48 protein-coding genes and 1 pseudogene (1 of these 49 running past the window's edge) are annotated in these 57,671 nt (G+C 72.0%); 22 read left to right on the forward strand and 27 right to left on the reverse strand.

The features are described from left to right. Positions 1-111: 111 nt before the first annotated feature. The 4 genes from ACWC24_RS31625 to ACWC24_RS31640 form a co-directional block, all read right to left on the reverse strand. Positions 112-1,332: an MFS transporter gene (locus ACWC24_RS31625; protein WP_450666321.1), complete on the reverse strand. Its 1,221-nt coding sequence runs from the start codon at positions 1,330-1,332 to the stop codon at positions 112-114. Positions 1,333-1,518: 186 nt separating this feature from the next. Then, on the reverse strand, positions 1,519-2,571 hold the full coding sequence (locus ACWC24_RS31630) for an endonuclease/exonuclease/phosphatase family protein (protein ID WP_450666322.1): 1,053 nt from the start codon (positions 2,569-2,571) through the stop codon (positions 1,519-1,521). A gap of 235 nt (positions 2,572-2,806) precedes the next feature. Further along, entirely contained in the window at positions 2,807-3,433 is a 627-nt protein-coding gene (locus ACWC24_RS31635) for a TetR/AcrR family transcriptional regulator (protein ID WP_450666323.1), read from the reverse strand. Positions 3,434-3,516: 83 nt separating this feature from the next. Further along, on the reverse strand, positions 3,517-5,106 hold the full coding sequence (locus ACWC24_RS31640; RefSeq protein ID WP_450666324.1) for an MFS transporter: 1,590 nt from the start codon (positions 5,104-5,106) through the stop codon (positions 3,517-3,519). Between the two features lie 181 nt (positions 5,107-5,287). Here ACWC24_RS31640 and panB point away from each other — a divergent pair, with 181 nt between their 5' ends. The 3 genes from panB to ACWC24_RS31655 all read left to right on the forward strand — a co-directional run bounded on the left by panB (position 5,288) and on the right by ACWC24_RS31655 (position 8,272). Beyond that, positions 5,288-6,151 carry a 3-methyl-2-oxobutanoate hydroxymethyltransferase gene (panB, locus tag ACWC24_RS31645; protein ID WP_450666325.1) on the forward strand — a complete coding sequence of 288 codons (864 nt, stop codon included), beginning with the start codon at positions 5,288-5,290 and terminating at the stop codon, positions 6,149-6,151. Between the two features lie 277 nt (positions 6,152-6,428). Beyond that, the gene (locus tag ACWC24_RS31650) at positions 6,429-7,454 is read left to right on the forward strand and encodes an ATP-binding cassette domain-containing protein (protein WP_450666326.1); all 1,026 of its coding nucleotides are present in this window, start codon (positions 6,429-6,431) and stop codon (positions 7,452-7,454) included. Beyond that, positions 7,451-8,272, forward strand: coding sequence for an ABC transporter permease (locus tag ACWC24_RS31655; RefSeq protein ID WP_450666327.1), 822 nt, complete (start codon positions 7,451-7,453; stop codon positions 8,270-8,272). Before ACWC24_RS31650 ends, ACWC24_RS31655 begins: the two co-directional genes overlap by 4 nt. Positions 8,273-8,376: 104 nt before the next feature. Here ACWC24_RS31655 and ACWC24_RS31660 read toward each other — a convergent pair whose 3' ends face one another. Continuing rightward, positions 8,377-11,820 carry an AfsR/SARP family transcriptional regulator gene (locus ACWC24_RS31660; RefSeq protein WP_450666328.1) on the reverse strand — a complete coding sequence of 1,148 codons (3,444 nt, stop codon included), beginning with the start codon at positions 11,818-11,820 and terminating at the stop codon, positions 8,377-8,379. Between the two features lie 131 nt (positions 11,821-11,951). Continuing rightward, positions 11,952-12,770 carry a DUF6578 domain-containing protein gene (locus ACWC24_RS31665; protein ID WP_450666329.1) on the reverse strand — a complete coding sequence of 273 codons (819 nt, stop codon included), beginning with the start codon at positions 12,768-12,770 and terminating at the stop codon, positions 11,952-11,954. 124 nt (positions 12,771-12,894) lie between these two features. Here ACWC24_RS31665 and ACWC24_RS31670 point away from each other — a divergent pair, with 124 nt between their 5' ends. Further along, positions 12,895-13,695, forward strand: coding sequence for a site-2 protease family protein (locus ACWC24_RS31670; protein ID WP_450666330.1), 801 nt, complete (start codon positions 12,895-12,897; stop codon positions 13,693-13,695). On the opposite strand, the gene ACWC24_RS31675 is transcribed toward ACWC24_RS31670, so the two are convergent. The 3 genes and pseudogenes from ACWC24_RS31675 to ACWC24_RS31685 all read right to left on the reverse strand — a co-directional run. Beyond that, positions 13,685-13,867: a hypothetical protein gene (locus ACWC24_RS31675; protein ID WP_450666331.1), complete on the reverse strand. Its 183-nt coding sequence runs from the start codon at positions 13,865-13,867 to the stop codon at positions 13,685-13,687. The two genes, ACWC24_RS31670 and ACWC24_RS31675, sit on opposite strands and share 11 nt — an antisense overlap. Positions 13,868-13,988: 121 nt before the next feature. After that, a complete protein-coding gene (gene npdG, locus ACWC24_RS31680) occupies positions 13,989-14,693 on the reverse strand; it encodes an NADPH-dependent F420 reductase (protein WP_450666332.1) in 705 nt (234 codons plus the stop codon). Positions 14,694-14,880: 187 nt separating this feature from the next. Beyond that, a pseudogene (locus ACWC24_RS31685) lies at positions 14,881-15,063 on the reverse strand (RNA-guided endonuclease TnpB family protein); the annotation flags it as partial. 141 nt (positions 15,064-15,204) lie between these two features. Here ACWC24_RS31685 and ACWC24_RS31690 point away from each other — a divergent pair. Then, positions 15,205-15,807 (forward strand): hypothetical protein, encoded by a 603-nt coding sequence (locus ACWC24_RS31690; protein ID WP_450666333.1) that lies wholly within the window; start codon positions 15,205-15,207, stop codon positions 15,805-15,807. A 57-nt stretch (positions 15,808-15,864) separates the two neighbouring features. Here the strand turns inward: ACWC24_RS31690 and ACWC24_RS31695 are convergent, their stop codons facing one another. After that, positions 15,865-16,098, reverse strand: coding sequence for a hypothetical protein (locus ACWC24_RS31695; RefSeq protein WP_450666334.1), 234 nt, complete (start codon positions 16,096-16,098; stop codon positions 15,865-15,867). 58 nt (positions 16,099-16,156) lie between these two features. On the opposite strand from ACWC24_RS31695, the gene map reads away from it, so the two are divergent. Both map and ACWC24_RS31705 read left to right on the forward strand, forming a co-directional pair. Further along, entirely contained in the window at positions 16,157-17,014 is an 858-nt protein-coding gene (map, locus tag ACWC24_RS31700; RefSeq protein ID WP_450666335.1) for a type I methionyl aminopeptidase, read from the forward strand. A 197-nt stretch (positions 17,015-17,211) separates the two neighbouring features. Next, positions 17,212-17,859, forward strand: a complete 648-nt coding sequence (locus ACWC24_RS31705; protein ID WP_450666336.1) for a biliverdin-producing heme oxygenase — start codon at positions 17,212-17,214, stop codon at positions 17,857-17,859. Between the two features lie 28 nt (positions 17,860-17,887). Here the strand turns inward: ACWC24_RS31705 and ACWC24_RS31710 are convergent, their stop codons facing one another. The 3 genes from ACWC24_RS31710 to ACWC24_RS31720 all read right to left on the reverse strand — a co-directional run bounded on the left by ACWC24_RS31710 (position 17,888) and on the right by ACWC24_RS31720 (position 21,735). Then, on the reverse strand, positions 17,888-18,532 hold the full coding sequence (locus tag ACWC24_RS31710; protein ID WP_450666337.1) for a PhzF family phenazine biosynthesis protein: 645 nt from the start codon (positions 18,530-18,532) through the stop codon (positions 17,888-17,890). Positions 18,533-18,635: 103 nt separating this feature from the next. Further along, positions 18,636-20,180, reverse strand: coding sequence for an HtaA domain-containing protein (locus ACWC24_RS31715; RefSeq protein ID WP_450666338.1), 1,545 nt, complete (start codon positions 20,178-20,180; stop codon positions 18,636-18,638). 73 nt (positions 20,181-20,253) lie between these two features. Further along, entirely contained in the window at positions 20,254-21,735 is a 1,482-nt protein-coding gene (locus ACWC24_RS31720; protein WP_450666339.1) for an HtaA domain-containing protein, read from the reverse strand. Positions 21,736-21,857: 122 nt separating this feature from the next. On the opposite strand from ACWC24_RS31720, the gene ACWC24_RS31725 reads away from it, so the two are divergent. The 7 genes from ACWC24_RS31725 (at position 21,858) to ACWC24_RS31755 (ending at position 29,367) form a co-directional block, all read left to right on the forward strand. Then, positions 21,858-22,865: a heme/hemin ABC transporter substrate-binding protein gene (locus ACWC24_RS31725; RefSeq protein ID WP_450666340.1), complete on the forward strand. Its 1,008-nt coding sequence runs from the start codon at positions 21,858-21,860 to the stop codon at positions 22,863-22,865. Further along, positions 22,862-23,977 (forward strand): FecCD family ABC transporter permease, encoded by a 1,116-nt coding sequence (locus tag ACWC24_RS31730; protein WP_450666341.1) that lies wholly within the window; start codon positions 22,862-22,864, stop codon positions 23,975-23,977. The genes ACWC24_RS31725 and ACWC24_RS31730 overlap by 4 nt, the downstream gene beginning before the upstream one ends. A gap of 97 nt (positions 23,978-24,074) precedes the next feature. Further along, the gene (locus ACWC24_RS31735; protein WP_450666342.1) at positions 24,075-24,905 is read left to right on the forward strand and encodes a heme ABC transporter ATP-binding protein; all 831 of its coding nucleotides are present in this window, start codon (positions 24,075-24,077) and stop codon (positions 24,903-24,905) included. Between the two features lie 189 nt (positions 24,906-25,094). Further along, positions 25,095-26,234 carry an iron uptake system protein EfeO gene (gene efeO, locus ACWC24_RS31740; RefSeq protein ID WP_450666343.1) on the forward strand — a complete coding sequence of 380 codons (1,140 nt, stop codon included), beginning with the start codon at positions 25,095-25,097 and terminating at the stop codon, positions 26,232-26,234. A gap of 12 nt (positions 26,235-26,246) precedes the next feature. Continuing rightward, positions 26,247-27,530: an iron uptake transporter deferrochelatase/peroxidase subunit gene (efeB, locus tag ACWC24_RS31745; protein WP_450666344.1), complete on the forward strand. Its 1,284-nt coding sequence runs from the start codon at positions 26,247-26,249 to the stop codon at positions 27,528-27,530. Positions 27,531-27,533: 3 nt separating this feature from the next. After that, a complete protein-coding gene (efeU, locus tag ACWC24_RS31750; protein WP_450666345.1) occupies positions 27,534-28,406 on the forward strand; it encodes an iron uptake transporter permease EfeU in 873 nt (290 codons plus the stop codon). Next, positions 28,366-29,367: a hypothetical protein gene (locus ACWC24_RS31755; protein WP_450666346.1), complete on the forward strand. Its 1,002-nt coding sequence runs from the start codon at positions 28,366-28,368 to the stop codon at positions 29,365-29,367. Before efeU ends, ACWC24_RS31755 begins: the two co-directional genes overlap by 41 nt. Before the next feature lie 78 nt (positions 29,368-29,445). Here ACWC24_RS31755 and ACWC24_RS31760 read toward each other — a convergent pair whose 3' ends face one another. The 4 genes from ACWC24_RS31760 to ACWC24_RS31775 all read right to left on the reverse strand — a co-directional run bounded on the left by ACWC24_RS31760 (position 29,446) and on the right by ACWC24_RS31775 (position 33,986). Then, positions 29,446-30,183 carry a bifunctional DNA primase/polymerase gene (locus ACWC24_RS31760; protein ID WP_450666347.1) on the reverse strand — a complete coding sequence of 246 codons (738 nt, stop codon included), beginning with the start codon at positions 30,181-30,183 and terminating at the stop codon, positions 29,446-29,448. Positions 30,184-30,441: 258 nt separating this feature from the next. Next, a complete protein-coding gene (locus ACWC24_RS31765; RefSeq protein WP_450666348.1) occupies positions 30,442-31,473 on the reverse strand; it encodes a small ribosomal subunit Rsm22 family protein in 1,032 nt (343 codons plus the stop codon). Between the two features lie 12 nt (positions 31,474-31,485). Further along, the gene (locus tag ACWC24_RS31770) at positions 31,486-32,730 is read right to left on the reverse strand and encodes a serine hydrolase domain-containing protein (protein ID WP_450666349.1); all 1,245 of its coding nucleotides are present in this window, start codon (positions 32,728-32,730) and stop codon (positions 31,486-31,488) included. Continuing rightward, positions 32,667-33,986, reverse strand: a complete 1,320-nt coding sequence (locus ACWC24_RS31775; protein WP_450666350.1) for a multidrug effflux MFS transporter — start codon at positions 33,984-33,986, stop codon at positions 32,667-32,669. Before ACWC24_RS31775 ends, ACWC24_RS31770 begins: the two co-directional genes overlap by 64 nt. Positions 33,987-34,073: 87 nt before the next feature. On the opposite strand from ACWC24_RS31775, the gene ACWC24_RS31780 reads away from it, so the two are divergent. Next, positions 34,074-35,147 (forward strand): Gfo/Idh/MocA family protein, encoded by a 1,074-nt coding sequence (locus ACWC24_RS31780; RefSeq protein ID WP_450666351.1) that lies wholly within the window; start codon positions 34,074-34,076, stop codon positions 35,145-35,147. Here the strand turns inward: ACWC24_RS31780 and ACWC24_RS31785 are convergent. After that, complete coding sequence (locus tag ACWC24_RS31785) at positions 35,134-36,789, reverse strand: alkaline phosphatase D family protein (protein ID WP_450666352.1); 1,656 nt, start codon at positions 36,787-36,789, stop codon at positions 35,134-35,136. The genes ACWC24_RS31780 and ACWC24_RS31785 overlap by 14 nt on opposite strands. Before the next feature lie 481 nt (positions 36,790-37,270). After that, complete coding sequence (locus ACWC24_RS31790) at positions 37,271-38,725, reverse strand: D-alanyl-D-alanine carboxypeptidase family protein (protein WP_450666353.1); 1,455 nt, start codon at positions 38,723-38,725, stop codon at positions 37,271-37,273. A 270-nt stretch (positions 38,726-38,995) separates the two neighbouring features. On the opposite strand from ACWC24_RS31790, the gene ACWC24_RS31795 reads away from it, so the two are divergent. The 6 genes from ACWC24_RS31795 to ACWC24_RS31820 all read left to right on the forward strand — a co-directional run bounded on the left by ACWC24_RS31795 (position 38,996) and on the right by ACWC24_RS31820 (position 47,841). Further along, on the forward strand, positions 38,996-40,453 hold the full coding sequence (locus ACWC24_RS31795) for an ABC transporter permease (RefSeq protein WP_450666354.1): 1,458 nt from the start codon (positions 38,996-38,998) through the stop codon (positions 40,451-40,453). Positions 40,454-40,571: 118 nt separating this feature from the next. Further along, positions 40,572-41,294 carry an ABC transporter ATP-binding protein gene (locus ACWC24_RS31800; protein WP_450666355.1) on the forward strand — a complete coding sequence of 241 codons (723 nt, stop codon included), beginning with the start codon at positions 40,572-40,574 and terminating at the stop codon, positions 41,292-41,294. 202 nt (positions 41,295-41,496) lie between these two features. Continuing rightward, complete coding sequence (locus ACWC24_RS31805) at positions 41,497-42,045, forward strand: DoxX family protein (protein WP_450666356.1); 549 nt, start codon at positions 41,497-41,499, stop codon at positions 42,043-42,045. 35 nt (positions 42,046-42,080) lie between these two features. Continuing rightward, positions 42,081-42,362: a MazG-like family protein gene (locus tag ACWC24_RS31810; protein WP_450666357.1), complete on the forward strand. Its 282-nt coding sequence runs from the start codon at positions 42,081-42,083 to the stop codon at positions 42,360-42,362. Between the two features lie 279 nt (positions 42,363-42,641). Beyond that, positions 42,642-46,982 carry an AAA family ATPase gene (locus ACWC24_RS31815; protein ID WP_450666358.1) on the forward strand — a complete coding sequence of 1,447 codons (4,341 nt, stop codon included), beginning with the start codon at positions 42,642-42,644 and terminating at the stop codon, positions 46,980-46,982. Between the two features lie 4 nt (positions 46,983-46,986). Further along, entirely contained in the window at positions 46,987-47,841 is an 855-nt protein-coding gene (locus ACWC24_RS31820) for a serine peptidase (RefSeq protein WP_450666359.1), read from the forward strand. A gap of 99 nt (positions 47,842-47,940) precedes the next feature. Here ACWC24_RS31820 and ACWC24_RS31825 read toward each other — a convergent pair whose 3' ends face one another. Genes ACWC24_RS31825 through ACWC24_RS31835 form a run of 3 tightly spaced genes read right to left on the reverse strand, consistent with a single transcriptional unit; the run spans position 47,941 to position 52,237 of the window. Next, positions 47,941-48,519, reverse strand: a complete 579-nt coding sequence (locus tag ACWC24_RS31825) for a DUF6262 family protein (RefSeq protein ID WP_450666360.1) — start codon at positions 48,517-48,519, stop codon at positions 47,941-47,943. After that, a complete protein-coding gene (locus tag ACWC24_RS31830; RefSeq protein WP_450666361.1) occupies positions 48,516-51,059 on the reverse strand; it encodes a tyrosine-type recombinase/integrase in 2,544 nt (847 codons plus the stop codon). Before ACWC24_RS31830 ends, ACWC24_RS31825 begins: the two co-directional genes overlap by 4 nt. After that, positions 51,056-52,237 (reverse strand): tyrosine-type recombinase/integrase, encoded by a 1,182-nt coding sequence (locus ACWC24_RS31835; RefSeq protein ID WP_450666362.1) that lies wholly within the window; start codon positions 52,235-52,237, stop codon positions 51,056-51,058. The genes ACWC24_RS31830 and ACWC24_RS31835 overlap by 4 nt, the downstream gene beginning before the upstream one ends. Positions 52,238-52,573: 336 nt before the next feature. On the opposite strand from ACWC24_RS31835, the gene ACWC24_RS31840 reads away from it, so the two are divergent. After that, positions 52,574-53,860, forward strand: a complete 1,287-nt coding sequence (locus tag ACWC24_RS31840) for a flavin-containing monooxygenase (RefSeq protein ID WP_450666363.1) — start codon at positions 52,574-52,576, stop codon at positions 53,858-53,860. Between the two features lie 86 nt (positions 53,861-53,946). Here the strand turns inward: ACWC24_RS31840 and ACWC24_RS31845 are convergent, their stop codons facing one another. From ACWC24_RS31845 to ACWC24_RS31865, 5 genes are all read right to left on the reverse strand, one after another. After that, positions 53,947-55,083, reverse strand: a complete 1,137-nt coding sequence (locus ACWC24_RS31845) for a tryptophan dimethylallyltransferase family protein (RefSeq protein ID WP_450666364.1) — start codon at positions 55,081-55,083, stop codon at positions 53,947-53,949. Positions 55,084-55,323: 240 nt separating this feature from the next. Further along, positions 55,324-56,679: a cytochrome P450 gene (locus ACWC24_RS31850; protein WP_450666365.1), complete on the reverse strand. Its 1,356-nt coding sequence runs from the start codon at positions 56,677-56,679 to the stop codon at positions 55,324-55,326. A 9-nt stretch (positions 56,680-56,688) separates the two neighbouring features. Next, positions 56,689-57,282: a GTP-binding protein gene (locus ACWC24_RS31855; protein ID WP_450666366.1), complete on the reverse strand. Its 594-nt coding sequence runs from the start codon at positions 57,280-57,282 to the stop codon at positions 56,689-56,691. Next, entirely contained in the window at positions 57,257-57,634 is a 378-nt protein-coding gene (locus ACWC24_RS31860; RefSeq protein WP_450666367.1) for a DUF742 domain-containing protein, read from the reverse strand. Before ACWC24_RS31860 ends, ACWC24_RS31855 begins: the two co-directional genes overlap by 26 nt. Beyond that, positions 57,631-57,671: the 3' end of a roadblock/LC7 domain-containing protein gene (locus tag ACWC24_RS31865; protein WP_162468613.1), read on the reverse strand. 361 nt of this gene lie beyond the right edge of the window; only the last 41 of its 402 coding nucleotides appear in the window; its start codon lies off the right edge, out of view; its stop codon occupies positions 57,631-57,633. The genes ACWC24_RS31860 and ACWC24_RS31865 overlap by 4 nt, the downstream gene beginning before the upstream one ends.

Here is a 57,671-nt window from a genome sequence, read left to right on the forward strand (position 1 = left end):
GGAAGCCACCACTGGGCGAGCACGCGTGAGTAACGGATGAGGCACCGCACCCCCCGGGTACCGGGCCGGCGGGGCCCCGATTCCAGTGGTTCGGAGCTCTTGGGGGACCTCTCAGTGGTGCAGGGCGCCCGGCCGGTCGAGCAGGTGGGTGGCGACCACGCGCTCCCGTCCCGCCGTCAGGCTCGCGCGCCGGACGTCCACCAGGTGGGCGACGGCCGCCACCGCGAGACCGAGCAGCGCGAGACCCGCGCCCGCGAGGGCCGGTGAGGTCACGCCGAGGCCCGCGGCCAGGGCCAGGCCGCCGATCCACGCGCCGCCCGCGTTGGCCAGGTTGAACGCGGCCTGGTTGGCGGAGGACGCCAGGGACGGCGCCGCCGACGCCTTCTCCATGACCATGAGCTGGAGCGGCGAGCCGGTGACGAACGCGGCGACGCCGAGCAGGACGACCGCGAGCCCCGCGCTCCACTCGGCGCGCATCAGCAGCGGGAAGACCGCCAGGACGGCGACCAGCGAGGCCAGACCGCCGAAGAGGGTGCGGCGCATGGCGTGGTCCGCGAGTCGTCCGCCGAGCAGGTTGCCCACGGTGGCGCCCACGCCGAACAGGGCCAGCAGCAGCGTCACGCTGGAGTCGGCGTACCCGGCGGCGTCGGTGAGCATCGGGGTGATGTAGCTGTACGCGGCGAACAGCGCGCCGAAGCCCGCGACCGTCGTGCCGAGCGCCAGCCACACCGGCAGCGAGCGCAGCGCGGCCAGTTCGCCGCGCAGCCCGCTCGCGGGGGCGTGGGCGCGGTCGTGCGGGATCAGCAGCGCCAGCGCGACGATCGCCGCGAGGCCGATCGCGCTGACGCCGAGGAACGTGGCCCGCCAGCCCAGGTGCTGGCCCATGAGGGTGGCCACGGGGACGCCCGCGACATTGGCGACGGTCAGCCCGAGGAACATCAGCGAGACCGAGCGGGCCTTGCGTTCGGGGGCGACCAGGCCCGTCGCGACGACCGCGCCGACGCCGAAGAAGGCGCCGTGCGGAAGGCCGCTGAGGAAACGGGCGGCCAGCAGCCAGTCGTAGTCGGGGGCGAGGGCGGAGAGGGCGTTGCCGGCCACGAACAGGACCATCAGGGCGATGAGGACCGTGCGGCGGGACCGTCGCGCGGTGACCGCGGCCAGCAGGGGGGCGCCGATGACGACACCGAGGGCGTAGGCGGAGACGAGATGTCCGGCGCCGGGTATGGAGACGCGCAGGTCGTCCGCGACGTCGGGGAGCAGCCCCATCATCAGGAACTCGGTCGTACCGATGCCGAAGGCGCCGACAGCGAGGGCGAGCAGGGCCAGGGGCATGAGGGGCCTTTCCGAGCGAAGTTGCGTCCATCTTATGTTCAACGACGGAACAAAGTCTCGGGGATCCGGTATTCCTCCAGGTGAAGACGAGGTTACGAAGGCTCGCGCGCCTCCCCCGGGGCCGCCCGTGACAGCCCTTCGCGGCCGCCCGTGACAGCCCTTCAGGAGCCGTTCGCGCCGGGCCCGTCAGGAGCCGCTCGCGGCGAGGTCCACCCGCGCGGCCACCGGCAGATGGTCACTGCCGGTGGCCGGCAGCGTCCACGAGCTCACCGGATCGACGCCCTGCACCATGATCTGGTCGATCCGCGCCATCGGGAACGACGCCGGCCAGCTGAACCCGAAGCCGCTGCCCGCCGCGCCCTGGGTGGAGCGCATCTGGGAGGTGACGGCGTTCAGCGCGCGGTCGTTCATGGTGCCGTTCAGGTCGCCGAGCAGGATCTTCCGGCCGAGGGTCTCGTCGGCGATGGCCTCGCCGAGCGCGTCGGCGCTCTTGTCGCGCTGGCGGGCGGTGAACCCGGCGTTCATCTTCACCCGCACCGACGGCAGATGGGCGACGTACACGGCGACGTCGCCGGACGGCGTCGCCACGGTCGCCCGCATCGCCCGGGTCCAGCCCAGCTTGATGTCGACGGCCGCGACGGACGAGAGCGGGTACTTGCTCCACAGCCCGACCGTGCCCTGCACCGAGTGGTACGCGTACGTCGAGGCCAGCGCCCTCTCGTAGGTCTTGACCTCGGACGCCTTCACCTCCTCCAGGGCCAGCACGTCCGCGCCGGACGCGGCGACGGCGCGGGCGGTGCCCGAGGGGTCGGCGTTGTCGGCGTTGACGTTGTGGGTGGCCACCACGAGGTCCCCGCCGGTGGCCGCCTTGTCCGTGAGCAGCCCCCCGAACAGGTTCAGCCACACGATCGCCGGCAGCAGCACCGCGATCAGCGCGGTCGCCGACCTGCGCACCAGCGCCAGGACCAGCAGCACCGGCACAAAAAGGCCGCACCAGGGCAGGAAGGTCTCCGTGAGGGAGCCGAGGTTGCCGACGGTGTTCGGGATGCGCGAGTGCAGCAGCATCACCAGGGCGAGCAGCAGCGCGATCGCCGCGAGGACGATGCCGCGGCGCCAGATGCGCGGATCACCGCGCCAGCCGCCGAGCAGACGTCCCGTCAGGCGGCGGAGCCGGGAGCCCGGACGCTCGTCGTCCGAGACGCCTTCGTCCGTCTCCGTCGCATACGCCTGCTGCGCCATACCGTCGCCTCACTACCCGCCAGCACACCGTCGTCCCCTACGTCCCTATGACCCTAGGGGATGATCGGCTCCGATCCCCGCCGCCCCGTGGCGGCCGTACGGGCACGAGGACGTCCGGGGCGGCGCCGGGAGTTCCGCTTGCCGGCCGGAACAGGCGGTCTGTGACGGAACGCGCACATTCGGGCGACGGTCGGCGGCGGTCGGGCGGCCGTCGGGCAGGGCCTCCGGTCACGCTCTAGGAAGCGGGTGGGCCGGCCGGGCGCAGTCCCTGGAGCAGGGTGTCGACCACGCGCTCCGCGAGGTCCTCGGGGAGGTCGCTGTCCGGCCGCATGACGGACCGGACCAGGAGCGGGCCCACGAAGATGTCGTTGGCCAGCTCCACGTCGACGTCGGCGCGCAGTTCGCCGTCGCGCTGGCCGCGGCGCAGGATCTCGACAGCGAGCCGGCGCCGGGGGGCGAGGACCGTGCTGTCGTAGACCGCCCAGATCTTCGGGCTGCTCTTCATCTGGACGTGGACGTTGTGCAGGATCGCCGAGGAGCGGCTGGCCAGGCCGCGCAGGCGCAGCGACTCCAGCAGCACGACGAGGTCGTCGCGCATGGAGGTGCCGGGGAGTTCGGGGTCCGGGGGCTCGGCGGCGCGCAGCACGTCGACGAACAGCTCCTCCTTGCCGCTCCAGCGACGGTAGATGGTGGCCTTGCCGACGCCGGCCGTGCGGGCGATGCGCTCGATGGAGAGCTCCGCCAGGGGCACGCCGTCCTCCAGGAGTTTCATCGCTCCCTCGAGGATGGCGCGCTCCACGGCCTCGCTGCGGGGGCGTCCCCTCACGGGTGCTCCCGAAGCGTTGGTGTCGGCGAGGCTCACTGTCGTCCGTCCCTTCATTGCGCTCGGGTGAATTCTCGGCGATTCCCCCGGTCCCCGGGTCTGCTCCCCGTCCCGATGCCTTTCTACTCCGCGGCCACCACCAGCTCCTGCTCCGGCTCGCCCTGCCGACCGGCCGTGGGCCGGCCCGGCAGGAACACCGCGACCACGACGGCGCCGACGAGGGCGATGACGGAGCCGCACAGCGCGGTGACGTGCATGGCGTGCAGGAACGCGTCGTCGGCGGGCTTGACCAGGGCCTGGCCCCGGGCGCCCAGCTTGGCGGCGATGCCCAGCGTGGCCTCGATGGACTCGCCGGCGGTGTCGCGCAGCCCGGCGGGCAGCGCGCCGAGGCTGTCCTCGACGCCGCTGCGGTAGGACGCCGACAGGACCGAGCCGAGGACGGCGATGCCGAGCGCGCCGCCGACCTGCCGGAAGGTGTTGCTGAGCGCGGAGGCGGAGCCGGCCTTCTCGCGGGGCAGGGCCTGCATGATCACGACGCTGGTCGGCGTCATGATGTGCGCCATGCCGGTGCCCATGAGGAAGAAGACGACCTCCAGCAGCCAGATCGGGGTGTCCGCCTCGAACGAGGCGAACGCGGCGAGCGTCGCGGCGATCAGGAGCATGCCGCCGGTGGTCGTGGCCTTGACGCCGAAGCGGTCGACGACCAGCCGGGCCCGCGGCGCGAAGATCATCTGAGCGGCGGCGAGCGGCAGCATCAGCAGGCCGGTCTGGAGCGGCGAGTAGCCGCGCACGCTCTGGGTGTAGAAGACGGAGAAGAAGGTCACGCCCATCAGGGCGAAGAAGACCAGCGCGATGACCGCGATGGCGGCCGAGAAGACCTTGTTCTGGAAGTACGTGATGTCGATGGACGGGTGGTCGCTGCGCTTCTCGACCACCACGAAGGCGGCGAGGACGGCGAGACCGGCGGCGATGGTCGCGAGCACGGTGACGTCGGTGAAGTCGGCGAGCTGGCCGCCCTTGATGATGCCGTAGACGAGCAGGACCAGACCGACGACGGACAGGACCACGCCGGCGGGGTCGATGCGGCCGGGGTGGGGGTCGCGGGAGTCCGGCACCAGCCACAGCATCAGGGCGATCGCGAGCACCACGATGGGCACGTTGATGAGGAAGACCGAGCCCCACCAGAAGTGGTCGAGCAGCACGCCGCCGGTGATCGGGCCGATGGCGATGGCGAGGCCGACGCCGCCGGCCCAGATGCCGATGGCCTTCGGCTGCTCGTCGCGCTCGAAGACGTTCATGAGGACGGCGAGCGTGGCGGGCATCACGAAGGCGGCTCCCAGGCCCATCACCGCGCGGAAGACGATCAGCTCGGTCGGCGAGCCGGACTCGGCGGCGAGCGCCGAGCCGATGCCGAAGACCGCGAGGCCGCCGAGCAGGACCAGCTTGCGGCCGAGGCGGTCGCCGAGCAGGCCCGCGGTGAAGAGCAGACCCGCGAAGACGAGCGTGTAGGCGTTGATCGCCCACTCCAGCTCGCTCTGCGTGGCGCCCAGACCGGTCGGGGCGGGGGTCGAGATCGTCTTGATGGCGACGTTCAGGATGGAGTTGTCGAGGACGACGATCAGCAGGCTGAGCATCAGCACGCCGAGGATCGCCCAGCGGCGCCGGTGTACCTCTTCCGGTATCCGGGAGGCAGGGACGGCAGGAGTAGTCATGGGGACGAGCCTAGGGCCTTTCCGATACGAGACCGTCTCGTATCGGAAATCCTTTACCGAGACCTTACGCGCGGGGAACGTCACGAGGGGTGCCCTGGCCCTCACCGGCACGAGGTGCCACCATGGAGGCGGTCCGGGGACACCGTCAGGGTGCCTCGAGATGACGTAAGGAGTCGTTCCCATGACGCAGCTCTCGGCTGCCCAGACACCCCCCGGCGGCAGCAACGCGCTGTACGGGGGCAAGGGCACCCGCCGTGTCACCGTCCGCGACATCGCCCTCGCCAAGGAACGCGGCGAGAAGTGGCCCATGCTCACCGCGTACGACGCGATGACGGCGTCCGTCTTCGACGAGGCCGGGATCCCGGTCATGCTCGTCGGCGACTCCGCGGGCAACTGCCACCTCGGCTACGAGACCACCGTACCCGTCACCCTCGACGAGATGACCGTGCTGTCGGCCGCGGTCGTGCGCGGCACCCGGCGCGCCCTCATCGTCGGCGACCTACCCTTCGGCTCCTACCAGGAGGGCCCGGTCCAGGCGCTGCGCTCGGCGACCCGGCTGGTCAAGGAGGCCGGGGTCGGCGCCGTCAAGCTGGAGGGCGGCGAGCGCTCGCACGACCAGATCCGGCTCCTCGTCGAGTCCGGCATCCCGGTGATGGCCCACATCGGCCTCACCCCGCAGTCCGTCAACGCCATGGGCTACCGGGTCCAGGGCCGCGGCGAGGAGGCCGCCCAGCAGCTGCTGCGCGACGCCAAGTCCGTCCAGGACGCTGGCGCGTTCGCGGTCGTGCTGGAGCTGGTCCCGGCGGAGCTGGCGGCCGAGGTGACCCGGGTCCTGCACATCCCGACGGTCGGCATCGGCGCGGGCCCCGAGACGGACGCCCAGGTGCTGGTGTGGACCGACATGATGGGGCTGACCGGCGGCCGGGTGCCGAAGTTCGTCAAGAAGTACGCCGACCTGCGCGAGGTCATGGGCAACGCGGCGAAGGCGTTCGCCGAGGACGTCGTCGGCGGGACGTTCCCGCTGGAGGAGCACTCCGTCCACTGACCGGCCCGCCCACCGGGCACCACGCCCGCCGGGCACGCACCACGCCCGCCGGGCGCCACGCCCATCGAGCCATCGCCGCACCACGCAGCCCCGCCGATCTTCCCCCGTCGGCGGGGCTGCGCCCTGTCCGCGCCCTGTCCGCCGCCCGACGGCATCGGTGACGCCGATAACGACTGTCGGCGACTGTCGTTCGAGTGTCGGCGACTGTCGGTGGAATGTCGGCGGCTGTAGGCCGGGTGTCGGTGGTTTGTCGGTCGGGGCTGACACCGTCGTCGGCATGACGCGAATCGACAAGAACCCCCACGGCGGAGGCGCCGCCGTCACCGTCCGGGGGCTGGTGAAGCACTTCGGGGAGACCAAGGCGCTGGACGGCGTCGACCTGGACGTGCGGGAGGGCACCGTGATGGGGGTGCTCGGGCCGAACGGCGCCGGGAAGACCACCCTCGTGCGCATCCTGTCCACGCTCACCGCCCCCGACGCCGGACACGCCGTCGTCGCCGGCTACGACGTCGTACGGCAGCCGCGGCAGCTGCGCCGGGTGATCGGACTGACCGGGCAGTACGCCTCCGTGGACGAGAAGCTCCCCGGCTGGGAGAACCTCTACCTGATCGGCCGCCTGCTCGACCTGTCCCGCAAGGACGCCCGTGCCCGCGCCGACGAGCTCCTCGAGCGGTTCTCGCTCACCGAGGCGGCCAGGCGGCCGGCGGGCACGTACTCCGGCGGTATGCGCCGCCGGCTGGACCTGGCGGCCTCGATGATCGGCCGGCCGGCCGTCCTCTACCTGGACGAGCCGACCACCGGACTCGACCCGCGCACCCGCAACGAGGTGTGGACCGAGGTCAAGACCATGGTCGGGGACGGTGTCACCGTCCTGCTGACCACCCAGTACATGGAGGAGGCCGAGCAGCTCGCCACCGAGCTGACGGTCGTCGACCGCGGCAAGGTCATCGCGGGCGGCGCCATCGACGAGCTTAAGGCCCGGGTGGGCGGACGCACCCTGCGCGTGCGGCCGCTCGATCCGCTGGAGCTGCGCCCGCTGGCCGGGATGCTCGACGAGCTGGGCATCACCGGGCTGGCCACGACGACCGTGGACACCGAGAGCGGCGATCTGCTCGTGCCGATCCTGAGCGACGAGCAGCTGACCGCCGTGGTCGGCGCGGTCACCGCACGCGGGATCACGATCTCCTCCATCAGCACCGAACTGCCCAGCCTGGACGAGGTGTTCCTGTCCCTCACCGGCCACCGCGCCAGCGCCCCGCAGGACGCCACGCCCGCCGAAGACCGCGAGGAGGTCGCCGTATGAGCGCCACCACCGTGCCCCCGACCGCCCTCGAGGCCGACGCGCCGATCACCCTGCGCGCCCATCTGCGCCACACCGGCGCGCTGATCCGCCGCAACCTGCTGTGGATCCGCCAGGACCCGGAGTCGATGTTCGACGCGATCCTGTTCCCGGTCATCTTCACGCTGCTGTTCGTCTACGTCTTCGGCGGCTCCATCGGGCAGTCGCTCGGCGGCGGCCAGGAGGCGTACGTCCAGTACGTCGTGCCCGGCCTGATGGCCATGATGGGCATGAACATGGCCCAGGGAGTGGGCACCGGCTTCAACACCGACTTCAACTCCGGTGTCATGGACCGGTTCCGGTCCCTGCCGATCGGACGCGGCTCGGTGCTGTTCGCCAAGATCGCGGTCGAGGTGATGCGGATGCTGATCGCGACCGCTGTCCTCATGGTCGTCGGCGTCCTGGTCGGCTTCCACATCACCAACTGGCCCGGCCTGTTCGCCTCCGTGGGCCTGTCCGCGATATTCGGCTCCGCCCTGATGTGGGTGTTCCTCACCCTCGGCGTGATCATGAAGAGCGCGCAGTCCGTGCAGGCGATGGGCTTCCTGGTGCTGATGCCGCTCCAGTTCGGCTCGTCGATCTTCGCACCGACCAAGTCGATGCCGGGCTGGCTCCAGAACTTCACCGAGTACAACCCGCTGTCCTCCCTCGCGGACGCGGCACGCGGGCTGATGGTGGGCGGTCCGGTCGCGCACGGCCTGTGGGTGACGCTCGGCTGGTCGCTGGCGCTCACCGTGGTGATGGCGCCGATCGCGATCCACAAGTTCCGCACCAAGAGCTGACGCCCGTCCGGCACCAGGACGCGCGTTCGCACCACGGCGGGGCGGCGGCCACTCCTCCGGGAGCGGCCGCCGCCCCGCCGTGTGTCCCGGAGCTGTTCGGACCCTCAGACCAGGGCCGCGGCCTCCTCGTAGGAGAGGGTGCGGCCCGCCGCGTACGCGGCCTCGTACTCCTCGTCGCCGAGCGCGGCCCGCACGGAGCTCTCCGCCAGGTCCAGCACCGAGCGCTCCAGGACTCCGGCGACATGGCCGGGGGGCAGCAGCCCGGCGGCAGTGCCCAGGCAGCGGGCCGCGTCACGGGCGCGGCCGCCGCCGTCGACCCGGGCGAGGGGGACCGCCGCGACGGACAGGTAGATGGAACGCATATGAGGGGCGATGTTCTGCGCGAGACGGTCGGCGGCCTTCTCCAGTGCCTGCCGGACGGTGGCCAGGGACTGCTCGTAGCGGCCGTCGACCGCGTCCAGCCAGGCCTCCGAGCCCAGGATGAACGCGTCGAAGACCACGAAGTGGGCCAGCCCGAACTCCTCGCGCAGCAACAGGATGTGCTCGCGCGCCTCGACCGTACGGTCCTTCACGCTGAGCCAGCCGGACAGGAAGAGCCGGGCGAAGGGTCTCGCCTCGTTGGCCGGGTTCTCCCCCAGGCCGATCACCTCGCGCAGCAGGCGCTCGCCCTCCTCGTCCCGCCCCGCCTCCAGCAGCACGGCACCGAGCCGGGCGGTGAGGATCGCCACCTGGGCGCGGGCGCCGAGCCGGCCGGAGTGCTCGATGGCGGCCTCGTAGTCGGCGGCGGCCGACAGATAGGCGCCCTTGCGCTCGTGCGCCTCGGCACGGGCCGAGAGCGCCTCGGCGGTGCCCCAGGCGTCCCCGAGCCGCTGGAAGATCTCCAGTGCCTCGTCGGCGTCGTCGGCCGCGTCGCCCGCCCAGTCGGTGCGGTTGGCCAGCAGGTTGGCGCGGAACTGGAGACTGCCCGCGAGCTCCCATTCGAAGTCGGGTGCCTCGCGGCAGGTCCGCACGGCGGCGTCGATGATGAGCCGGATCCGCTGCATGTCGCCGGTGAGCATCACGGCGAAGAACCAGAGCATCCCGGGGGCGCGGCAGATCTGCGGCATCCCCGGCTCGTAGGTCTGGGCCACCACGCGCAGCTTGGCCTGGGCCTGCGGCTGCTGCCACGCCTCCATCTCGGTGTCCATGCAGGCCAGATGGGAGAGGTGCAGGCCCCGGCGGGCCTCGGCGAGGACCTCGCCGGTCATCGGCGGCGGCGCGTCCGTGCAGCGCTGCCACACCGGGGCGGCCGGCCGGACGGGCTCGGTGAACGGGTCGGGGCCGAGGGTCATGACCTCGGCGCACCAGGTGCGGGCCTCGATGCGCAGATCACGCATCTGCCAGTACCAGACGAGCGACAGGACCAGACACAGGGCCTCCTGCTCGTCGCGGGCGGCCACGGCGTGGCGCAGCGCGGTGCGCAGGTTCTCGTACTCCGTCTGGAAGCGTTCGATGGCGGCGAGCTGGCCCGGGCCGCGCAGCAACGGGTCGGTGGTGCGGGCGAGTTCGCGGTAGTACGTCAGGTGCGCGCGCTCCGCCTCGGTGCGCCGGCCCGCCTCGTCGAGGCGTTCGCCCGCGTACTCGGCGACGGTCTCCAGGAGGCGGTAGCGCATCCCGGCGTCAGGGCCCGGCACCGGGCCCTGCGCCGAGCTCTGCCCGACGCCCTGTGCCGGCTGCGGCTCGTCGCCGTGCGCCGTGCACGGCTCGACGCCCCGCGCCGTCTCCCCGCCCGTGCACCGGTCCGACGGGGCGGCCGAAGGCGCGGCCACCACCAGGGACTTGTCGACGAGCGAGCCGAGCGCCTCCAGCGCGGCCGGACCGCACACGGCCTCGGCGGCGGCGAGGTCGCAGCCGCCCGCGAAGACCGAAAGGCGCCGCAGGACGTCCCGTTCGTCCTCGTCGAGCAGGTCCCAGGACCAGTCGACGACCGCGCGCAGGGTCTGCTGGCGGGGACGGACGGTGCGGCTGCCGGAGGTGAGCAGCCGGAAGCGGTCGTCGAGCCGGTCCGCGATCTGGCGGGGCGTCAGCATCCGCAGCCGGGCGGCCGCGAGTTCGATGGCCAGGGGCAGTCCGTCGAGCCGTCGGCAGATCTCGGCGCAGGCCTCGGCGTCGTCCGCGATCCGGAAGCCGGGCCGGGCGGCCGCGCCGCGCTCGGCGAGCAGCCGCAGGGCGACCGGCTCGGGCAGCGGCTCCACCGGGCGCAGCAGTTCACCGGGCACCCCGAGGGGCTCGCGGCTGGTGGCGAGCACCGTCAACTCCGGGCAGCGTTCCAGCAGTTCCTCGACGAGTCGGGCGGCCGCCTCGACGACGTGCTCGCAGTTGTCGAGGACGATCAGCATGCGCTGTCGGGCGCAGTGCTCGACCAGCCGTTCCACGGGGTCGTCGTACCGGTCGGCGGCCGCCGCCCGTATGCCCTCGGCGCCGGCGCCGTGCAGCACGGTCTCGCGGGCGCCGATGGCGGTGAGCACGGCCTCCGGTACGTCGGACGGATCGTCGACGGGGGCGAGTTCGGCCAGCCACACCCCGTCCCGGGCCACGTCCCGCACGCCCTCGGCGGACTCCTGGGACAGCCGGGTCTTCCCGGCGCCGCCCGGTCCGAGCAGCGTGACGAGCCGGGCCCCGGCGAGATCGCCCCGGATGGCATCGATGTCGGCCTCCCGGCCGACGAAGGAGGTGAGGCGGGCCCGGAGGTTGCCCGGCCGCCGGCTGTCGCGGGGCTCGTCGGCCAGGGCGGGCGGGCGCCCGCCGGGCGCCTGCCGCGCGGGGCCGGCCGTCGCCTCGGGCGGGTTCAGCAACTCCGTGTGCAGCGCCCGCAGTTCCGGTCCCGGATCGGAGCCGAGACGGTCCGCGAGCAGCTGTCGTACGTCCTCGTAGGCGGCCAGCGCCTCGGCGGTGCGGCCCGCGTCCCGCAGGGCGCGCAGCCGCAGTGTCTGGAGGGGTTCGTCGAGGGGGTGGGCCTCGCACAGGGCGGTCAGTTCGGGCAGGGACTGCTCGGCCTGGCCGAGGGCGAGCCCGGCGGTGTGACGGGCGCGCAGCGCGTCCAGGCGCCGGGTCTCGCAGCGGGCGGCCCGCGCGGTGCGGTCGGGCAGGTCGGCGAGGGCGGGTCCGTGCCACAGGGCGAGGGCGTCGTCGAGGACGCCGGCCGCCTTCGCGGGGTCGCCGTCCGCCAGGGCGCGCAGGCCGTCGGCGGTCAGCCGCTCGAACCGGTGCAGGTCGACGTCGTCGGCCGCGGCGGTGAGCCGGTAGCCGCCCTCGACGGAGGCCACGGCGTCCGCGCCGAGCGCCCGGCGCAGCCGGCCGACCAGCGCCTGGAGCGCGCCCGGCGCGTCGGCGGGCGGGTCGCCGTCCCACACCTCGTCGACCAGCAGGCTCGCGGGGACGGTACGGCCGGGCCGCAGGGCCAGCACGGTGACCAGGGCGCGCAGCCGCGCCCCGCCCACAGCGACGGACGTGCCGTCGGGGCGGAGTGCCTGGGTGGTGCCGAGGATGCGATAGCGCACGGGGTCCATTGTCTCCGGTGGCGTCGGGGCAGGTCACGGGGTTCGGTCGGCGGGGCGTGCCCCGAGGGGTCGCGGGAAGGGCGCCCGTGCCCCGGTGGCCGTCTCCCCGCTCATCCCTGGCCGGCCGTCCCTGCGTCGTCTCACGACGGCCCGCTCCCGGAAACCGTACTCAGCCCCTCCAGCAGCGTACGCAGCGCCTCCGGCGTCAGTCCCGCGGTCTCTGCGCCCGGCGCGGCCCCGGTGTGCAGGATGCCCCGCGCCTCGCGCACCGCGCGGGACAGCCGTGAGTCGGTGCCGGGCACCTCCAGCGTCGCCAGGGCCCCCTCCTCGTACCTGCGGTGTCCCCGGCCGTCCTCCCCCGTGCGTACCTCACCGTCGTCGAACCACTTCGGGCAGCGTTCCACCGGCCGCAGCCGCCGCCGTCCGGGCACCGGCTCCCACGGACGGGCGCCGGGCGCGGTCTCGGCGTAGTCCCGGCTCACCACCTGGACGGCCCGTACCCGGCCGGTGACCTCGGGCCACCGGGCGCCGTGCCGCTCCACGCCCAGCAGCCCCGCCGCACGGACCCGGTCCCCGGTCCGCATCTCCGCCGGTGGTCGTCGGAGCGTCTGCGCCAGCGCCACGAGCAGGCCCGTGTCCTCCCGCAGAAGCTGCACCGAGCCCTCGTAACCGTCGTCGTCTTCGTCGGTGTCGCCACCGTCACCGTCACCGTCATCGGCGTCGTCGTCGTCGGCACGGTCGTCCGGGTCGCCGTCGTCGCGGCCGGTCTCCTCGGCATCGGTGTCCCGGAGTTCCTCCACCGGTCCGGTGACCTCGGTGAGCAGGCCGGGCCCGCCGCCGTCGGCCAGGTCGTCGGCGCGCTCCAGGAGCAGCTGCCAGCTCACCTCGTCGCCGACCGCGAACGGGGTGCCGCAGCATTCCATCTGCCAGCCCGGGTAGAACACGTGCCAGAGTCCCATGGCCCCACCTTCCCGGGAACGGCGACCGGACGCGAGACGTTTTCCCCGTGTTCGCCCCGCGCCCGGTACGGTCGGGCTTCCCAGCACTCGCGCACCATCCGGACGCAGCACAGGAGCCCGACTGATGACCGCCACCACCACCCGCCACAGCGACCGGCGGATCAGTCCCGTCTTCGTCGGCATCCTGGCCGTCACCGCGGTCACGGGCTGGGCGACCTGGACCGGCTTCGCCGAGCGGCCGGGGGTGGCCGTGTTCCTGTTCGTGACGGCCGCGTGGATCGTGTCGCTGTGTCTGCACGAGTACGCGCACGCGCGCACCGCTCTGCACAGCGGCGACATCACGGTGGGGTCGAAGGGGTATCTGACCCTCAACCCGCTCAAGTACACCCACGCGCTGCTCAGCATCGTGCTGCCGGTGCTGTTCGTGATCATGGGCGGGATCGGGCTCCCCGGCGGTGCCGTCTTCATCGAGCGCGGACGCATCCGGGGACGCTGGCGGCACAGCCTGATCTCCGCCGCGGGACCGCTGACGAACGTGCTGTTCGCGGCCGTGTGCACGGCCCCGTTCTGGCTGGGCGCGCTGGACGGCGTGCCGAGCGGCTTCCGGTACGCGCTGGCCTTCCTCGCCCTGCTCCAGGTCACGGCCGCGCTGCTGAACTTCCTGCCGGTGCCCGGCCTGGACGGCTACGGCGTCATCGAGCCCTGGCTGTCGTACAGCGTCAAGCGCCAGGTGGAGCCGTTCGCTCCGTTCGGGCTGCTGTTCGTGTTCGCGCTGCTGTGGCTCCCGTCCGTCAACCACGCCTTCTTCGACGTGATCGACACGATCCTGCGCGGCCTCGGGATCAGCGGCAACGACACGTACTGCGGCCAGGCGCTCTACCGCTTCTGGGAGGGCACGAACGGATTCTGCGCGGTCAGCCCGTGACGGAGGGGCCCTGCGCCCGGGAGCGCTTGAAGTAGTACCAGGTCATGTTGGACGACAGCCCCGCCAGCAGCACCCAGACGACGCCCAGCCAGCTGCCCTGCGCGAACGAGACGACCGCCGCGACGACGGCGAGGAGGCAGACGACGAGGCTGTAGAGGGCGAGGCGGGGCATGGGACGGCTCCTGTCGGGGGACACTGCTGGCGCCGTCCAGTGTCCCCCATCGCGCCGGCCGCCCGGCACGGGCTCACCCGTCGAGGTGCCACCCGCGCCGCCGGGCGGCCGGCGGCGCGGCTCACACGTCGGTGACCCGCAGCCCCGCGTGCGCCTTGTAGCGCCGGTTGACGGAGATCAGGTTGGCGACCAGCGACTCCACCTGGTGGGCGTTGCGCAGCCGGCCCGCGAAGACACCGCGCATCCCGGGGATGCGGCCGGCCAGCGCCTGGACGGTCTCCACGTCGGCGCGCTCCTCGCCGAGGACCATGACGTCCGTGTCGATCTCGTCGATCCCCGGGTCCTGGAGCAGCACCGCGGACAGATGGTGGAAGGCGGCCGTCACCCGCGAGTCCGGCAGCAGGGCGGCGGCCTGCTGGGCGGCGCTGCCCTCCTCGGGCTTCAGCGCGTAGGCGCCCTGCTTGTCGAAGCCGAGCGGGTTGACGCAGTCGACCACGAGCTTGCCCGCGAGCTCCTCGCGCAGCGACTCGAGCGTCTTGCCGTGGCCGTCCCACGGCACGGCGACGATCACGATGTCGCTGCGCCGCGCGGTCTCGGCGTTGTCGGCGCCCTCGATCCCCAGACCGAGTTCGCCGGCGGCGGCCCGCGCGCGTTCGGCGGCCCGCGAACCGATGATCACCTTCTGGCCGGCCCTGGCGAGCCGGTAGGCCAGGCCCTTGCCCTGCGGCCCGGTCCCGCCGAGCACACCGACGACGAGCCCGGAGACGTCGGGGAGCTCCCAGGGGTCCTTGGCGGGGGCCTTCTGTGCACTGTCGCTAGAGGTCATGCGCCGACCTTACGTGCGGGCCGGGCCGCCCATCGGGTCAGGTGGGCTCCATCACGGGCACGCGGTGGAACGCGATCGTCCCGCAGGCGCCGAAGTCGCCCGTCCCGTAGAGCAGTCCGACCGTGTCCGCGTCGACGCGCACCAGGTCGGAGCAGGCGGCGGGCGGCCCGCTCACCGTGTGCGCGCCGCTGATGTCCCGGCGGGCGTCGGCGGTGAACCGGATCGACCGGCGGTTGTCCTTGCGGGACTTGAAGCGGGGCGCTCCGGTTCTGGGGCCCTCGCGGGTGCCTTTGGGGGAGGCGAAGAAGTTGCGGTACGCGGTCCCGGCGTCGCGCAGGGACTGCTGGAGCACCACCGCGGAGACCTCACCGGGTTTCGGCGCGGGGTGTTCACCGATGCCCACGAGAGACGGATGGAGGCCGGCCGGCAGGCTTGGGCTCTTTCCCCGGGTCGGGCGAATTCGGGGTGAACCGTGGGCCACGAGTGATGGGTTGAGGCAGTATGCGGCTGTATGGACGCCGTACGGGTCGCGCTGCTGCGTGAAGTGCTCGCCGGGACCGAGTGGCTGGACGCCACCCGGCGGTTCGCGGGGGTGCTGCGCGGATCCGTGGTGTCGCACGGGGGCGGTCTGCTGCTGGTGGGGACGCCGGGGTACGAGCCCTGGCACCTGGCCGCGCATCTGGTGGACGAGGCCGCGTGGTCGGGGACGCCGGAGCTGGCCCCCACGCTCGTACGGCATGACGCGCGCGCCACGGACCCGGCGCACCTGGCGACCGGTCTCGGCCGGATCGAGGCGGCACGGCGGGGCGAGACCCTGCTGGTGGTGGCGCCCGAGGGTCCGGGCGGCCCGCTCCTGGAGCGGGTGCACGACGCCCGCCGGGCCGGGGCGACGGTCCTGACGCTCGGCCGCGAGGACCGCGACCTGGTGTCCATGGCCCACGAGTCGCTCGCCGTGCCGGACGGCACCAATCTGGACCTGGACACCGTGCAGCATCTGGTCAGCGCCGGGGCCGGGGAGAACGCGCTGCCCGCCCCCCGGGGCCGGCGGCGGCTGCGGGACCGGCTGTCCGGCCTGGCCGACCGGCTGACGGCACCGCCGCCGTCCCCCTGGTGAGGACCAGGGGGACCGGGGGCGGGGGGCTCGACGGCCGAGGACGCCCCGAGGGCGTGGTCAGTCCTCGTCCGGGGTGCCGCCCGCCGGGGCGTCGTGCCAGCGGGGGTCGGTCTCCCACTGGAGGTTGCGCTCGCGGGCGGTGTCCATCGCGTGCTGGGCCTCTTCGCGGCTGGTGTACGGGCCGAAGCGGTTCTTGCCCGGACAGTCCGGCCCCTCCTCCACCTTCTTGTGCTCCAGGCAGTAGTACCACTCGCCCGGCTTGCCGACGGTGCGCTTCTTGAACAGGGCCATGACCAGCTCCTCTCGCCATCGACATGTTCCCCCATCCCCGCTGGTTAGACTCGCTGGCATGTCTGGCCAGTCGCTGCTCGTACCAGGTGAGCTCTCTCCCGCCCGTTCCGTGCCCGGAAACATCCGCCGCCCCGAGTACGTCGGACGGCCCGCGCCGAAGCCGTACACCGGACCGGAGGTGCAGACGCCCGAGACGATCGAGGCGATGCGCCGCGCCGGCCGGATCGCCGCGCAGGCGATGGCCGAGGCCGCGAAGATCATCGCGCCGGGTGTGACGACGGACGAACTCGACAAGGTGGCGCACGACTACATGTGCGACCACGGCGCCTACCCGTCCACGCTCGGCTACCGCGGCTTCCCCAAGTCCCTGTGCACCAGTGTCAACGAGGTCATCTGCCACGGCATCCCCGACTCCACGGTGCTGCGCGACGGCGACATCGTGAACCTCGACGTGACGGCGTACATCGGCGGGGTGCACGGCGACAACAACGCCACGTACCTGGTCGGCGAGGTGGACGAGGAGTCGCGGCTGCTGGTGGAGCGGACCCGGGAGTCCCTCGACCGCGCGATCAAGGCGGTCCGGCCGGGCCGGCAGATCAACATCATCGGCCGGGTCATCGAGTCGTACGCCAAGCGGTTCGGGTACGGCGTGGTCCGGGACTTCACCGGGCACGGGATCAACTCGTCGTTCCACTCCGGACTGATCATCCCGCACTACGACAGCCCGCACGCGACGACGGTGATCCAGCCGGGGATGACCTTCACGATCGAGCCGATGCTGACCCTCGGCACCCACGAGTACGACATGTGGGACGACGGCTGGACGGTCGTCACCAGGGACCGCCGGCGGACGGCCCAGTTCGAGCACACGCTCGTGGTCACGGACACCGGCACGGAGATCCTCACCCTGCCGTAGCACCGCCCGCCCCGCCCCAGGCCCGCTCTCCCCGGAGAGCGGGCCTTTCCCGTCGCCCGGCGTCGCAGGGGGCGCGCTTCACGTAACGGGGTTTTTGTTACGAGGGCCGAGGTCCGGGGAAAAAGCCTTGCAGGCTTGCCGACAGAGCGTCGGCAACCTGTTGACTTAGGTAAGGCTTACCTTAGATGATGCGCTCCATGGACTCCTTTTCGACAGTCATCCGCACCGCGTCGCACGAGCAGCACACGGAGGCCGAGACCTCGACGTTCATGAGCGATCTGCTCGGCGGCCGACTGGGCGTGGACGCGTACGCGCGCTACACCGAGCAGCTCTGGTTCGTCTACGAGGCGCTGGAAGCCGGGGCCGGGCGACTGGCCGGGGACCCGGTGGCCGGGCCGTTCGTACGGCCGGAGCTGTTCCGGCTGGCCGCGCTGGAGCGGGACCTGGCCCATCTGCGCGGTGCCGACTGGCGCACGGGCCTGTCCGCGCTGCCCGCGACGCAGGCGTACGCGGACCGGGTGCGCGAGTGCGCCGAGCGGTGGCCCGCCGGGTACGTCGCCCACCACTACACCCGCTATCTCGGCGACCTCTCCGGCGGCCAGATCATCCGCGACCGGGCGGAACGGACCTGGGGCTTCGAGCGCAAGGGCGACGGTGTCCGTTTCTACGTCTTCGAGGAGATCGCCAACCCGGCCGCGTTCAAGCGCGGCTACCGCGAACTGCTGGACACGGTCCGGGCCGACGATCTGGAGCGGCAGCGGATCGTGACGGAGTGCAAGCGGGCGTTCGCGCTGAACACGGCGGTGTTCCACGCGCTGGCCGAGGAGTTCCCGCTCAGCGCGTGAGCACGCGACCTGATCCGCCGGACAGGCCCTAGCGTTCCAGGAAGACCCGGCCGCCGATCTCCACCCAGCCGTAGGGCTGGGGCGCGGTCAGGATCTGGGAGCCCGCGCCCTGCGTGATGTTGAGCGCCCGGCCGAGCTGCTCGGTCAGCAGGATCGCCGCCGCGCCCGTCGCCTCGTCCTCGTCGATGCCGTCGTCACGGCCGGGGAAGGCACGGGCGCGCACGCGTCCGGCGGCCTCGTCCTCCCAGGCCCAGGCGTAGATCCACTCACCGGGCGGCGGGACGGTGAGGGCGTCGACCTCGGCGGCGGTGGGGTACTGGCGCAGGGTGCGCGGCGGGACCCACTCGGCCCGCGCCTCGATCCAGCTGAACTCGCCGTCCTGCCGGGCCCCGACCACTCCGGCCGGTGTGACCAGTTCGGGCACGTCCACGAGCCAGGCCGTGCCGACGCAGGGGTGTCCGGCGAACGGCAGCCGCAGGGTGGGTGTGTAGATGTCGATGACACCGCGCTCGGGGTCGTCCACGAACACCGTCTCGCTGAAGCCCAGTTTCAGCGCCAGGGCCTGGCGGTCGTCCCGGTCCGGCAGCCGGGAGCCGTCGCGGACGACACCCAGCTCGTTGCCGTAACCGCCGTTCGCCGCGCAGAACACGCGCAGCACGTCGTAATCAGTCACCGGGGAATTGAAGCACCGACCGGGAGGCGACGTCGTCCCAGGTGGCCGAGGTGCGGCCGGGGGGCGGACCGGGCCGGGCCCGGTCCGCCCCCCGGCAGACGGTCTACGCCTCCGTACGGCGCCTGCGCACGAGGTACACCGTGCCCGCGCCCGCCGCCACGGCCGCGGCTCCCGCCGCGCCCAGCGCGCCGACGGGGACGCCCGCGCCGGTCGCGGCCATGCTGCCGCCGGTCGTGCCGGCGGACGTGCCGCCGGTGACGGAGCCGGTGGCACCGCCGGTCGTGGAGCCGCCCGTCGTGCCACCGCTACCGCCCGTACCGCCGGAGCCGCCCGTACCACCGGAGTCCCCGGACGGGAGTTCGGCGTCGTCGGTCAGGGCCACCGACAGGTCGACCGGGTCGAGTGCGGTGCCCTGGGTGTAGAAGCCGCCGAAGGCCTTCGCGCCGGCCGCGGTCAGCGTCGCGGTGACGTCGTCGAGGGTGAGGACGTCGTTCTTCGGGGTGAGGCCGGCCGAGGCGGCCTTCAGGTCGGCCAGGACCACGTCCTGCGAGGTCTTGCCCAGGCTCGTCACATCGGCGGTCAGTTCGCCCTTGCCGCCGTCCACGGTGGCCTTCAGACCGGCGAGGGTGAGGTCGAGGCCGTAGGTGCCGTCGTCCTCGTGCCCCTTGAAGTTCACCGCGCCCTCGAAGGCGACGGAGAGGGTGCCGGCCTCGGTGTCGTAGGTGCCGGTGGCGTCGGGGAAGGTGAAGACGCCGTTGCCCGCGGCCTGGGCGGCCCCGCCGGACGCGGTGATCGCGCCCTTGGCGACAGGGCCCACGACGTACGTACGGAACGACTCCTTCACCCCCCATACGAGCGTGCCGTCGGCTATGCCGCCCCGCGACGCGGGCTCGGTCGCGGAGCCGGAGGGCGACGGGTCGGTACCGGGGGACGCCGACGCGGTCGCGGACGCGGAGGCCGAAGCGGTCGCGGACACCGACGGGGACGCGGAGGCCGACTCCGTGGCGGACGTCGACGGGGACGGCGAGGCCGACCCGGTGACCGACGGGCTCGGTGACTGCGTGGCCGGCGGCTGCGCCACCGTCAGCGGGTCGCCGGCCGTGTGCGCGTAGGAGGCGCTGCCGAGGAACGCGCCGGCCTCGGTGGTGAGCGTGGTGCCCAGGTCGGTCATCGCCGGGCCGGTCGGCGCGGCGACCTCGGCGAGCGGCACGTCCTGCTGCTTCGCCCCGTCGTCCGCGACCAGGTCGGCGGTCAGGACGCCCGCGCCGCTGTCGTAACGGAGGTCGGACAGCACCCGGGTGAAGCCGTGGGCCGCGGACCGGACGGTCAGGGTGCCCTGGAAGGCCAGGCGCACGGCGTGGGTGGTGGTGTCGTAGGTGCCCTGGCCGTCGGTGAAGGTGAAGACGCCGTTGTCCGCGGCCTGCGTGGCGCCGTCGGACGCGGTGAACGTGCCCTGCGCCCAGGGTCCGGTCACGTAGGAGCGGTACGACTCCTTGATGCCCCAGGTCAACCGGTAGCCGGTGAGCGGCACTTCGGCCGCGGAGGCGGCGGGGGCGAGGGCGAGCGCGGCGGCGCCCAGGGTGGTGGCCGTGGCCACCGCGGCGGCGAGGGCGAGCGGTCGTCTGCGCAGACGGATGCTGGCGGGCATGGCGGGATCTCTCCTCGATACGGGGATACGGGGCTACAGGGGCTACAGGGGGAACAGGGCCGACCGGGGCCGGTCAGGGCCGGTTCTCGGCCGGGGCGTCGACAGGCGCGTCGGCAGAGGCGTCGGCGACGGCAGCGGCGTCGGCGGTCGCCGTGCGGGCGCGCCGGGCGCGCCGGCGTACCGCCGTGAACAGCGCGGCCGCCAGCAGCAGGGCGCCCCCGGTGAGGGCGACGGTCAGGGCCGTACCGCCGTGGTCTGCGGCGGTGGCGCTCGCGACGGGCTCCGCCGAGGTCTTCGGCGCGTCCGGTGACACCGGTGCGGGCACGGCGGACGCGGTGCCGCCGACCGTGTCGCCGAGGTCGGGCAGCGCGGGCAGTGCGGCGTCGTCGGTGAGGGTGACGGCCAGCGAGACCGGGTCCATCGCGGTGCCCGCCGGGTACATCCCGCCGAAGGCCTTCGCGCCGTCGGCGGTGAGCTTCGCGGGCGCCTCGGTGAGCGCGACCAGACCGTGGTCGTCCTTCAGCCCCTTCGCGGCGAAGGTGACGAGCGGGACCTTCTTCCGGGTGAGGTCCGGACCCGCGACATCGGCGTACAGGGTGCCGACGCCGTGCTCGACGACGGCCCGCAGTCCGCTCAGTTCCAGGTCGAGGCCATGGTCGCCGGTGAAGCGCACCGCCCCGGCGAACCGGGCCGTCAGAGCGCCCTCGCGGTACGTGCCCTCGCCCGCGGGGAAGCGGAAGAGCGCGCCACCGTCCCGGGCACCGCCGGACAGGGTCCACCGCCCGTTCGCGATGCCTCCGGTGACGTACTCCCGGTAGGTGCGCCGTACGCCCCAGTCGACGGCGCCGTCCTCGATCGCGTCGTCCGCGCGCTCCTTCTTCACGGCCGGCTGCGTGGGCGAGGGCGTGGGCGTGCCCGGTCGCGCGGGCTGCTTCGCGGGCCGCACGTCCACGGCCAGGCTCACCGGGTCGAGGGCCGTCCCGGCGGTGTAGTACCCGGCGAAGGACCTGGCGCCCTGCGCGGTCAGCGTGGCGGGCACGCCGACGAGGGCGACCGAGGTGCCGGCGCCCCTCATGTCGATGCCGCCCAGGGAGAGGGAGGCGAAGGGCACCTGCGAGGACGTCGTGACCGTCCCGGTGCCCTTCGCCTTGCCGGTGACGTCCAGGTAGAGCGTGCCGGTGGAACCGGCGATGCGGACGCTGGGGCGGCTGAGCGTGAGGTCCAACCGGTACGTGCCGTCCGCCGCCTTGTGGCCGACGAAGCGGACCCCGCCGGCGAAGGCGGCGCGGAAGGCGCCGGTGGCGGCGTCGTAGGTGCCCGTCGCCGAGTGGAAGCGGAAGCCGCTCGCGCCCACGGTGGCCGCGCCGCCGGTCAGGGAGTAACCGCCGTTCGCGACGGGCCCGGTGACATAGCTCTGGAACGAGGACTTGACGCCCCAGTCGAGCCGGCCGCCCTGGACGGCTCGGCTCGCGGCGTGCGCGCCGGCGGCCGGGAGCAGGGCCCCGAGCACGGCCGCGCACAACACGACGACGAGGGCACGAAGACGTGCGGGCATGGCAGGTCCTCCGGACGCGGTACGGGAGCGGTGACGGTGGCGAACATAGGTAAGGCTAACCTAAGCTTCATTCGCTCCACGCCGACTGACGACCCGAGAGAAACGGACGGACCGTGCGACGCTTGCGCACCCGACTGGCGGCAGCACTGGTCCCGGTGCTCGCCCTCACGCTCACCACGGCCGGCTGCACGGCCGCCCCCGGCGGCTCCGGAGCACCGGGGCGAGCGGCCACGGCGACCGGACGGGCCGACCGCGTCGAGCCGTTGACGGACACTCCGCAGCCCCGGCTGCCGGTCACCGTCACCTCCGCCGACGGCCGGAAGGTGACCGTCGCCGGAGCCCGGCGCGTGGTGCCGCTGTCCGGCAGCCTCAGCGAGATCGTGTTCACGCTCGGGCTCGGCGACCTCGTGGTCGCCCGCGACATCACCGCGACCTTCGAACAGGCCGCGAAACTCCCGGTGGTGACCCGCAATCACGACGTCTCGGCCGAGAGCGTGCTCGCCCTGCGCCCCGATCTGGTCCTCGCCGAGACGACGACCGGCCCCCGGGAGGCGATGGACCAGATCCGGGCCGCGGGGGTGCCCGTCCTGGTGGTCGGCCCGGCCCTGGGCCTGACCGACGTGGGCCCGCGCATCCGGGCCGTGGCCGACGCCCTCGGCGTACCGGCCGCGGGGACGGAACTGGCCCGGCGCTCGCAGCAGCGGATCGCCGCCGTGCGCGAGGAGGTTCCGCGGCACACCGGCAAGCCGCGGGTCGCCTTCCTCTATCTGCGCGGCTCGGCCTCCGTGTACCTCATCGGCGGCGCGCGCTCGGGCGCGGTCCCGCTCCTGGAGGCGGCCGGCGCCGTCGACGCGGGCGCGGAGTCGGGGCTGGACAAGGACTTCACCGCCATCACCACCGAGGCGCTCGCGCAGGCGGCGCCGGACGCGATCCTCGTCATGACCAAGGGACTCGAGTCGGTCGGCGGGATCGAGGGTCTGGTGAAGATCCCCGGCGTCGCCCAGACGCCGGCCGGGGCGGACCGGCGGGTGGTGTCCGTCGAGGACGGTGTGCTGCTCAACTACGGGCCGCGCACCGACCAGGTGCTGAAGTCGATCGTGACGCAGCTCTACGGGGGTGATGCGCGATGACCGCCGTCGAGGACGAGCCGGTACGGTCCCCGGTCGCCGGGGACGAGCCCGCGCAGCCCCCGGCCGTCGCATCCGCACCCGCCGGGCGCGGCACCGCCGCCTGGCTCACCGCCGGGCTGGTGCTCGCTCTGCTCGTCCTCGTGCCGGTCGCCGCCGGGCTGGGCGCGTACCCGATCCCGACCGGTGACGTCCTGTCCTCCGTGCAGCACCGGATCGGCCTGGGCGGCGCGGAGCTGGACCGGGTCGCCGAGTCGGTGCTGTGGAACGTGCGCTTCCCGCGGATCGTGCTCGCGCTGCTCGTCGGCGCCTCGCTGGGCTGCGCGGGCGCCCTGATGCAGGGGGTGTTCGGCAATCCGCTCGCCGAGCCCGGTGTCATCGGCGTCTCCTCGGGCGCGGCGGTCGGCGCGGTCGCCGCGATCGCGTTCGGGCTGGACTTCCTCGGCGCCTGGACGGTGCCGGCCGCCGCCTTCGCCGCCGGGCTCGGCACGGTCCTGCTGGTGTACGCGACGGCGCGCTCCGGCGGCCGTACGGAGGTGGTGACGCTGATCCTCACCGGGATCGCGGTGAACGCCTTCGCGGGCGCGCTGATCGGGCTGTTCCTGTTCCTCGCGGACACCGCGGCGGTCAACCAGATCGCGTTCTGGCAGCTCGGCTCGCTCTCCCAGGCGACCTGGCCGAAGGTGCTCGCGGTGCTGCCGTGCGCGGCCGTCGGGCTGACGCTGGCGCCCCGGTACTCCCGCCGGCTGGACCTGCTGGCGCTGGGCGAGCGGCCGGCCCGGCATCTGGGCGTGGAGGTGGAGCGGCTGCGGATCGTGCTGGTCCTGGTCATCGCGCTGCTGACGGCGGCGGCGGTGAGCGTCTGCGGGATCGTCGGCTTCGTCGGCCTCGTCGTACCCCATCTGCTGCGGATGGCGGCGGGGCCCGGGCACCGGTTCCTGGTGCCGGGCAGCGCCCTGCTGGGCGCGTTCGTCCTGCTCGCCGCCGATCTGACGGCCCGTACCCTCGCCGCTCCCGCCGAACTCCCGCTCGGTGTCCTCACCGCCCTGCTCGGCAGCCCCTTCTTCTTCTGGCTGCTGCGCCGCACCCGTCGCGGGCAAGGGGGCTGGGCATGAGCGCGCGGCCGCCCGGGCGCGTGGGACGTACCCGCGGGACCGCCCCGAAGGCCGGAACGGCACACCGGACACCGCCCCGAACGCACGAGGAGCACCCGTGAGACTCCCCCGGACGCTCCCGCGTCCCCGCCCGCTGCCGCCTCCGCCGGCCCGCCCCGGCGAGGTCCTGGCCGCCGCCGAGGCCCTGCGCGTCCGCCTCGGCACCCGCGAGGTGCTGCGGGGCGTGGACGTCGAGGTGCGCGCGGGCGAGGTGCTCGCGCTGGTCGGGCCCAACGGCGCCGGGAAGTCGACGCTGCTCGCCGCCCTCGCCGCCGACCTCCCGGCCGCCGGGGGTGCGGTACGCGTCCACGGGCGCCCGGCGGCCGAGTGGTCCGCGGCCGAACTGGCCCTGCGCCGCGCGGTCCTGCCGCAGGAGGCCGCGCTGTCCTTCCCGTTCACGGTCGAGGAGGTCGTCCGGATGGGCCGTGCCCCGCATCAGGCGTCGCCCGCCGAGGACGACCGGGCGGTGGCCGGGGCGATGGCCGCGACGCGGGTGTCCGGCTTCGCCGCACGGCCGTTCTCCGCGCTCAGCGGCGGTGAGCGGGCCCGGGTCGCGCTGTCCCGGGTGCTGGCGCAGGCGGCTCCGCTGCTGCTGCTGGACGAGCCGACCGCCGCGCTGGACCTCAAGTACCAGGAGTCGGTGCTGCGGCTGTGCCGGGCAAGGGCGCACGCCGGTGACGCGGTGGTCGTGGTGTTGCACGACCTGGGGCTCGCCGCGGCCTACGCGCACCGGGTCGCGATCCTGTGCGCCGGTGAAGTCGCGGCCGAGGGGCCGCCGGCCGAGGTCTTCTCCGAACGGCTGCTGTCCGAGGTCTACGACCACCCCGTCGAGGTGCTGCGTCATCCGCGTACCGGGGCCACGCTCGTAAACCCGAAGCGGAACCTTTGAATCAGCTTTGACTCGTTGTTTACGCACCAATTGGGCAGTCGTGATCATCTCGTGGCCTTACGGCGCCTATGAGAGGTGAATCACGCCACGCAGGGGTATCGGACAGGTAAGCCTCGGTTAAGTTAGGCCAGCCTCACCAATCCTTGTGAACACCGTCACGCCGTTTTCCAGCCACCCGTGGGAGCCTGCATGCGAGCCGCCAGACTGTCCGTCGTCACCGCCGTCGCCACCGCCGCGGCTCTGACCGCCGTCACGGGCTGCACGCAGAAGAGCACCGCCTCCGACGACGCCGGCGCGATACAGGTGACCGCCGCGGACTCGACGTGCAAGACGTCCACCACGTCGGTGCCGGCCGGTCAGGTCACGCTGAAGATCGAGAACAAGGGCTCCAAGGCGACCGAGGTCGAGATCCTCTTCCCGGACGACCGGATCGTCTCCGAGAAGGAGAACATCGGCCCGGGCACGAAGTACACGCTGACCGCCGAGGTGAAGTCCGGGTCGTACGAGATCGCCTGCCGCCCCGGCATGAAGGGCCTCGGCATCCGGCAGAAGCTCACCGTCACCGGCGGCTCGGCCGCCAAGCGCAACCCCGAGCTGGACAAGGCGGTCGCCGCCTACCGCGAGTACGCGCAGGAGCAGGCCGACGCCACGCTGCCGCTCGTCGAGACCTTCGCCGCCGCCGTCAAGGCCGGTGACCTCGAGGCCGCCAAGAAGGCCTTCGCGCCCTCCCGTCTCGGCTGGGAGCGCACCGAGCCGGTCGCCGAGTCCTTCGGTGACATCGACCCCAAGGTCGACGTGCGCGCCGACGGTCTCGAAGAGGGCCAGGAGTGGACGGGCTGGCACCGCCTGGAGAAGTCGCTCTGGGAGGACAAGAAGATCGCCGACACCGACAAGAGCCTCGCCGACCGGCTGGTCACCGACCTGAAGGACTGGCAGAAGCGGGTCGGCAAGGCCGAGATCACCCCGACCTCGATGGCCAACGGCGCCAAGGAACTGCTCGACGAGGTCGCCACCGGCAAGGTCACCGGCGAGGAGGACCGCTACTCGCACACCGACCTGTCCGACTTCAAGGGCAACGTCGAGGGCGCGCAGAAGGCGTACGAGCTGCTGAAGCCGGTCGCGCAGAAGAACGACGCGGCGCTGGCCGCCGAGCTGGACAAGCAGTTCGCCGCGCTGGACGCGCTGCTGGACAAGTACCGCGCGGACAAGACCTCGTACGACTTCGTCTCCTACGACAAGGTCACCGGGGACCAGCGCAAGGAGCTCTCGGACGCGGTGAACGCGCTCGCCGAGCCGCTGTCCAAGCTCGCCGCGGCCGTCGCGAAGTAGGAGGGGCCACCGATGACGGACGCTCAGGACACCACCGCCCAGGCGGCTTCCGGCGGCACGCCCACCCGGCGCTCGCTCATCGGCTGGGGCGGCGCGGGCCTCGCGCTCGGCGCCGCCGCCGCGGGCGGCGCGGTGGCGATGACCCGGGTCGGCAACGACGTGGACCCGGCCGCCGCCGAGACGGGCGCCGCGGTCGCCTTCCACGGTACGAACCAGGCGGGCATCGCGACGCCGGTCCAGGACCGGCTGCACTTCGCCGCGTTCGACGTGAAGACCGACGACCGCGCCGCGTTCGTCCAGATGCTGAAGGACTGGACCGAGGCCGCCCGGCGGATGACCGCGGGCAAGGCCGTCGGCGAGGGCGCCTTCGGCGGGCTCGCCGAGGCGCCGCCGGACGACACCGGCGAGGCGCTGGGCCTGAAGCCCTCGCGGCTGACCCTCACCATCGGCTTCGGCCCGTCGTTCTTCGACCGGTTCGGTCTGGCCGACCGGCGCCCCGCGGCGCTGGTCGACCTGCCCAGGTTCCCCGGCGAGAACCTCGACAGGTCCCGCACCGGCGGCGACCTGTGCATCCAGGCCTGCGCGGACGACCCGCAGGTCGCCGTGCACGCGATCCGCAACCTGGCCCGCATCGGCTTCGGCAAGGTCGCCATCCGCTGGTCCCAGCTCGGCTTCGGCAAGACCTCGTCGACGACCCCCGACGCCCAGACCCCGCGCAACCTTATGGGGTTCAAGGACGGCACCCGCAACATCGCGGGGACGGAGACGGACCGGCTGAAGAGGTTCGTCTGGGTCGGCGACACCGACACCGACGCCAAGTCGGCCTGGATGAACGGGGGTTCGTACCTCGTCGCCCGGCGCATCCGGATGAACATCGAGACCTGGGACCGGACCTCGCTCCAGGAGCAGGAGGACGTCTTCGGCCGCGACAAGGGCGAGGGCGCACCGGTCGGCAAGGCCAAGGAGCACGACGCGCCGTTCCTGAAGGCGATGAAGCCCGACGCGCACGTGCGCCTCGCGCACCCCGACTCCAACGACGGGATCACCATCCTGCGCCGGGGCTACTCCTTCACCGACGGCACCGACGGTCTCGGCCGGCTCGACGCCGGTCTGTTCTTCCTGGCCTACATGCGCGACGTGCGCAAGGGGTTCATCCCGCTGCAACGCCGGCTGTCGGCGTCCGACGCGCTCAACGAATACATCCAGCACGTGGGTTCGGCGCACTTCGCCGTCCCGCCGGGCGTCCGCGACAAGGACGACTGGTGGGGCCGGGCGCTGTTCTCCGAGGAGGCGTAGCCCGTGTTCTCCAACTACCTGATCGGCCTGCGCGAGGGACTGGAAGCCAGCCTCGTCGTCTGCATCCTGATCGCCTACCTGGTCAAGACCGGCCGCCGGGACGCCCTGCGGCCGATCTGGATCGGCATCGGCATCGCGGTCGCCATCGCGATGGGCTTCGGCTGCGTCCTCGAATTCGGCTCGCAGGAGCTGACGTTCGAGGCGCAGGAGGCGCTCGGCGGCTCCCTGTCGATCATCGCGGTCGGCCTGGTGACGTGGATGGTCTTCTGGATGCGGCGCACCGCCCGCCATCTGAAGTCCGAGCTGCACGGCAAGCTGGACGCGGCGCTGGCGATGGGCACCGGCGCGCTGGTCGCCACCGCCTTCCTCGCGGTGGGCCGGGAGGGCCTGGAGACCGCCCTGTTCGTGTGGGCGTCGGTGCACGCGGCCAGCGACGGCACCCCGCGCCCGCTGGTCGGCGTCGCGCTGGGCCTGGCGACCGCGGTCCTGCTGGGCTGGCTGTTCTACCGGGGCGCCCTGAAGATCAACCTCGCCAAGTTCTTCACCTGGACCGGCGGCATGCTGGTGGTGGTCGCGGCGGGCGTGCTCGCGTACGGCGTGCACGACCTCCAGGAGGCCAACTGGCTGCCCGGCATCCGCGATCTGGCCTTCGACATCAGCGACACCGTCGACCCGGGAAGCTGGTACGGCACCCTCCTCAAGGGCGTCTTCAACTTCCAGCCCGACCCGACCGTGTTCCAGGTCACGGTGTGGCTGCTCTACCTGGTCCCGACACTCGCGATCTTCCTCGCCCCGGTAGGGTTCGCCTCCGGGAAGGGGAAGGTGACGGCACCTGATGACCAGGGTTCGCGGCCCACGAAGGCCGAGCAGTCTTGAGCGGAGCGCGCTGATCGCGGCCTCGGTGACCCTCCTGTCGCTGACGGCGGGCGGCTGCGTGGTGGTGCACGGCGAGCGCGAGGTGCTCCCGGCCACCACGGCCCCCGAGGCCGCCGAGGCCCTCGGCCGGTTCACCACCGCGTACAACAAGGCCGACCAGGCCTACGACCGTTCCCTGGACGCGGACTTCGTCACCGGCGCCCTCTCCGACATCGACGGGGCGCGGCTGACCGCCGGGCACAGCGTCAGCCCGGCCGGCAACCCGTCGCACACCGCGCTGACGTTCTCCGACGTGCGGTACACCATCCCCGAGAAGGCGGGCTGGCCCCGCTGGTTCGTCGCCGACGCCAAGGCCAACAAGGGCGGTTCGGCGCGCTGGCTGATGGTGTTCCAGCGCGGCGGTCCGTCCGAGCCGTGGCGGGTGTCGTATCTGACGCTGGTCGCCCCGGACGCCGTACCGCAGTTCGCCAAGGACAAGGACGGCTGGGCCGAGACCGTCCCCCTGAACCAGACGGAACTGGCCGTGGACCCGGCGGACTTGAGCCAGGACTACGCGACGTACCTCAGGAACGGCGGGAAGTCCTTCGCCGACGGCACGTACACCAGCGTGCTGCGCGCGGAGCGGACGAAGGGCGCCAGCCGGCCGGGGCTGGCCACGCAGTACATCGACGAGGCGCTGACCCGGGACGACTACGCCCCGCTGGCGTTGCGCACGGCGGACGGCGGGGCGCTGGTGTTCTTCACCACGCACCACTACGTGAAGCAGACGGCCGCCGTCGGCGCGTCCGTGCCCACGCCCAACAAGAGCGTGCAGGCGCTGACCAAGGGCGAGATCAAGCAGTCCCTGACGATGGAGTTCGTCTCCAACCAGGTGGTGCTGGACCCGAAGCAGGGGGCGGGCGCCGGCCGGGTGTCGATGATCGGCAAGGTCCAGGGCCTGACGGCGGGCAGGGGCGAGTAGCCCCGACGTGCGTGCGCCGGGCGATCGGGCGTACGGCCGTGGCGCCGAAGGTGGCCGCGGTGGCGCCGGGGGCCGTCCTCAGTGGCGCAGGGGCCAGGCCGAGGCGGCGTGGTCGGACTGGGTGCCGGCATGGCGGGAGCAGGCGTCGGTGAGCGCCTCCAGCAGGGTCAGCGGGTCCGGCAGCCGGTACTCCGGGCCGCGCAGCCAGCGCACCTGCTGTCCGTCGTCCCCGGGCAGCCGGGCCGGCGGCACCAGGACGTAGGAGCCCCGGCAGTGCCAGCGCATGCCCGGGTGCTCGTCCGCCGTCTCGGGATGGCAGTCCAGCTCGCACGGCCACCACTCGTCCTCGTCCTCGGGGGTGCCGCGGGTGAGGGTGAAGAAGAGCATGCGCCCGTCGTCGCTCTCGGCGACCGGGCCGACCTCCACACCGGCGGAAAGCAAGCTCTCCAGCGCCTCGGCGCCCGCTTCCAGGGGCACGTCGAGGACGTCGTGCACCACGCCGGTCGCGGTGATGAAGTTGGCCTGCGGCTGGTGCCGGGCCCAGCGCTCGATCTGGGCGCTGTCGGTCGTGGACTGCGTCTGCCACGCGAACGACACGGGGTGCCGGGCGGGCGTGGGACAGCCGACGCGGTCGCAGGAGCACCGGTAGCCCGGCGCCGGGTACGCGGCGGGCGCGAGGGGCAGTCCCGCCCGGGCGGTGGCCACCAGCAGGGCCTCACGGCCGCCGGTGTCGGCGGTCTCCTTCGGACGGCGTCCACGCAGCCACCGGGTGAGTCTGCCCTGGCGGCGGGTACTGCCACCGTTCTCCGCGCTCATCTATCGCCTCGCCTCGCTGTCGTGCGGCCAGCATGCCTCATCGTCCCACCATCCTGCCCATCAGGGAGCCAGTGCCCCCGATCGGGGCAGGTGGTGACGAGGGGGGGCATAGGGGTTACGAGGGGTTACAGGCGGCAGATCGACACCCGGATCGTTAACTTTCGCGCCTCGCACGCCCGCGTCGCACGCCCGCCGCGCCTGCCTCGCCCGCCGTCGGAGCGCGGGCCGGTCGACTCGCCCGGGTGGCTCCGGGCGGCCTCAGTCGGTCGCGTCGTCCCCGGCGTCCCCGGCACCCCTGTCATCCTCGCCGTACGGCGGCCAGGCGTCGCCCCAGTCCGCGTCGCGCGCGGCCCTGTACAGGTCGCCGTGGCGTTTGGTGACCGTCGTACGGCGCAGTTGTTCGTCGGCCTCGCACAGGTCGAGCAGGACCTGGCCCTTGCGGATCTGCGGGCGCCGGACCACCCGGGCGGGGGCCGGGGCCGCCGGGAGGCGGGTGGCGGCGACGTAGCTGAACTTCTCGTCCTCGTACGGGAGGGAACCGCCCTTGACCTGGCGGTGCAGCGAGGAGCGGCTGACCCGGGCCGAGAAGTGGCACCAGTCCGTGCCGGGGACGATGGGGCAGGCGGCGGAGTGCGGGCAGGGCGCGGCGATCCGGAAGCCGGCGGCGACCAGGCGGTCGCGGGCGGCGAGGACGCGGGCGTAGCCGTCGGGGGTGCCGGGCTCGATGATCACGACGCTCCCGGCGGCGGCCGCGGCCGCGTCGACGACGGACGCGCGGTCGGCCTCGGTGAGTTCGCCGAGCACGTACGACACCGTGACGAGATCGGTGCTCTCGATGGTGAGCGCCGCTCCGATCCGAGAGCGCTGCCAATGGGCGTCCCGCAGGGCGGGGTTGGCCGCGGCGATCTCGCGGCCCAGGGCGAGCGCGGGCTCGGCCCAGTCCAGCACGGTCACCGGCCGGACCCCGTCCCAGGTCGCGCTGACGGCCCAGGTCGCCGCGCCGGTGCCACCGCCGACGTCGACGTGGCTGCCCGGTGCCCAGCCGGGCACGGCGTCGGCGAACGCCTCCAGCGCGGCCCGTACCGCCTCGAAGGTGGCCGGCATCCGGTACGCCGCGTACGCGGCGACGTCCGCGCGGTCCCGCAGGATCGGCGCGTCGGTGGGGGTGACCCCCCGGTAGTTGGCGATGAGCCGCTCCACGGCTCCCGAGGCCTGCCTGGGCGGAAGCCCGTCGAGGAGGGCGGCAAGGGCGCCGCGGAGGGTCTCGGCCGGGGCTGCGGGGACGTTCACCCACCGATTCTCTCAGGTCCCGGACGGCCCCGGACCGGCCGGGGACCCGGCCGCCTGCCGCTGCCCCGGGCCCCCGCGCACCGCGCGGGCCAGCCGGGTGGCGGCCGCCGCGCGCGGTCCGCTGTCCGCCGGGCGTCTCCTCGGGTGGACCGTGTTGGCCAGCAGCACCAGGAAGGTGTCCGTGGCCCGGTCCAGGACCAGCGACGTCCCCGTGAAGCCGGTGTGGCCCGCCGCTCCCCGGCCCGCCAGCTCCCCCATGAACCACGGCTGGTCCAGGGCGAAGCCGAGGCCCGGCGCGGTCAGCAGGAGCTCCACGAAGTCCGGACCGAGGATGCGGGCGGCCCCGTACGAGCCGCCGGCCAGCAGCGTGCGGCAGAACACGGCCAGGTCGCGCCCGGTGGAGAACAGGCCCGCGTGGCCGGCCACCCCGCCCAGCGCCCAGGCGTTCTCGTCGTGGACCGTGCCCCGCAGCATCCCCCGGTCCGCCTTGGCCCACGGGCGCCGCTGGTCCTCGGTGGCCGCCGCGCCCGGGCAGGGGCCGTAGCCGGTGGCCGTCATGCCCAGCGGGCGGGTGATGCCGTCGCGGACGAGCACGTCGAGGCCTCGGCCGCCGACCCGTTCCAGGACGTGCTGGAGCAGCAGCATGTTCAGGTCGGAGTAACGGTAGGCGCCGGGCGCGCCCACCGGCGCCTCCGCCCGCAGCCGCGCCAGCCGCTCGGTGTCGTCCGCGCAGTCGTACAGCGGGAGTTCGGGACGCAGCCCGGAGGTGTGGGTGAGCAACTGCCGTACGGTGATGCCGTGTTCGGCGGCGGCGCGGAAGTCCGGCAGATACGCGCCCACCAGGGCGTCGATGCCGAGGGTGCCCCGCTCGATCTGCTGCACCGCGGCGACCGAGGTGAACAGCTTGGTCAGGGAGGCCAGATCGAAGGGCGTGTCGACGGTCGCCGGCACCCGGGCCCCGGGCGGCGCCTCCACCCCGGTGTCCGTCCCCGGGTCGTACGAGGTGTGGCGCACCGCCCAGCCCGCGGCCTCCGCCACGGCGATCACCGGGCCGCGTCCGGCCACCACGACGATGCCCGCCGCCCAGGGGCGCTCCCCCACGGTGAGCTCGCGCACCTCGCGGACGAGGCGGCTCAGTTCGCGGGCGTCCAGCCCGGCGCGCTCCGGTGTGTCGATGCGCAGTCTCGGCGCGCTCAGTTGCCCTCCCCGGGTCTCTCGGCCTCGTGCGTGATCGCACGTGCGTGCCAGGGTCGGCACAGTCCCACGAAGCAGGCCACCGCCACCAGTGCGGCCGTCAGCTGGACGAACGCCATGGGGACGGCGGTGTGCTCGCCCGCGACGCCGACCAGCGGTGAGGCGATCGCCCCGACGAGGAAGGAGGTCGTGCCGAGCAGGGCGGAGGCGGCGCCCGCGGCGTGCCGCACGCGCATCAGGGCGAGGGTCTGGGCGTTGGGCAGGACGAGGCTCATCGCGGACATCAGCACGAACAGCCCGGCGGCGACCGGGACCAGGCCCACCTCGCCGAACGCGCCGGTCGCCATCAGCAGCAGGGCGGTCGCGGCGAGGACCACGACCGCGAGGCCCGCGGCCAGCACCCGGTCCAGGCGGACCCGGCCGACCAGCACCCTGCCGTTGACCTGGCCGACGACGATCAGTCCCACGGAGTTCAGGCCGAACAGCAGGCTGTAGGTCTGCGGGGAGGCGCCGTAGATCTCCTGCACCACGAACGGCGACGCCGAGATGTAGGCGAACAGCGCGGCGAAGGCGAAGCCGCCGGTGAGCATGTACCCGGCGAAGGCACGGTCGGCGAGCAGTCCGCGCATGGCGCGCAGCGCCTCGCCGACCCCGCCGCCGTGCCGCCGCGCGGGGGGCAGGGTCTCGGGCAGTCTCGCCCAGACCACCGCCGCCAGCACGACGCTCACGCCCGTCAGCAGGACGAAGACGCCGCGCCAGTCGGTCACCCGCAGGATCTGCCCGCCGACGAGCGGCGCGACGATCGGGGCGACGCCGGAGACCAGCATGAGCGTGGAGAAGAAGCGGGCCATGGCCACGCCGTCGTACAGGTCGCGCACGACCGCCCGCGCGATCACGATGCCGGCGGCGCCCGCGAGCCCCTGCGCCAGCCGGAAGGCGACCAGGAGCTCCACGTCGGGCGCCAGCGCGCACAGTGCGGTGGCGACGACGTAGACCGCGAGTCCGGCGAGCAGCGGACGCCTGCGGCCCCAGCGGTCGCTCATCGGGCCGACGACGAGCTGTCCGAGCGCCATGCCCGCCAGGCAGGCGGTGAGCGTGAGCTGGACGGTCGCGGCGGGTGCGTGCAGGGCGCGGGTGACCTCCGGCAGGGCGGGCAGGTACATGTCCATCGCCAGCGGGGGTGTCGCTGTCAGCGCGCCGAGGACGAGGACGACCAGGAGACCGGTACGGCGCGCGGCCCGGCCGCCTGTCGCCGTCGCCGTCGCCGCAGACTCGGCGCCGTGCTCCAGGCCGGGTGTCCCCGCGGTGCGCTCGGACATGCGCCCCTCCCTCTCCGAGTGATCCGCCGCCTATGCTCTCAGCTCGTACAGACTGCCGAAGGCCACATGAGCGAGGGTGGGGGCCGCATGACGGTGACGGAAGACACGGTGCGCTGGGGGGTCCTGGCCACCGGCGGGATCGCGGCGGCGTTCACCGCGGACCTGGTGGACCTGCCGGACGCGCAGGTGGTGGCGGTGGCGTCGCGGACCCGGGCGTCGGCGGAGGCGTTCGCCGAGCGGTTCGGGATACCGCGGGCGTACGGCGAGTGGGAGGCGCTCGCGCAGGACGCGGACATCGATGTCGTCTACGTCGCCACCCCGCACGCGGCCCACCGGGCGGCGGCCGGCCTCTGCCTGGAGGCCGGGCGCAACGTGCTGTGCGAGAAGGCGTTCACGCTGAACGCGGGCGAGGCGCGGGAACTGGTCGCGCTGGCCCGTGAGCGCGGGAGCTTCCTGATGGAAGCGATGTGGATGTACTGCAATCCGCTGGTGCGGCGGCTGAAGGCGCTGGTCGAGGACGGCGCGATCGGCGAGGTGCGCACGGTGCAGGCCGACTTCGGGCTCGCGGGCCCCTTCCCGCCGTCGCACCGGCTGCGCGACCCGGCGCAGGGCGGGGGCGCGCTGCTGGACCTCGGGGTGTACCCGGTGTCGTTCGCGCAGCTGCTGCTCGGGGAGCCGTCGGACATCGCGGCGAGAGCGGTGCTCTCGGACGAGGGCGTCGACCTCCAGACCGGAGCACTGCTCTCATGGGAGAGCGGCGCTCTTGCTTCGGTGCACTGCTCCGTGGTGGGCGGTACCGGCACCACGGCCTCGGTCACCGGCTCCGCCGGCCGTATCGACATCCCGGACGGCTTCTTCCACCCGGACCGCTTCGTCCTGCACCGCGACGGCCGCGCCCCCGAGGGGTTCGCCGCCGACCCGGCCGACGGCCCCCGCACCAGCCTGCGGCACGAGGCGAAGGAGGTCATGCGGGCCCTGCGGGCGGGCGAGACCGAGTCCCCGCTGGTCCCGCTCGACGGCACCCTCGCCGTGATGCGCACGCTCGACGCGATCCGCGACCGCATCGGGGTCCGCTACCCCGGCGAGACCGGCGAGACCGGCGGACCCGGCGCGGCCGAGTCCGCCGGCCCGGCCGGAACCGGTCCGCTCATGCCGGTCTGAGGCCCGGGGCCCCCACCTCCGTGACGAAGGACCCGGCCGTCGCGATCGGCGCGCCGGGCGTCGTCACGTACGGCACGGCCCTGAAGTCGGCGCGGGCCAGCCGCTGCCCCAGCGCGATCCGGGCGTAGCCGCGCCGCCCGTCGTAGAACCGCAGGTGCGGGTTGGCCGCCATGCGCGCGGCCCAGTTCCCGGGCCGCGGGACGCCGTCCCCGCCGCTGGCGATCGACGTGGCCACGATCTCGGTGCCGAGCGTGCGGGAGGCCGGGTCGTCGAAGTCGTCCTTGATGTCGAAGCCGTAGCCGACGTGCACATCGCCGGTGAGCACCATCAGGTTCTCGACGCCCGCCGCCTTGACGCCGTCCAGGACCCGGCGGCGGGCGGCCGGGTAGCCGTCCCAGGCGTCCATGGAGACCTTCGCGGCCGGGCCGGTCCCCAGCCGCTGCCGGGAGAAGCAGACCTGCTGCGCCACGACGTTCCACAGCGCGGCCGAGTCCCGCCAGCCGTCGAGCAGCCACCGCTCCTGGGCCGCGCCGGTCATGGTGCGTGCCGGGTTCTCGCTCTGCGGCCCCGGCGCGTGCGGGACGTCGCCGTAGGCCTGGTCGGAGCGGTACTGGCGGGTGTCGAGCACGTCGAACTGGGCGAGCCGACCCCACCGCAGCCGCCGGTACAGCCGCATGTCCGGTCCCACGGGCAACTGCGGTGCGCGCAGCGGCTGGTGCTCCCAGTAGGCGCGGTAGGAGGCGGCGCGGCGCAGCAGGAACTCCGCCGGGGAGACCCCGTTCTCGGGGACGTCGCCCGCGTAGTCGTTCTCGGTCTCGTGGTCGTCGAAGGCGACGACGAAGGGGTGCGCCGCGTGGGCCGCCCGCAGGTCGGGGTCGGTCTTGTAGAGGGCGTAGCGCAGCCGGTAGTCCTCCAGCGACACGGCCTCGTGCGCGAACAGCGCGGGGAGGCGGCGGTCGGTGTAGGCGCGGGCGCCACCGGTCGCGTCGACGGCGTACTCGTAGAGGTAGTCGCCGAGGTGGAAGACCACGTCGACGTCGTCCTCGGCGAGGTGCCGGCAGGCGGTGAAGTACCCGTCGTGGTAGGCCTGGCAGGCGACGGCCGCGATGCTCAGCGACGACACGGCACTGCCCTCGGCGGGTGCGGTCCGGGTGCGGCCGGTCTCGCTGAGCCAGCCGCCCACGCGGAAGCGGTAGTGGTAGACGCGGCCGGGTTCCAGACCGTCGGCCTCGACGTGCACGGTGTGCCGGAACTCGGGATGCGCGACGGCCGTCCCCCGCCGGACGACGGCGGCGAAGCCCTCGTCGCGGGCCAACTCCCATTCGACGTCGACGCGCTGGGCGGGCAGTCCGCCGTCGGGCTGGTACGGGGCGGGTGCCAGCCGGGTCCACAGCAGGACCGAGCCGGGCAGCGGGTCGCCGGAGGCGATGCCGAGGGTGAAGGGGTAGGCGTCGATCCGCGCCGCGTCCAGCTCCGCGGCGGCGGCCACCCCGGCCGCGGGGAGGTCTGCGGCGAAGGCGAGCGCCAGCGCCGCGCCGGAGACACCGAGGAAGCGGCGGCGGTCGAGACGGCGGGCGGCGGCCCGGAAACCGGGCGTGTGCCGCGGGGGTGCCCGATGCGACGAGGGCGTTGCGATGGTCATCTTTTCCTCCCCGGACAGTTGAGGGAGGAAGCGGGGAACCGGCCGCACCCGACACGCGCCCGTCGGCCGCGCACCACCCGGACGGCAGACACCGGGGCGCGGCCGGGCGCGGGGCGCGAATCGTCAACTCCTCAACCTGCACAAGCGGAGTTCGACCGTCCGAGCATTGCGGGCCGGTGACGGGCTTATGCTCAACTCCCCTGCACAAGAGCTTCACATATGACGTAATCCGGTTCCGCCGACCACACCGACGGGGGGAGGCGGCAGCCGTTCCACGGCGTCGGGTGGGGGTGGGCCTCGCGCGGGACCGCGGGGCACGCACCGATCCGTGGAACGGCTGCCGCGTACGCCGGCGCGGTCCGGGGCCCGTGCGGGTCGTCCGCGCCCCGGACCGCGTGCCGCACCCGCGACCGCCCCGAAACCCGCGCACGTCGGCGCGCTTCGGCCCCGCGCACGTCAGCGCGCGTCCGCCTTGGGCACGTCAGCGCGCGTCCGCCCCGGGCACTTCACGGGCGTCGGCCCCGGACCCACCGCTGTCGCGCACCCCGGCCGTATCGCCGTCCGGCACCTCGTCGGCACCACTGCCCGGCACCCCGGCCGCCCGGCTCTCCGGCGCCTCGGGCACCACGCCGTCGGGTACGGCGCTCTCGGGCACGGCGCTCCCGGGCGTCTCGGGCCCGGTGCCGCCCGGTGCCCGGACCGCCTCGCCCCCGGCGTCGGCTGCCGTGTGCCGGCCCGCGCGTTTCGCCAGACGCCGGCGCAGCGCGTACGCCCCGCCCGCCACCAGCGCGAGCGAGGCCGCGCCGCCCTCGACCAGCCGCCACGACGAGGTGTGGCCCGCCGCCGCGCCCGCCTCGCCCGGCGCGCCGGCCGCCGCCCGCGCCGCCTTCCCCGACGGCGACGCGCTCGCCCCGCCCTCGCTCAGCGGCTTCACCAGGGTGCCCACCGCACGCGCCGAACCGCCCTTCGCGAAGCCCCAGTCGAGCAGCGCGGCCGTCTCCTCGTAGACGGAGTTGTAGCCGCTCTCGGGATGCATCACGGTGACGATCAGGGTGCGGCCGTCGCGGGTGGCGGCGCCGGTGAAGGTGTTGCCCGCGTGGCTGGTGTAGCCGTTCTTCACGCCTATCAGGCCCGGGTACGTCTTCACCCCGTACGCGCCCGACAGCAGACGGTCGGTGTTCTGGATCTGGAACGTCTTCTTCCCGCCCGCGGGGAAATCTGCCGTCCGCGTCCCGCAGTACGCGCGGAAGTCGGCGTTCTGGAGCCCGTGCCGGGCGAAGAGGGTGAGGTCGTACGCCGACGACAACTGCCCCTTGTGGTCGAAGCCGTCCGGGCTGACCACATGCGTGTCCAGGGCCTGCAGGTCCACGGCCCTGGCCTGCATCTCGGCGACCGTGCGCGCCGGCCCGCCGTTCATCAGCGAGAGCACGTGCACCGCGTCGTTGCCCGAGCGCAGGAAGACGCCCTGCCACAACTGCTCGACGGTGTAGGTGATTCCGGGCTTGATGCCGACGAGGCTGGAGCCCGAGGGTATGCCGACCAGGTCGGCGTCGGTGACCTTGTAGCGCTCGGTCCGTTCGAACTTCGGCAGGACGGTGTCGGCGAACAGCATCTTCAGCGTGGACGCGGGGGCCAGGCGCTGGTGCGCGCGGTAGGAGGCCAGCACCTCGCCGGTGTCGTGGTCGGCGACCAGCCAGGAGTGGGCGGAGAGCTTTCCGGGCAGCCCGCCGGCGCCGCTGACCTGGACGTCGGGCCGCCCCAGCCGCTCACCGCCGATCACCGTGGCGGCCGTGCCGATCGCGGGGGTCGGGGTGGAGGTCGCGCCCTTCGTGGCGGAGGGGGACGCGGACGCGGACGCGGGCAGGCCGGCGGCCAGCGGGGCGGCCGCTGCGAGGGCGAGCAGGGAGCGCCGGGACAGCCGAGAGGATTCACTCACTCCGGGACCGTACAAAGCGCGTGCGCGACGCCGTACGGCGGGTCCCCTCATGAGCCTGCCAAGTCCGCCGACGAGACCTCGGCCGGGCCATTGAACAGGGGTTTCCTGGCAACAGGCCCATCACAGCTTAGGAATGAGCTGTCTTACGGAACTTTGATTCCGGGCCGCACATTCTCAGTTCTCACACATCCCTTACTCAGGGGGACTCAAAGGTTTCTTCCTAGCTTGTGGCCGCGCCCACAGCGGGCGCCGAGAACCTCGAGGAACGGGATGTTTGGCATCTATCTCAAGCGCGAGCTGAGCCGGCGCAAGAAGGCGGCTCTGGTCATCGCACTGGGTCTGGCGCTCGGTATCGCCCTGGTCATCACCGTGAACTCGGTGTCGGCCGGCATGACCCAGGCCCAGGACAAGGTCCTGCAGTCGCTCTACGGCCTCGGCACCGACATGACGGTCACCAAGGCCCGTACGGCGCCCACCGGCGGCAGTTCGGGGAAGCCGAACTTCCAGTTCGACGCGAAGTCCGAGGACGACGACTCCACGCAGAGCTCGGACCGCGTGATGACGCAGGGCGGTCAGGCCCTGGCGTCCTCGCTCGTGACCAAGGTCGCCGCGCAGAAGGGCGTGGCCGGCGCGGTCGGCGCGCTCAGCCTGAACGTCGTCAAGGTCGACGGTTCCTTCACCCAGGGCAAGGCCAAGAGCTCCACCAGCGGGCAGAGCAACCAGGGCGGCCCCGGTGGCGGCAGCGGTGGCAGCATGCCGCAGGTGCAGGGCGGCGGCGCCTCGTTCGACGTGAACTCGTACTCGGTCGGCGGCGTCGACGTCACGAACCAGGACCTGGGCCCGCTGTCCACGTCGAAGATCACCTCCGGCAGGACCTTCACCGCCGCGCAGACGAACGCCAAGGTCGCCGTGGTCAGCAAGTCGTACGCCAAGGAGAGCAAGTACAAGGTCGGCTCGACCTTCAAGATCTCCGGCACCAAGTACACGGTCATCGGCATCGCGACGCCCGACAGCAGCGACTCCACCACGGACGTCTACCTGCCCCTGAAGCAGGCCCAGACGCTCGGTGACGCCAAGAACAAGGTCACCACGATCTACGTCAAGGCGACCGACTCGCAGCAGATCGACACGGTCAAGGCGACCATCCAGAAGAACATCTCGGGTACGACGGTCACCACCTCCGCCGACCTCGCCGAGACCGTCTCGGGCTCCCTGTCCACCGCCTCGAACCTGGCGACCAGCGTCGGCAAGTGGCTGTCGATCGCGGTGCTGGCCGCCGCGTTCCTGGTGGCCGCGCTGCTGACCTCCTCGGCCGTGTCGCGCCGGGTGCGCGAGTTCGGCACCCTGAAGGCGCTCGGCTGGCCGAGCCGCCGGGTGACCCGGCAGGTGGTCGGCGAGTCCATGGTCAACGGTCTGCTCGGCGGCGCGCTGGGCATCGGCCTGGGTCTGGCGGCCGCGTACACGGTCACCGCGATCAGCCCGAAGCTGACCGCCCAGCTCGGCAGCACCGGCGGCGGTGGCGGCATGGGCGGCGGTCCGGGCGGCGGCGGCCCCGGCCAGCAGGCGGCCCAGAACACGATGGAGATCGCCCTGTCCGCGCCCGTGTCGGCGACCACCATCGCGCTCGCGGTGGGCCTCGCGGTCGCCGGCGGTCTGATCGCCGGTGCGATGGGCGGCTGGCGTGCCTCCCGGATGCGTCCGGCCGACGCGCTGCGCAGCGTCTCGTAACACCCCCCGATACCGGGGCGTCGCCTCACCCTTCCCCCCGGGAGGCGGCGCCCCACCTTCCTTCCCCCCTCTCCCCTTCCTTTCCTCCCCTTTGTCCTCCTCAACTCACGGAGCACCGATGTACAGACTGACCGGCGTCACCAAGCGCTACACCCGGGGCAAGGAGACGGTGGAGGCGCTGCGCGGCGTCGACCTCACGATCGAGGACGGCGACCAACTCGTCATCCAGGGCCCCACCGGCGGCGGCAAGTCGACGCTGCTCCAGATGATCGGCGGCCTGGACCGCCCCTCCGCGGGCAGCGTCGAACTGGACGGTGTGGACCTCGCCACCATCAGCGAGGCCAAGCTGACCCGGCTGCGCGCCGAGAAGATCGGCATCATCTTCCAGGCGTTCAACCTGATCCCGACGCTGACCGCGCAGGAGAACGTCGAGACCGCGCTCGTCCCGCTGGGCGTCAAGCCCGCCGAGCGGCGCGAGCGGGCGGCCGAGGCGCTGCGCTCGGTCGGCCTCGGGGAGCGGCTCGGCCATGTCCCGACCGAACTGTCCGGCGGCCAGCAGCAGCGGGTGGCCATCGCCCGAGCGCTGGTGAAGAAGCCGAAGGTGCTGCTCGCCGACGAGCCCACCGGCAACCTCGACGAGGGCACCCGCGACGACATCATGGGCCTGCTGGAGGGCCTGTGGCACGAGTACGGGCTGACCTTCGTCATGGTCACCCACGACTCCTCGATCGCCCGCCGCGCGCCGCGGCTGGCCACCATCAAGTCCGGCCTGATCACCCTGACCGAGCAGGCCGGCGCACGCCAGTACGCGCAGCAGGCGCCCGGCGCCCAGGCGTACTGAGCCCGCGGCGGCCGACGGGGCCGCCCACCTGCCGGGCATCCGGTCGGCGTCAGCCGGCTGCCCGGCGGTGGGCGGCCCCTCGCGGCTCGTCCGCGCCACCCGAACGGCGGCCCGGACGAGCCGCCGCGGGGGCGGCGGTGCGACGGTGGACACCGGAAGAGGGGGTGGGATCCGTTCCCGCTGTCGACTCTGGGGAGTCCTCGTGACCTGCTGCTACGACCGACGAGATCTGGGCCTGCTGCTGCTCCGGCTGGGTACCGGAGGGGTGCTGGCCGCGCACGGCGCGCAGAAGCTGTTCGGCTGGTTCGGCGGCCACGGGCTGGAAGGGACCGGCCATTTCATGGAGTCCGTCGGGTACGCGCCCGGCAGGACGAGCGCGCTGGCGGCCGGTCTCGCGGAGACGGGCGGCGGCACGCTGCTGGCCCTGGGGCTCGCGACACCGGCGGCGGGCGCGGCGGCGGCCGGCGCCATGGCCGGGGCGTCCGCGGTGCACGCCCCGAACGGGTTCTTCGCGCAGGAGGGCGGCTACGAGTACGCGGCGAGCCTGGGCCTGGCCGCCACCGGTCTGGCGGTCGCCGGGCCGGGCCGGCTCTCCCTGGACCACGCCTTCGGGCACGTCTTCGACCAGAAGTGGATGGTGCCGATGGCGCTCGGCGCGACGGCCGCGCTGACCGCGCTGGTCGTGGGCGCGCGCAACGCGCGGGTGCGCAGGCGGGCGGAGGGCGAGCAGCAGGCGCTCTTCGAGGAGTAGTTCCCGGGCGCCGGGGGCCGTGGCAGGCTGCCCGCATGAACGATCAGGACTCCCCCGCCGCCCCCGCGGATCTCTGGGCCGCCGTCGACGGCCTGTGGGCCTGGCTGGAGGCCGGCCGCCCGTCCGGCGGCCGGGAAGGGCTGCTGCTGCGCATCCTCAAACTGTCGGAGGAGGTCGGCGAGGTCGCCCAGGCGGTGATCGGCGCGACCGGCCAGAACCCGCGCAAGGGCGTCACCCACACCTGTTATCTGGGGTCATTTGCATATGTGTGCAGATCAGAGATCTTTGCGGCTGTCAGTCACGTGAGGTACGTCTAGTTCTGGCGCCCCAAGCCCAGCACCGCGTGCTCCTGGGCAGGGATAGCAGGCTCATTAACTTGCGAGTGAGGCGGCGCGTGCGGGGGCAAGGGTGTCATCTGGCTCAACCCCCGGCTGATCTACAGCGCTTGTGGTGGGAGGTTACGCCGCGTTCGGCACATTGCAGCTTGAGCGTCGAGTTACTGGGCGGGACGCCCCTGGACCACGCTACAAGGGCACGTGTCATGCCGTAAGCGCCCCTCTTCTACACTCGGTTCAGGCAAGTCAGGGGGAGGAGCCGTGGTCACAGCGCTCGTCGTCGGAATGGGCAACTTCGAGGCAGATAACGCGACTTCACGGGATCCGCTGGGGCCGGGGCCGCTGCATCCCCTCGCCTTCATACCGGGAGCCACCGCAGGTGTCGCCCAAGCGCTCGGCGGCCATCCCGGTATCACTCTGTACGGCGAAGGCCCGCGGATCGACCTGTCGTACGCGGCGTTGGAACAGTCGTGGCGCGACGCCTTCGAGGTGTCCGCCCGGGCCCGCTCGGGGCTGATCGTCCACTTCCTCGGCCATGGCGTCAAAGGGGCGACAGACAACGAGCTGTACCTTGCCGCTCGGGATACCAGGCCTCGGGATCTGGCGTTCACAGCCGTTGACGTGGATCGATGGCTGAAGCAGGTGGAGAACACCGAGGACGGGCCACCGGTACTGCTTCTACTCGACGTATGCGGGGCGGGCCGAGCCACGATGCAGCAGTGGCTGCACCACCTGTCCGTGGACCGGCGCCGCGCCTGGGTCATCGCAGCATGCGCCGAGGACGAGAAAGCGTACGGGGCATCCTTCTCGCGGGCCACCGGCACCGTCTTGGCCCGCCTCAAGGCGGGCTGGCTCGACCTGTCGCCCGGTGTGCGACATGTGCCGGTGGAGACATTCGCGCGGGAGATCGATCGGGAACTGGCGCGTCTCCTGCAGGCCGAGGGCCGGGCCCCGCAGCGAGTTCTGCGCACGGCCCACCCGGAGGCTGACAGCCCGGTACCGCCATTTCTGCAGAACCCGGCCTTCCGCGAGACGGCCGCCGGCCGCTACCGGCAACACGTGGAGAACGGACTGTGGCAATTCGCCTCCGCCGTCGACCCGGGGCTCGACGTCGTCCACTTCGTCTCCCGCGCCTCGGGCACCCCACACCAGCAGAATGTCACCCGCCGTTGCTTCTTCACCGGGCGTCGACTCCAACTCGCCCAGCTCAAAGCCTGGCTGGAGGACGAGAAGGCGCCCACACTGACAGTGGTGACTGGCAGCCCCGGCTCAGGAAAGTCGGCGCTGCTCGGCGTGCTCACCTGCCTGGCACACGAACAGCTGCGCGAGGTGTCCGGGCCGATCCGCTCCGTTGTGCCGAGCGAGTTGCGCGTCGAGCGGTGTCCCAGGTTCGCTGCCGTGCACGCAAGGCAGCGCGATCCGGCAGCCGTACTCACCTCCATAGCCCGCCAGTTGGGGTTCGACGACGCACCGCACCGCGGCTGGACCACCAATGTGCTCCTGGAGCGACTGCGTCAGCCGGCCCCCGCCCAGCAGCCCGCGGTCGTGGTTGTCGACGCCCTCGACGAGGCGTCCCTCGACAAAGAGCTGCTGCGCACGGTCCTGCTGCCGCTAGCCCGCGCGCCCCGAGACCCACACGGTGCCCCGGTGTGCAAAGTCGTCATAGGCGTACGCCCTTGGTGGGACCGGTTTCCCGAACTCCAACCGGGCATACGCTCTTTGCTCTCCATAAACCTCGACGACGCGCCCGCCGAGGTACGCGAGAGGGAACTGGGCGACTACCTGTCGGACCTTCTGGAGGAAGTTCCTGCATACAGCGGCCCGGGCACGTCCACGGCGCGCGGAGAGTTGGCTCGCGCGGTCGCCCGACGGTTCGTCGCGGTGCAGCACAAGGGCGGGTTCCTGCTCGCCTCGCTCTTCGCGCACTACCTTGCCGAGTACGACAGACCGCTGACAGCGGCCGAGGCGGTCCGACGGGTGCCGGACGAGCTGCCCGGCATGCTCGACCTGCATCTCGGCGTGCTGACCCGCGCACGGCCCGCCATCCGCTCGGTCCTGTCCGCCGTCGCCCACGGCCTCGGCCAGGGCATGCCATTGGAGATCATCCACACGGTGGCCGCAGCCCTCACCGCGCCACCGGGGACGCCGCCGAGCCTCAGCGACGCCCGGGACGCCATTGAGGCGGCCTCATTCTATGTGCGCACGGCCACGGATACTGACGGGCGCCGTCTGTACCGGTTCTTCCACCAGAGCCTGACCGACCACCTGACGCAGGCCGACGACGCGGACCGTCAGCGGCTCTACGAAGCCGTACGCCGTTCGGTTCCGGGTCGTGACGAGCGCGGCGAACCGGCTTGGGACCTCGCCCTGCCCTACGTACTGCGGCACGCTGCTCAACACGCCGTCTCAGCAGGTCAGTTCGATAGCCTTCTCAAATCGCCCGGATTCCTGGTCCATGGCGATCCCACCGCGCTGCGTGCACAGTTGGGTAACGCGCGGTCCCTGCGGGCCCGGCAGGTCGCCGAGCTCGTCGCCTCGGCGCTGGATCCTCAGGACGATCCCTGGGTGCGCTGGGAGTGGCTCCGCACCAACGCCGTTGCCTGGCAGGAGGAATGGCTGCTCCAGGGGCTCGACGCGCTGCGCACCCAGGTCAGGCCGCGCGACGTGCTGACCCTCCAATGGGGATCCCAAACAAGGGAGTTGAGCGAAAGCGACCTCCGTTACCCCGAGCACGCGGTCTTCGCCGGGACGGAGGAGGGACCTGTCGCCGTCGTGGCGTACGCGGGCGGCGCGGTCCAGATCAGGGACGCCGGAACCGGCGGAGTACTGGTCACTCTGCAGTCGTTCGACAGCGACATCACCGCGCTCGCGGCCAGCACGATCGACGACATCGTGTCGGTGGCGGTCGGCACCGCGTCCGGGAACCTCGCACTGTGGCATATGGGAGGCGAACGACCGCACTGGGCTGTTGAGTTGCCGCACAGGGTGACTGGCATCGCGATCGGCACCCTGCGTGGCGCCTGGGTGGTGGCCGCGTGCACCATTCGGGACGTCATGGTGTACTCCGTCGACGGCACCCACCTGTGGACCGCCGACCTTCAGGACACCTGGCTCGCAGGCCTGGAGGCGGACGGGTTGCCCGAACCCGTCGACGACATTGACCCGATCGACGATCCTCACGTGATGGAATCGGCGCTGGAGTGCACGGATATCGCCCTCGCCGAATTCGACGGGACGCCCGCCGTGATCGTGGGCACCTCGGCCGGTACCGTCGAACTCTGGGACGCCGACGGCGGCGGCCACCGCAGCCGCGCTGTGAACACGTCCCGCATCCACAGCGTCACACCCAATCGCAACGGCCGCGCACGCAACGTCGTGGCCTGCGCGGATGACGGCGTGCGGATGCTGAACTTGGACGATGGCCGCATCGACGACCTGCCCGCCTCCGGCGGCATTGCGCAACCGGTAACCCTGCTCGACATTAATGGGGAGGAGCACACGGCAATCGGACGTCTCGGACGCGTAGAGATCCGCACACCGAGGGGCACGACATCGCACGCACCCGCCTGCCCGGACGGGGCGAGCCTGCGTGCCCTGACCGCGGACGGCCCTCGCCTCTACGCCGTCGCGGAGACCTGCCGCCATCAAGCAGCCGTCCTTACCTGGATTGCCCCCGACCAGCAGCTGTCCACGTGGGAAGGGCACGATGCCGACGTGGTGTCCGTCGCCCTCGTCGGCCACGAAGGAAGGCAGCTGGCGCTAAGCCTGAGCGACGACGGGACGCTGCACACCTGGGACACCGAGGACGGACTATGCGTTTACTCCGGGCGCCACCCCCAGGCCCTGTCCGCGACAGCGGGAGTGCTGGACGGTGAACCGGTGGCCGTCCTGAGCGAGATGCATGGCGCTGCGCGCCTCATCGGCCTGACGGACGGCCGCACGCGCCGCACCTGGCGCTGGCCGTCCGAGCTCCAGAGTCTGCGCTGGATTCGCTATCGAGGCAGGGGCACCCTGTGCGGCCTCGATTCCACCGGCCTGGCCCTCGCCGATATCGCCGAGCCCGAGTGCGTGCGCCGGATCCGAGACACTAGCGTCACCGCGTACGCGGCGGGTGACGTCGGCGACTCCAGCCTGGTCGCTCTCGGGCGATGGGACGGCGAACTGGCCGTCCACGACGGACGGCGCGGACGGGAGTTCACGGTCCGGGGCGGGGACATCAGGGAGGAACTGTTGGTGCCGAGCGCACTCGCCCTCGGCTTGCACGACCACCGTCCCGTCGTGGTCTCGGCGTTCTCCGACGGCCTCGTCACCGGGCACGACGCCGTCAGCGAGCGCGAAGTGTTCTCGTTCCGCACCGGCGATGAAGAGGATGTCCTCGCGCTCCACACGGTGGCCCGGGGCTCGTCGTTCCACGTGGTGACCACCTCGTACGACGGAGCTATCCGTGTCTGGGCACCATTCGAAGGGCCGGATTTGCTCGGCGAGGTCCAAGTCGCCGGACAATACGGTCCGTTGGCGGTGTCCGGCGCCGGAGTGCTCGCCGCTTACGGGGCCCGTATCACGTACTTCAGCTGGGCCACCGGACAGCAGACGAAAGGATGACGCAGTGCCGCGACACGACGTGGTGATGGTGCACGGCGTACGGAACTGGATGCCCGACGCGCCCCCAGCCGAGGCCGCCGCCGCACTCGCCGACGACTGGTCAGCGCGGCTCGCCGCAGGCTACACGGCAGCCGGGCTCGGCCATGTGCCGCCACCGCGTGTGCACGCCGCGTACTACGCAGACCTACTCAACGACGCCGAGTCCCAGGCCCCGCCGGACGACAACATGGACGGTCTCGGACCCGGTGAACAGGATCTCCTGCTGGCCTGGCTGAGCGCGGCGGGCCTACCGCCGGAACCGGACGACGGCCAAGCCTGGGGCACGATGCCGGTCCGCCAAGCCCTCTCCTGGTTCGCGAGTCGGCGTGGCATGCCAAGCAAGGTGCTGGCGAGGATCGCCGTCGCCCTGCTGCCCGAGGTGTACACGTACCTGACCTCGCCCAAGCGTCGTAACGCGGCCCGTGGGGTGGTCGCCGACGTGGTCCGGGCATCGGGAGCCCGGGTTGTCGTCGCCCACTCCCTCGGCTCAATCGTCGCCTACGAGGCCCTGCACGCCCATGCGTTGCCTGGGGTCGAACTGCTCGTGACCCTCGGCTCGCCACTTGGGCTGCCGGGCGGGGTCTTCGACGCGCTGGAACCCGCGCCGACCGGCGGCAGGGGCAGCAGGCCGCCAAGCCTGGCGCGCTGGGTGAACATCGCCGACCCGGGAGATCTGGTCGCTGTCCCCCGCCGCCTCGGCGACCGTTTTGCGGTGGATAGCCACCACGAGGCGCACATCGCCGCCGTCGACTTCCACACTATGGGTAGTTACTTGAATTGCGGCCTGACGGCGTCCGCGCTAGCGTCGTACCTTTCCTGAGAGCTCCGGTCGTTGGTAGATCGTCTCTCGTCTTCCATACGTATCAGATGTTCACGAGCTCATCTCCCTCTGGGATAGGTTCAAGGTCGACATCGGTGTCTATTGCGATGCGTCGCGATTCTGATCTCGCATCATGTTCCGCAGGGCCGTCCGAGCTGCAGCCAAGTCATCTTGAGCTTCGGCCAGTTCGGCCAGGAGACCCTTTCGGTCAGCTTCGGCCTGCTCCAAAGCTGCGGCGAGTTGCTGGTTTGCCACGGTCAGTTCCTGAACACGGGCTACCAAGTCCTTGGACATGAGGAGGTTGACCTGCTCGCCGAGACCGCGCTGCACAGCAGCCCGGAGCCGGTCCCGTTCTTCGGTGAGCGCCCGGACCTGAGCACGCGCGAACTCAAGGTCGGTGGCCAGGCTCGCGGCGCTGGGTGTCGAACCTTCCTTGCGTTTCCGGGCTCCAGCTATCGCCTGGCCCGCACGAGCGGCCTCGATGTGCTCGCGGACCCCCTCGGCGTAGACAAGCCAGTTTGAGACGCCAGCCCGCTTGGCGACTGCGAGGAACGTGATCGGGTCGCCATCGGCTTTCATCGTGTCCACCACGGCGAGCACCTTGGCCCTTTTCTCCCGGCTGGCCTTCTGCCGGGATTCAAGGAGCACCTGAGCTGGCGTACGCGGCTCCTTCGTCATGCGACCACCTCCGGAGGACCGAGTGCGGGCATGCCCAGGCTCACAGCACCCTTCGAGGCTCCAGCACGGAGCTTTCGCAGAACCTTGCTGGCCTCCTCGACCTCGTGTCGCATCTCATCGGGCATCGAAGCCAGTTTCTCCTTCTGATTCTCACGGACGGCCTGAAACGCGGTGATCTGGTCGTCCAGGTTCCGGATGACGAACTCGGCTGCTCCCGCGGCGGCAGCGACCTCACGGTCCGCCTTCAAGGCACGTACGTGTTCCTCAACAGCGGGCAGATAGGACGGATCAGGGCGGTAGGAGCCGCAGCCAGCGCACTGGAACCGAATGGGGCACGCCTTCCCGCCGGCCTTCACGTTGGTGGGCTCGATGCAGTTCCCGAACGCCACTGCCACCGACCGCATCTCGTACGCCGTGCTCGATCGCATCGGAGCAGGATTGCCGAAGCGGTCGGTGGTCAGGCTCTTGATGGTGTTGATGGCCTCCCGCTTCATCTTGATGCTCACTTTGTAGTAAGCAGCGGTGGTATCAGCGGATTTGTGATCCATCAGATCCTGGAGGACGTGCTGCGGCATACCGGCGTCGGCGTATCGCTGGCAGAAGGTGTGGCGGAAGGCGTACGGGTAAATCAGCGATCGGTCGAAAGGCAATGGTGTGCCGTCCGGGCCGAGTTCTTCGGAGTGGATCTCCGGGATTGAATCGGCCCATGTCCGGATGGCGGCGCCGATGTTCCCGGTGGTCAGGTGGCCGGTGGCGGCGTTGTCGGTGATCGCCGGGAACAGGAAGGGGAGGGCACGAGAAGGCAGGTCGAGTCGCTCTCGGACCGATGTCCACTCTTTCACCGCGCTGACGGTGTCGCTGTCCAGGGGGAGGCGTCGCCGGAGCCTACCTGCCTTGGTGTTGTCCCAGATCAGCTGGTACTCACCGCCGTCGTACTCCAGGCAGCTCAGGCCGAGAGCGCCGATCTCGTTGGGGCGGCGTCCGGTGTCTCTCAGCAGCACGTAGACCGTGCGGAACATGGCCCGGATACAGTCCGTCGGCATGCTGCCGTAGGTCATCCCCACACCGATGAGGTCGAGGTGCTTGTCGAGCTGAGCAACGACCAACTCGGGGACGGCCTTTCCGATGTTGTCCTCATCAACTTTGTCCCGCTTGATGCGGTGCTCGTTCGTATGGAGAACGAACCGAGGAGAGAGATCATCAAGGACTCCTTCGATTCGGCCGAATTCCAGGAGCTCCGTGAAGAGCTTCAGTAGCCGGGCCCGGGAGTCGTTGCTGCGGGGCTTCCCGTCCCTGCGAACGGACACCCTGAACTCGTTGACGACCGCCGTCATGTCCGCGAAACCCAGTCCGGCTGGGTCGGAACCAGCACGCCGGGTAGCGAGGGCCTGAGCGGCGATCGTGCAGGCCAGGAGCCGGTCACGAAGAGCCGAGGACCCCGGACTCGTCGTGCGAGCCCAGTGCATGGCTACTTCCCTTAGCCATGGCTGGAGGATGGGGTTGAAGTCGATCTCGCCCTCACGCACGCGGAACCCGGTCCGCGTGCGTGCTGGTAGAGGGGTATCGAGCGCTCGCAGGTCCCACACCGGTTTGGCGGTCTCGTCGATACCGCGGTACGCGTCGAGGCCCCTGGCGATGTCTCGCTTGACCTCCTTGATCAGAGACTGAGTCGCCGTGCATGTGGTGTCGGAGGGGCCAGGCGTGGCGCCAACCGCGAGAGCCACAGAGGAGATGCCGGCGAACAGCTTGACGACCTTCCTGACCTGAGTCGGGCGGAGAACCTGGCCCCGCACGTCCCTCTTCTGGAGGGCGTAGAGCAGCTCAAGGCGCGTCGTCTCCTCAAGAGGAACGAGGCTGAACTCGTTCTGGAGGAGGAAAGGCACCCGGGTCTCGGTCCACTTGGCCAGGTCCTCGCTGCTGTTCCGGCCGCTCTCGCGGGCGTACGCCGCCCACAAGTTGCGGTGTGCATAGCAGAGGTGCGTCGGAAGGCTCTCCTCGCTTCGACACCCTCGGACCGCGCACAGAGGCAGCCCGGGGAACGGCTCTTGTGCGGTTGCCCATGCCTCACGCTCAGCCGCGTAACGGCTGATCCTGGCATCGTGGCCGTAAGTCCTGCGTACATGGCTGCGCCAGACCGAGTAGTGGCTGTGGCAGAGCTGCCCTTTGATCCTGTCGCGTCCGCAAGCAGGGACAACGCACCGCTCAGGCCTGGCGTGGAACCTCCGGTTGCGTCGCGGGACAAAGGTCTGGTCGAACTCTGTTTCCGTCAGTTTGGACGCGCGGTAATCGATGTTGCAGCTTCCGCAGTACGTCGGCCCCTCGGTCGGGGAGTCGCAGAGAGGATGGCGGCAGCGTCGTGATCCAGTGAGCGAGTTGTCCGGGTCTCCGACGAACAGCAGATCATGAGGGTGCCATTCACCGGGCCTCCAGTTCATGTTGACGGCGTCCTGAAGCCAGGCGTTCCAGGACCGAAGCAGGTGATCATCAGCCGGCAGAGCCGCGACGCCCACGTTCCTTGCCAGGTTGGCCCTGCCGTTCACCGCTGTGCGGCCCTTCGCATCTCCGAGACCGCCGTCACAGCGTCCCGTTTTTCCTGGTCGCTGGCGTGCAGGTAGATCTCCATCGACTGCTCGCTGACATGCCCGAGCAGGTCCTGGACCACATGACGCTGCTTGCCCTGGCGAATCCACCGCGTCGCGGCCGAGTGCCGGAACATGTGCGGCCGTGTGGCGAAGCCCGCCCGTTTGGCAAGCCGCGCGAACAGGTCGTACGTGGCTTGGTACTTCATTGGCGAGCCCAGAGGCCCACGGAACAGGTTGACGAACGTCATGTCGCAGGACGCGGCCTCGGGCACGGCCTCCCGTTCCCACTGGTAGTCGGCGTAGAGACCGACCAGGCCGTCGCTGACGGGGACCGATCGAGGCTGCCGTGACTTGGCCAGGGCTCCATTCGAGTTCTGGCGACGGCGCACATGGATGTGAGGACCGACCGTGTGGCACCCGAGCGTCGCCGAGTTCGACAGCAGATGCATGTCCTCCCGCCGCAGACCCAGGGCTTCCCCGATGCGCACACCCGTTTCTGCCAGGAGTGTCACCAGGAACCGGTCGCGAGCGTGGCACGTGAGGTCGATGATGCGGAGGACCTGCTCGTCGGTCAGGTACTCGTAGCCGGAGACCGCGACTTTGAACTTCAGCTTCCGTGCACGCACAGTGCGGTACTGATCGTCCTCACCGGCGCTGTAACCGGCCGGCATGTGGTGGAGAAGCCTCGGTTCGGTCAGTAGGGCGATCAATTCTGCGGCGACCCACCCGTGCAGGCAGCAGTACCTGAGGAACTGACATGTAGTGGTCATGATCGCGTTCGCGGTCTTCTTACTGCGGTGCCGGGGCTCGGTAAGCATCCTCGGACTCCTGGTAGGCAGGGGTACGTCGACCAGCCAGTGCAGGAACTGAGCAAGCTGCACGACGGTGGGTGCCGACCAGCAGACGCCGAACTCCGCACAGTAGGACAGGTACACCGCCACCCGGCCTGCGTAGCTGCGCAGGGTATTGACCGATGCGTCTTCCTGAGAGGCCAGCGCGGTCAGGTACGCGGTCGCCTCAGGGTGGATCTCGTAGTCCTTGCTGACGACGATCCACCTGGTTGCCTCATCGGCGGGCCCGATGGCCTTCTCGGCCCGGTAGGCGCGGGGCTCGGAAGAGAGTCCGGCTAACGTCACTGAAGTCCCCCAAGATAGTTGTCTGTCACGTAGAGAACGCGCAAACGTCACTTAGGTAACTGAACTTCAGGACTTGCTAGAGATAACACCTGGGACGACGTCGAGGCGGAGCTGTGCGACGTCGTGATCACCGCCCTGGTGGCCCTGCGCACGCTGACGCCCGAGGCCCGCGAGGTCTTCGCCGGGCATCTGGCCCGGGTCACGGACCGCTCGCTCCCACGCTGACAACCTCCCTTCTGTGGCCTTCGTTACGGATGTGCCGCGTGTGTCCGACGGAGGCGATGGGCAGTCACTGCACGTGCGCCAAGCCGTCCAGTCTGTCCCATTGGGGGAACCGTGAGTGTGTGCGTGATAGGTGCGGGTCTGTCGGGTCTGGCGACGGCTCACGCGCTCGCACGGCGGGGGGTCGACTTCGTCTGTCTGGACAGGGCCCCGGACGTCGGCGGCATCTGGCGTCAGCCGGGGGCCGGGGAGCGCGGGCCCGGCTATCTGTCGCTGCACCTCAACACCGCCAAGCAGCTCACCGGTTACGCGGACTTCCCGATGCCCGCGTCGTATCCCCTCTATCCGCGGCACAGTGAGGTCGCCGCCTATCTGCGCGCGTTCGCGGAGTGGGCGGGCGTGCTGGACCGGATCGAGACGGGCGTCGAGGTGCTGTCCGTGGCCCAGGAGCCCGAGGGCGCGTGGACGGTGGTCAGCCGGGGCCCGGACGGGGTCCGGACGCGGCGGCGGTTCGCGCAGGTGATCGTCGCCTCCGGTCACAACACCGAGCCGGCCCTGCCGCACCCGGCGCCCGGCTCCGAGTCGTTCACCGGACGGATCCTGCACTCGCTCGACTTCCACGACGCCCGGGACTTCGCCGGCCGGCGCGTGGTCGTCGTCGGGCTCGGCGCGTCCGCGGTGGACATCGCCTGCGACCTCTCCCGGCACGCCGCGCACACGATGCTGTCGGTCCGGCGCGGGCTGCACGTCGTCCCGAAGCAGTTGTACGGCATCTCCGTCGACGAGTTGGCCGAGACGCCGTGGTTCACCGAGATGTCCTTCGCGCAGCAGCGCGAGTTCGTCGAGAAGGCGCTGCACACCGCCCGGGGCAGGCTGTCGGACTACGGGCTGCCCGAGCCCGACCACCCGATCTTCTCCTCGGCGGTGACCCTGTCGGACGAGATCCTCAGCCGGATCCGGCACGGCGCGGTGAGGCCGAAGCCGGCGATCGAGTCCGTCGAGGGCGGCCTGGTCCGCTTCGCCGACGGAACCTCGGCGGAAGCCGACGCGATCGTGCACTGCACGGGCTTTCGCATGTCGTTCCCGTTCCTGCCGGAGGGCTGCCCGGTCGGCCCCAAAGGGTCCGTCGAGCTGTACCGGCGGGTCGTCGCGCCGGACCGTCCCGGCCTGTACTTCGTCGGTCTGGTCCGCCCGGTGGGCTCCGTCACCCGGCTCGTGGAGGCGCAGTCGCGGTGGGTCGCGCGGCTCGTCGAGGGCGCGGCCGTGCTGCCGTCCGCGGAGGTCATGCGCAAGGAGGTCGACGGGTATCTGAGCGCCGTCGCGGAGCGGTACGGCAATGCCGAGGGCTCCTCGATCCAGGTGGACGTCGCCCCCTACCTCGCGGAACTGCGCGACCTCTAGGGCCTCCCGACGGCAGGGAACGGATTCCCTGCCGTAGCCGAAGGGCGTCGGGCCGGACGGGCCGACGCCCTCGGTCATGCCGGATGTCATCCCACGGCGGGCACCCGCTCCCTCGCCGACGGGACCGGCGGCCGGACCCGGTAGGCCTCCGAGGAGACGTACGCGGTCACCCGTGGCGGTCTGCCCTGCTGATGGGCCAGCGCCAGGTAGGCGACGAGCCCCACGCCGTCCTCGGGATCTCGCGAGGTGACGGCGGACAGGGCCCGGCGCAGCGCGGTGGGGTCCATCCCCCGTCGGCGCAGCACGGTCGTCGCCCGCGCCAGGGCGTCCCGGTCGTGACGGACGTAGTCCCGCACCGGGATGTGCAGGGTGAACCCGGTGGGGGTACGGGCCGCCCGGTCGGTGAAGGCGTGGCAGGTCAGACCGGGCCGGCCCGCCCGCAGCGGACCGGCGCCGAGCGGGGCGGTGACGTCGGCGTATCCGGAGACGTCCTGGAAGAACTCCCGCACCGTCCCTCCGTCCGGCCCCGGACGCATCCGGGACAGGTCCGCCGCTCGTGCGGCCGTCAGGTGGTCGTGCCGGAGGTAGACCTTCGCCCGGGGCTCGTCCCAGTCCCCCAGGTCCAGGGCGAAGAAGGGGTATCCGTCGGCCTGCGGCAGGACGGCGAACGCCCGCCGGTGGCCGATCCGGCGCAGCGCCTCCCGTACCGTCTCGGCGGAACGGTTCCTCCCGGACGCCGCCGGATTCAGGTACACCTTCACCTTGGGCACCCCGCCGGGCCGCAGCTCCAGCGCGCACCACAGGGTGAACGGGCCGTGCGGGGACGACGGGAAGAACAGGTCCTCCAGGTCGTCCAGCCGGTCGGTGCCGAAGTTCCAGCGCCGTGCCATCGCGCGGACGATCCGCAGACCGGCCCGGCTGCCCTCCGCCGGATCCGTGGCGCCCGCGCCCGGTTCGAGCAGGACGCGCAGGGCGGGGGGCGCGCCCGGCAGGAAGGCGAGCGAGAACTCGACCGGGGTGTGGTCGTCCGAGAGGAAACTGTCGGAGGGCGGCGGGAGGCTGAGCGGCCGTTCGGCGACGGGCCCCAGCATCTCCAGGAGTATCCGCGCGTAGATCTCCGCGTCGGAGGCGCTGAGCCCCGCGACGTCGCACAGCCTTGCCAACTGGCCCGCGGTGAAGGCTCCGAGGCTCGGAGCGCCGGAGCCCTTCGGGGGACGGGTCACCGGACCTCCCCGCGAACACGAAGATACCCGCCGGCCGGGGCGGGTATCTCGGTGTGGTGCGCGGAGCGGGGCTCCGGTATGAGGGGATGGAGCAACGTGGTGGAGCGGTGAGCGGCATCAGTGGATACGTTCTCCACGACACCTCCTTCGACTCGTGACCGACACGTCATGCCGCGTTGCTCACTACCCGAGCGGTTCAAGCTTCATGCGATCCTGTGAAGTGCGCGGATGTCGCGTAAATCACCTTGTCAGCCAGGTCAGGAACGAGCTCCACATGCCCGACCGTTCGGGCTTGCGGCCCCGCTCCTCGACGGGTCCCCCGGCCGGCGCGGGTGCCTGCGCCGCGGCGGCCGCGCCCGGCCGGCGCACCGGCTGAGCGGGGGTGAAGCGGGCGGGCAGGGCGGCCAGCGCCCGGTGGAAGGGTCCCGGACGCCACGTCAGGCTGTCTGCGGGAACCGCGAGTTCGATGTCCGGGAGCTGGTTGAGCAGGTTCTCCACCGCCGACACGGTGATGTGCCGGGCGGGGTCCTTGGACGGGCAGGCGTGCGGGCCCGCGCTCCAGGCCAGATGGGCCCGGTTGCTGCCCGCCTGGCGCGCGGCCGACAGCGCCGGACCGGTGTTGGCCGCGGCGAAACTGACCATGATCAGATCACCCGCCCGCACCTGTTGTCCCGCGAACTCCATGTCGGACGCCGGGTAGTGCGGCGCGTAGTTCGACATGGGCGGGTTCTCCCACAGGGTGTCGTCGAGGGCCTCCTCGATCAGACCTCCCTTGAACGCGTACCGGTCGTCGGTGAGCACCCGGTGCAGGGTGTTGGCGATGAGGTTGCGCAGGGGTTCGGCGCCCGCGCCCAGGAGCAGGGCCAGCTGGTGGACCATCTCCTCGTCGGTGAGGGCGGCCGGGTGCTTCATCAGCCAGGAGGTGACGTCGTCACCGGGCCTGCTCCGCTTCAGTGCCACCAGTTCGCCCACCGCCTGGAACAGCACCCCGACGGCTTTCTCGGCGTTGACGCCGTCGAACATGCCGGAGATGCCGAACAGGACGCGGTCGCCGATGTCCGCGGGGCAGCCGAAGAGTTCGTTGAACACGAACAGCGGCAACTGCTTGGCGTAGTCGCCCAGAAGGTCGGCCGAACCACGGCCGACGAACTGGGAGATGAGGTAGTCGGAGATCCGCTCGGTGCTCTGGCCCAGCTTGCGCGAGTCGACCCGGGCCATGCTGTCCGTGACCGCCTGGCGCAGCCTCAGGTGCTCGGCGCCGTCGCTGAACATGCAGTTGGGGCGGTAGGCCAGCAGGGGCGCGACCGGGCTGTCCGGCGCGATCCTGCCTTCGTTGAAGTCGCGCCAGCGCCGGGCGTCCTTGCGGAACGAGCCGGAGTCCTGGAGCAGTTGCAGCGCCGTCGCGTAGTCCGTGACGAGCCTGGCCTCCACTCCGGGGGCGAGTTCCACGGGGGCGGTCGGACCGTAGTGGCGCAGGTAGTCGTAGTACGCCTGCGGATTGGCCGCGAACTCCGCTCCGTGCAGCGGCACTCGGCCGCCGGAGTTGTGCGCCGGGCACCCGGGCGGGGGCACCGGGGAAGGGGACTGGGAGTCCATCTCTTGCTCCTAGTGGGCACGTTCCTGCAAGTGGCGGACGAGGGTGATCAGCGCCTGGGCCGAGGACCGCTCGTCGCGCGCGTCGCAGGTGACGACGGGGGTGTCGTCGAGCAGGTCGAGCGCCTCGCGCAGCGCCTGCTCCTCGCGCAGCGGCGAGCCGTCGAAGCGGTTGACGGCGATGGCGTAGTCGAGTCCGTACTGCTCGATCAGGTCGATCACGGCGAACGAGTCCGCCAGCCGTTCGGGGTCGACCAGGACCAGCGCGCCCAGGGCACCGCGGGCCATGTCCTCCCACATCTGCACGAAGCGCTGCTGTCCGGGCGTGCCGAACAGGTACAGCACGACCTGGTCGCTGATGGTCAGGCGGCCGAAGTCCATGGCGACCGTCGTGGTGGTCTTGCCCTCCACGCCCTTGAGGTCGTCCACCCCCTCGGCGGCCCGGGTCATCGTCTCCTCGGTGGACAGCGGGGCGATCTCGGAGATCGCCCCGATGAACGTGGTCTTGCCCACCGCGAAGTGGCCGACGACCAGGATCTTCACCGCGGTCTGGGTCGCTCCGCCGCGGACGTAGTCCCGCTCATCCAAACTTGGCCCTGAGCCCATTCAGCACCTCCTCCAGGATCTGCCGGTCGGCGAGAGCGGCCCGCGCCACCGGGGGACGGGTGACGAGATGGCCGCTCTCGGTGAGGGAGGACAGCAGGATCTTCACCACGCCCAGCGGCAGCCTGGTGTGCCCGGCGATCTCCGCGACCGAGAGGTAGCCGGCCCCGCACAGGTCCAGCAGGTTCTGCTCCTCGGGCGACAGCCGGGTGGGGCGCCGCTGGTCGTCGTCGGCCGCCGTGACGAGGGTGATCAGCGAGAGCTGCTCCTCGTCGGGCAGACCGCGGCCCTTGGTGATGACGTACGGGCGTACTAACTCCGCGTTCCCCGAGTCCAGTTCGTCGCCGTAGCTCATGAGCGGGCGCCGAGGTTCTCGCGCGGCGGCGTGGTGA

Source organism: Streptomyces sp. NPDC001443 (genome assembly GCF_053597355.1).

Coding starts and splice junctions, on each gene's coding strand:
- ACWC24_RS31625 (WP_450666321.1), bottom strand. CDS start 1,332: ATGCCCCTGGCCCTGCTCGCCCTCGCTGTCGGCGCCTTCGGCATCGGT.
- ACWC24_RS31630 (WP_450666322.1), bottom strand. CDS start 2,571: ATGGCGCAGCAGGCGTATGCGACGGAGACGGACGAAGGCGTCTCGGAC.
- ACWC24_RS31640 (WP_450666324.1), bottom strand. CDS start 5,106: ATGACTACTCCTGCCGTCCCTGCCTCCCGGATACCGGAAGAGGTACAC.
- panB (WP_450666325.1), top strand. CDS start 5,288: ATGACGCAGCTCTCGGCTGCCCAGACACCCCCCGGCGGCAGCAACGCG.
- ACWC24_RS31650 (WP_450666326.1), top strand. CDS start 6,429: ATGACGCGAATCGACAAGAACCCCCACGGCGGAGGCGCCGCCGTCACC.
- ACWC24_RS31655 (WP_450666327.1), top strand. CDS start 7,451: ATGAGCGCCACCACCGTGCCCCCGACCGCCCTCGAGGCCGACGCGCCG.
- ACWC24_RS31660 (WP_450666328.1), bottom strand. CDS start 11,820: ATGGACCCCGTGCGCTATCGCATCCTCGGCACCACCCAGGCACTCCGC.
- ACWC24_RS31665 (WP_450666329.1), bottom strand. CDS start 12,770: ATGGGACTCTGGCACGTGTTCTACCCGGGCTGGCAGATGGAATGCTGC.
- ACWC24_RS31670 (WP_450666330.1), top strand. CDS start 12,895: ATGACCGCCACCACCACCCGCCACAGCGACCGGCGGATCAGTCCCGTC.
- ACWC24_RS31675 (WP_450666331.1), bottom strand. CDS start 13,867: ATGCCCCGCCTCGCCCTCTACAGCCTCGTCGTCTGCCTCCTCGCCGTC.
- npdG (WP_450666332.1), bottom strand. CDS start 14,693: ATGACCTCTAGCGACAGTGCACAGAAGGCCCCCGCCAAGGACCCCTGG.
- ACWC24_RS31690 (WP_450666333.1), top strand. CDS start 15,205: ATGGACGCCGTACGGGTCGCGCTGCTGCGTGAAGTGCTCGCCGGGACC.
- ACWC24_RS31695 (WP_450666334.1), bottom strand. CDS start 16,098: ATGGCCCTGTTCAAGAAGCGCACCGTCGGCAAGCCGGGCGAGTGGTAC.
- map (WP_450666335.1), top strand. CDS start 16,157: ATGTCTGGCCAGTCGCTGCTCGTACCAGGTGAGCTCTCTCCCGCCCGT.
- ACWC24_RS31705 (WP_450666336.1), top strand. CDS start 17,212: ATGGACTCCTTTTCGACAGTCATCCGCACCGCGTCGCACGAGCAGCAC.
- ACWC24_RS31715 (WP_450666338.1), bottom strand. CDS start 20,180: ATGCCCGCCAGCATCCGTCTGCGCAGACGACCGCTCGCCCTCGCCGCC.
- ACWC24_RS31720 (WP_450666339.1), bottom strand. CDS start 21,735: ATGCCCGCACGTCTTCGTGCCCTCGTCGTCGTGTTGTGCGCGGCCGTG.
- ACWC24_RS31730 (WP_450666341.1), top strand. CDS start 22,862: ATGACCGCCGTCGAGGACGAGCCGGTACGGTCCCCGGTCGCCGGGGAC.
- efeO (WP_450666343.1), top strand. CDS start 25,095: ATGCGAGCCGCCAGACTGTCCGTCGTCACCGCCGTCGCCACCGCCGCG.
- efeB (WP_450666344.1), top strand. CDS start 26,247: ATGACGGACGCTCAGGACACCACCGCCCAGGCGGCTTCCGGCGGCACG.
- ACWC24_RS31755 (WP_450666346.1), top strand. CDS start 28,366: ATGACCAGGGTTCGCGGCCCACGAAGGCCGAGCAGTCTTGAGCGGAGC.
- ACWC24_RS31760 (WP_450666347.1), bottom strand. CDS start 30,183: ATGAGCGCGGAGAACGGTGGCAGTACCCGCCGCCAGGGCAGACTCACC.
- ACWC24_RS31775 (WP_450666350.1), bottom strand. CDS start 33,986: ATGTCCGAGCGCACCGCGGGGACACCCGGCCTGGAGCACGGCGCCGAG.
- ACWC24_RS31780 (WP_450666351.1), top strand. CDS start 34,074: ATGACGGTGACGGAAGACACGGTGCGCTGGGGGGTCCTGGCCACCGGC.
- ACWC24_RS31785 (WP_450666352.1), bottom strand. CDS start 36,789: ATGACCATCGCAACGCCCTCGTCGCATCGGGCACCCCCGCGGCACACG.
- ACWC24_RS31795 (WP_450666354.1), top strand. CDS start 38,996: ATGTTTGGCATCTATCTCAAGCGCGAGCTGAGCCGGCGCAAGAAGGCG.
- ACWC24_RS31800 (WP_450666355.1), top strand. CDS start 40,572: ATGTACAGACTGACCGGCGTCACCAAGCGCTACACCCGGGGCAAGGAG.
- ACWC24_RS31810 (WP_450666357.1), top strand. CDS start 42,081: ATGAACGATCAGGACTCCCCCGCCGCCCCCGCGGATCTCTGGGCCGCC.
- ACWC24_RS31825 (WP_450666360.1), bottom strand. CDS start 48,519: ATGACGAAGGAGCCGCGTACGCCAGCTCAGGTGCTCCTTGAATCCCGG.
- ACWC24_RS31850 (WP_450666365.1), bottom strand. CDS start 56,679: ATGGACTCCCAGTCCCCTTCCCCGGTGCCCCCGCCCGGGTGCCCGGCG.
- ACWC24_RS31855 (WP_450666366.1), bottom strand. CDS start 57,282: ATGGGCTCAGGGCCAAGTTTGGATGAGCGGGACTACGTCCGCGGCGGA.
- ACWC24_RS31860 (WP_450666367.1), bottom strand. CDS start 57,634: ATGAGCTACGGCGACGAACTGGACTCGGGGAACGCGGAGTTAGTACGC.